This window comes from Pelotomaculum isophthalicicum JI (assembly GCF_029478095.1).
Classification (GTDB): domain Bacteria; phylum Bacillota; class Desulfotomaculia; order Desulfotomaculales; family Pelotomaculaceae; genus Pelotomaculum_D; species Pelotomaculum_D isophthalicicum.
The window spans coordinates 1-57013 of sequence record NZ_JAKOAV010000013.1; the positions used below are offsets into that span (position 1 = coordinate 1).

The following is a 57013-nucleotide window of genomic DNA, read 5'->3' on the forward strand; positions in this document are numbered from 1 at the left end:
TAACTGGCTCGGTAAGATAGCCAGACGCGAACCAAAACTGTTCGTACACTGGCAAATGGGAATTTTTCCTGGGGCTGGATAATGGGAGCCGGATGAGCTGAGAGGTTCACGTCCGGTTCTGAGAGGGCCTGGGGGTGAGATTCCCCTGGGCTACTCACCTTATCATCGGCATCATCGGAAGCAAGCAGGATGCGGAAAAGGTCAAAGCGGATGTAAAGGAGTTCCTGTGTCAAAAGCTAAAGCTTACCCTATCCGATGAAAAGACCAAAATCACAAACACGGAAGGTATGGCCAGATTTCTGGGATACGACGTAACGGTATCCCACAGTCAAGACATCAAATACAATACAAAGGGCATACCGGCAAGGGTCTATACGGGAATGGTGAAGCTCTACGTGCCGCACGAAAAATGGGTAGGAAAACTACAAGAGTACAAAGCTTTCAAGATTGAAACGGTAGATGGAAAGGAAAAATGGAAGCCTGTCCACCGTGGCCCGCTAACGAATAAGCTGGACATTGACATCATAAGCCAATACAACGCTGAAATCCGAGGACTTTATAACTTTTACAGGCTGGCATCCAATGCATCCGTCATCGGCAAATTCGCATATATCATGGAATACAGCATGTACAAAACCTTTGGCCGTAAATACGAAAAAAGCATAAGAAAAATCATTCGCAAGTATAGCCGGGATGGCGTGTTCGGGGTAAACTACGAGACGAAATCCGGCACAAAACGCTGTTCGTTTTACAACGAAGGTTTTGAGAAGCAGGAAGCACCTATTAAAGACTATAACGATACCCTGCCTCAATACATGAAATATGACAGATTTAACAGTCTGTCAGCAAGACTGAAAGCCAAGAAATGCGAGTGTTGCGGACAACTGACAGATGATTTGCGCATCCATCATGTAAGAACATTGAAGGACCTAACGGGTAAAACAAGTGCAGAAAGGCTTATGCTGCAAAAAAGGCGGAAATCGTTAGCTTTATGTCCAGAATGCTTTCATAATCGTGAGATAAAATAACACAGGTTTATAGGTAAATGGAGAGCCGTATACGCCGAGAGGTGTACGTACGGTTCGGAAGGGAGTTGTGTTGATACCTACCAGCGTAAGCTGGAAAGGCGCAACATAGCTTACCTTGTGCGGTAACGCTCGGTATTATGCAACCCGGGGAAAAGCCCGATCCGGATGTTCCTGTCAATCGCGAAACATTGGCCCGTTTAGCCATCCAAACCATGGGTCTTAACAATGTAGCCCGGTTTAGTGACATCTATGTGCTTGATTTTCAGGATGCCGGTGATGTTTCCGAACACTTGAGAGGACATGCCGCCTTGTCCGTGGCGCTCGGCCTAATCAAGCCGGTGGAGGGGAAATTTGAGCCCAAAGCCGTCGTGACCAGGGCCGAAGCGGCGGAAACGATTGTAAGGCTTTTGAAAAACGGCAAGTAGCACACCGATATGCACATTTTGTTGCAGAGATTAAAAATTAGTAGAAGGATAATGCATGCCCCTTGAAGAAAGATAGTATATTCTGTCGGACTTTCGGGGGTGTTTTTTATATATGTCGAAAACTCTTGATGAATTTCTGGACCAGACGCTGCAGGAGGACTTTAAAAGCCTTAACAACGCCCACCGCAGCATGGTTAACGTGGTCAGGCGCGTGAAAACAGCGGGCGACGAGGGCAACCTGGAAGCCCTGCAGCAGGCTTTGGCCCGCTACGGAGAACTGCTGGACAGACAGCAGGAAACACTGCGGGGCCTGCTGGAGAAGCTGCCTTCTTTTAACCTGCAGTCTTACCTGCAGGAAGAGTTTCACCGGGGCTTTATGGACGCCCTGGCGGCGGAAAGCCTGGCCGTGGAAGCGGAATACCCGGTTTACGAGGTTCTTCCTTATAAAGTGCGGGTGCTGCCGGAAAAAGAGATGGTCACCATCGACGACCGTGTCTACCGCAACTTGCGCCCCGGCGTCCTGGCCGGGCACTTAAGACGAAACCTCGACCGCTTAAACGCGGCTTCCTTCGATGCCCAGCGCTTTCTCCAGTCCCTGGCGGCTGCTTATGACACGGAGATGGCTAAACAGATCGCGAAGACAAAAATTGACGTCAGCGAACAGGAAATACTGCTGAAAGACGTTTATAACACCCTCACCCCGCTGCCCCGGCAAAGACGCGACTACCCGGCGCAGCTTTTCGCCTTTGACCTGCACCGGGTGCTGCGAAGCGGCCAGATGAACGCGCCGGACGGCAGACGGCTCTGGCTGGGGAACGTGCGTAACAACAGGCAGGCGCTGGTGGTCCTGGACGCCCAGGGACAGCCCCAACGCTTTGGCGTGATGAAGTTTTACAGGGAGGGATAGCCGGTGGAACCGGCAGTCAGAGAAGAAGCGCTGGAAAGCCTCCGACGCGGTAACCCGCCGCCGGATTTGCAGGCGCTTGAGGCAATCACGGTGGGCGAGCGGGAAGGGATTTGGAATTTCTGGCGGGACCACTACCTGAATGATTATATTGCCTGTGGCGGCAGCAAGGTGAAGTTTCTCACCGGAAAGCCGGGCTCGGGTAAGACACACGCCCTCCTCCTGATGCTGGAGGAGGCCCGGCGGCTGGGCTACGTCACCTTTTTCACGAGTGCCCGCAGAGTGCGCCTAAATAAATTTGACTCGATTTACCAGACCGTATTGGACACGGTGGATGCGGAAACCCTGGTGACAGCTTACTGTGATCGTGTGATAGGGAACCTGGGCTACCAGCCCGGGCAGCTTGAACCGGGACAGGATTTCTTTAGCTGGGCGCAGGCGCAGGGCCGGGCGGCGGACAGCTTGCGGCGCGAGATCCAGGAAAAGCTGGACGAGCTTTACCGGGACCGGAAAATAAACCACAACTTCGCAATGGCGTTTACCCAGCTCTGCGCCCACCACCTGGGCTCGCGCCGGTTGGCGGACGAGCAAAAGGAAATCCTGCAGGAGTGGCTGAAAGGCCGCCCCTTGCCGGCCAGGGCTTTAAAGCCTCTCAAAATTTTTACCCGCGTCGACAAATACAACGCCAGGCACATGATGGCGTCTTTCCTCCATTTGCTGCGCCTCTGCGGACACCGGGGGCTTTGCGTGGCGGTGGACGACCTGAGCGCCTTGCTGGAACGGGGGCCGGAAGGGCGAATGCTTTACGGCAGGTCCGCCCGCAACGAGGTCTACGAGAGTCTGCGGCAGCTCGTGGACGACTTCGCCGGATTCGAGGGGGCGTTTTTTGTCTTTGCCGGGCGGTCAGAGCTGATCTATGACGAAAAGGGAGGTTTTAAGTCCTATGAGGCGTTGTGGATGCGTATCCAGAACGAGGTCTCGGGGGCGCGTCCGAACAAATTTGCCGATCTTTTCAACCAGGATCTTCTGGTGAAAGAATTTTTTACTGCCGAAACCTGCCTGGAACTACAACAAAGGCTGAACGAAACTTTCGGTCTCGGCTCTTGTATCCGGCAGGAGGATTTTCACTACCTGGTGGAAAGCGTCAGCATGCTTTCACCTGTGCGGCGGGCGGTGGAGGCAATTGTTAACTATTACGATGCGGGAGGTGAACGGGATGGAGAATTTTGCAGCCAGACAGATCATTGAATACCTGCGTTCCGGAGTTTCCTCCCGAAACTTAAGCACCATTTTTTCCTACGGCCGGGAAGCCGCGTGTGAGCGAGTGGGGCGTGAACTGGAACGGGTGAAACGGGATGGCGGCGCCTTTTCCCTGGTGGTTAAAGGCAACTTCGGCAATGGTAAAACACATTTTTTGAACATTATCGCCCACAAGGCGGAAGAAATGAATTTTGCCGTCAGTTTCGTGCCGCTTTCCAAGGAAACTCCTTTCGATAAACTGGACCGCCTGTACCGCCGGGCGGCAGCCGGCCTGTACCTGCCGGGCTGCTCCCAACCCGGCTTTGTCCCCTTGCTGGAAGCGCTGCAGCCGGACAGCGGTGAAGCGGATGAGATGCTGAATTATACCGCGCGTAACCTGCACCCGAAACTTGAGGCCGTGCTGAGAAACTACCTGGATGGCAGCGGTGACGCTTACAACCAGCATATCCTGGCCAGCGACCTGGCGGGTGACTTCGTTCCCAACGCGCAGTTGAAATCCATCCACCGCCTGAACTTCGGGAAATCGCTGTCACTTACACCTTTTAAGATAAAAGAAAACACTTTCGATTACTTTCGCTTTCTATCCCGCTTGATCCGGGCCGCCGGTTATGCCGGGTGGGTGATTCTGTTTGACGAGTTTGAACAGTTGATGTACCTGGGCATCACGGCCAGGGCCAACGCCTACCTGAATGCCGCCCGTTTTATGTCACCATCTTTCGGCCTGACGGGAACTTATTCTGTATTTTCAGCCTCGTCCAACCTTTGGTCGGAATTGATTTGGAAACAGAAAAACAGCGACTATGATGTTGTGCCGCAAAAGCTTGCGGCCAAAGAGAGACAATATGACATTCCCACGGTGCGGGAAGTTTTTGGCAGTTTTTTAAAAGAGAACCTCTTTCTGGACACTCTCTCCACTTTCGACATCCGCCGCATGCTCCAGGCCGTTCGCGACCAGCATGCCCTGGCTTACGGCTGGCAGGCGCCGGACGACATCAGCCGGGCGACGGCAGGTCTTCCTGCAGACCGGCCCTTGCGTACGGTGATCCGGGCCGTGGTGGAGTTCCTGGACCTGCAATATCTCTACGGCGGCCGGCCGGAGATTGCGGCGGCGCTGCCGGATGAGATCCTGCCGGGGGAATTGCCGGAGGATGAGCGCGAAGAGCAGGAAAAGATTCAGGAGCAAGAGCACGAATGTCTATAGCCCCGGGACCGGCGCCCGGGCATTTTTATCATGAAGAGTTAGATTAAACGGGTCTTGGTTTTTCCCTCTATTGTATTTTTGCCCTTCTTTTCTCTTCCTACTTCCTACTTCTGACTTCTGAAAGAGAGGTGCCTTTTTGCACGCTACTGCATTAATCGATGCTTTCAATGAGGCGCTGGCGGAAGAAATAGCGTACCTGCGCAATGAAGGAGGCCGCCCCCTGGTGGTCTTGGATGGGGTGCTGGTTTACCGGGGCCAAGAAGGGTTTCTGTATGCCTTCGAGCTGGAGGTGGACGCTTTTCTCCTTGACGGTACGCCGGTGCGGCTGCGCTACGGCTCCCGCGAGACCGGGGGAGAGGTGGTGACTGTGCGCGGTTCAGAGTTGACCCTGGCGCTGCATGAGAACATGGGAGAACTCCTGGAGCGGGCCGAGGTGCTCTGCGAGCCCTGGTTTTTGCTGACCGCCCTGCAGGAACGGTTGCGCGAAACACCAGAGAGGAATTTGCGAATGGCCATGGCTGTGCTGGAAAAAGTACCGGCGCGCCGGCGGAGCTTCGTTTCGCTATCCGCCGCCGCAGGAGCCCAGGATGAAGCGTTGCGCCTGGCTGGCGAAAGGGAAATTACCTTTATCTGGGGACCGCCGGGCACCGGCAAGACAGAAACCCTGGCCCTGATCGCGAAGCTATTTTTTGAGCAGGGCGGACGGGTGCTGATCCTCTCTCATGCCAACGTAGCCGTGGATGGCGCGGTGCTGAGGGCGGCGGCCCGGATCGGGGCGCCGGCACGATCCGGTCTGGTGGCGCGTTACGGCTGGGCCAGGCTGCCGGAGTTACGGCAAAGCGGCCTGCAGGCCTCCAGCCAGGCTGCCGCCGGCCGCCCGGAAATGCAAGAGAGGCTTAGAGAACTGGAGGACGAGCGCAGCGAACTGCTGGCCGGGCTGCGCGCCGGCGGCGCCCGGGGCGGACGCCTGACCGAGGTGGAGCAGGCCTTGCGAGACATCAGGGAGGCCCTGAAAGAAGCAGCGGCGCATGTGTGCCGGGCAGCGCGGGTAGTCGGCTGCACCCTGTCCACGGCGGCCAACGATCCGGTGATTTACAACGAACACTACGACTTCGTGCTGCTGGATGAGGCCAGCATGGCCTATATTCCCCAGGTGTTTTTTGCCGCCTCCCTGGCGGGGAAAAAGCTGGTGGTGAGCGGCGACTTCCGCCAGCTGGCGCCGGTGGCGCTGGCCGGGACGCCGGAGGTAAAACGCTGGCTGCGGCGGGACATCTTTGAGGAAGCCGGGATAACGTCCACTTTTGAAAACGGGCAGGCGCCGGACATCGCCGTGCTGCGCCTGCAGCGACGAATGCATCCATCCATTGCCGGGTTCGTGAACGACTTTGTATACGGCGGGCTGCTTTACAACGCTCCGGAGACATCCGGACGCGCCGCGCTGGCCGCTGCCGGGCCATGCCCGGGAGCGGCGCTGACGTTGGTGGACCTGAGCGAGTTGCCCGCCTTCTGCTACCGGCACGGCTCTTCCCGCTTCAACCCTTTATCTGCTTTCTTGGCTCTGACGCTGGCCGGACAGATCAGGCCGGGCGGCCTAACGGTGGGCCTGCTTACGCCCTACGCGGCCCAGGCCAGGCTGCTAAACGCGTTGACGGCGGGATTTTTAGGAGTTACCGGCGCCCGTTCCGAGGCTGCCGGCTTGGTGGCCGCCACGGTGCACCGCTTTCAGGGAGCGGAGCAGGACGCGGTGGTGCTGGACCTGGTAGACTCCTTTCCCCAGCGCGGACCCGGCGGCCTGCTTTCCCGCCGAGAAGGGAGCGCGGGGCAGCGGCTGATTAACGTCGCCGTCACCAGGGCGCGGGGCAAGCTTTTCGTTCTGGCCTGCCGTGATTTTCTGGAGAGCAGGCTGCCAGGCGATTCTGCCGTGTGCGGACTTTTTCGCTTCATCAGAGAAAACGGCCGGGTGATCGGGGGCAAAGAACTCCTGGCCAACCTACCCGTCCACGTTACGGGCGAAGAAATGGAAATTGAATGGCATGCCGGGCGCCGGCCGGCCATGGAAGCCTGGGAGGCCGACGTCCGCCACGCGGCGTCCGTTCAAGTGGATTGGCCTGCCGCAGCCGGCCCGCCTGAGAGGTTGGTAGTGAACGCCTTGCGGCGGGCGCGAGCGGGCGGCGCCCGCCTTTCCCTGCGCGCCGGCCGGCCGTCGCTTTTTCCGCCAGACCTGCAGCCATACGCTATAAAGTATACCGCCGCACACACGCCACTGACGGCGGTGGACAGGGACATCTTTTGGTACGGCAGCCCCTGGCCGGGAGACGACAAAGTGGACCGCTGCAGCGTCCGGGTGGCGGGGGAGAAAGTGTGCCGTAACTTGATTTACCTGCTGGAGATGGATCTGCGCGGGGGATTTTACAGGGGGCGCTACGCCGGCCTGAAGGCATATGTGGAAAACCGGTTTACCTGCCCCCGCTGCGGTGCCCCGCTGACTGTACGCTCGGGAACCGGCGGCGGTCATTTTCTAGGCTGTACCGCCTACCCGCGCTGCGATCTTCCGGTTGACAAGCTTACGTTGGAAATTATAGAAGATTACCTGATTGCAGCCGGGCTGACCTGCCCGGCCGGCCACCTTTTAAAGACAGTTCCGTCAAAACACGGGCCCCTGGCAATCTGCTCCCACAACCCGGCCTGCCGCTGTGTTTATCAGGTGAGGGACCTGCTTTAGCTCCAGCGAACGAACTACAATTCAACTGTTTATTGAATGAGATCAAGAGATGGTTTGTTAAAAAAACTGGCAGAGCTAAAAAATGAAAACCCCAACATAATATTAACATATTTATTAACATATTTATTGATATTACATAGAATAATATTAAGAATAAATAAAATACTTATGAACGAAGCTGTTGGAAAGGATTGATATTATGCTTGATAATATTTCTATAAGTAATATTATGAATTCTCTTGTGCCCATTTCACGTTTTAATAAAGGTGAAGCCAATAAGATCTTTGAGGAACTGCGTGAAACTGGCTTTAAAATCGTGCTTAAAAATAATTCACCGGCTTGTATTCTACTGACTCCCGAAGCCTATGATCAGATGCTTGAAACGATTGAAAATTACCGTTTGTTTATAGAAGCAGAAAAACGTATGTCAAGTGCAACGGCGGAGGATTTTATCGCGGCTGACAAAGCTATGCAGGAGCTTGGCATTAATGATGCAGATTTAGAAGACACAGATGTGGAGCTTGAATAGAATGTGGAAGGTAGATTTCCGTGGTGCCTATTAACCGTCCGGAAAAAACGGTAACACTCACCCCCGAAGGTTACGTCGACCGCGACCCGGCCTGGTCGCCGGAAGGTGATTTCATTGCGGTTAGCCGGGCGGAATCATCGCAAGGGATTAGTGACCGGCGCGAGGAGTGGCCGCCGTCTTCAATCTGGCTGGCCAGCCCGGATGGTTCCGGGGCGAGGCAGATCAGTAACGGAGAAGTCCCCGGCTGCTTAGACTGCAATCCCTGGTGGGTCGAAGGTGGCAAAAGCCTGATGTGGGTGCGGCTGCAGGGAGAAAATGCCTCGATCTGGCAGGCCGGGGCGGATGGAAAAGACACCGTAAAAGTATTTGAGGAACTGGATATCCCCCAGGACTATTACGGCACTTATAAATGGGACGAAGTATTGGCCTAGCATCCAGGCGGGTTTTATCACCCCCTGCCTTTTCCCGATGAACAGGCGGGGGAAATCAGATCTATCGGCGACAGTTATGTACTAATAGATAGGAAAACTTATGATGAGCACAATTACTACCTCGATCATCCTTCGTTTGACGGAATGAGACTCATCATCGGTTTTATTGAAACAGCGGAGTTTAAGGAATATAAAGAAGGTGAACTTATTTTCAGGGCAAGGGGAGGCGACGATACCGGCTACTTCCAGTTTCCCTACCTGTTGATTTACAATCCCGTCAAAGGAGAGTTGAGAAATGAGGAACTTTTCTTACCATTAAATGAACAGGAACAGGTTTCCTTCGGAAAACGCACCTGGAAGCAGGTTATTACCAATTTTGAAATAGCAGATCCGACTATTCATTTCGACTTTAAGCCGGCGCCGGGAGAAGAGCTTGCCGGTGGCCATCCCCTGCCCGAAACAACTGTCCGGTACAATGAGGAAGCAAACGAATTTGTGCTCAGCTTTTTCAACGTGGAATTTGCTGATACTTTCAAGGATAATACGCATTTTGAAAGCCACGGCCTGAAATTTGCGAAGGAGTTCAATTTTGAGCAACTGCCGGGACGGCCTGGAGACGGTCAAAATCCATCTCAGCCACCGGTGGTGAGAGTGAGGATTTCGTTAGAAGGAAATCCTCAGTATAACGCCGCGATATCATATTCCGGGGGAATCGGTTATGATCGAACTATTCGGTGCACGGTAAACTTTCGGTAGTGAAGGAGAATTCCAGTAATGAAGGACTGTCGTGATATACTGAATGTTTGCTGCGTATGATATCAAGAATCACGTATATTCTTTCAATGACAGAAACGACCCGTCCACTGCAGGTGAGCAGGTCGCTTCTTTTATCATTATACCAATTTAGCTATCCAGGAAATTAATATATCCTTCCTACCATATAAAGAGAAAAAAGGAAGCCGTTTTGATACCTCTATCTAAAATAAATTTACACTTGCACCATCCAGATGAACGTTTTCCTGCGTCATATTATATGAGGAGGTGAAGGATGCGTGGGTAATAAAAGTGAGCAATACATCACATCTGAAATGATATCGCGTATTTGCTCAGGAGATATCGCTGCTTATGAAGAATTTGTCCGGGAGCAGTGGGCGGCTGCCGTTCGCACCTGCTGGCTGGTTTTACGCAACGTATACGACGCGGAAGAAGCCGCGCAAAACGCTTTCGTCAATTTATACAAGTCTCGTGGTCAGCTAAAGGACCACAATAAGTTCCGCATATGGTTTTATCAGATTCTGCTGAACGCGGCTCGCCAACAGTGGCGCCGCCGGCCGAATACTTCATTCGTGCCTGATATGGAGATCCTAGACCCTGCGGATAAGATTGATCAGACAGAGACCAGGATTGCGGTACGAGAAGCCATGCGTAGTCTGGGCAAGCAGGAAAGAATCGCGCTGGTTTTATGTTACTTTTGCGATTTAACTGACAGAGAAGCAGCAATTGTGGCAGGTTGGTGTCTTGGCACATATAAGTGGCGACTAGCCAAGGCCCGTCGCTGGCTTATCAGAAAGCTTAAAGATGACGGTCAAGCTTTAAAAGAGCAATTTGTAAAGGAGTGAATGATTCATGGATGAGTTGATTAAACAGAGAATACAACAAGATGCCGGTTGCTGCCAGGTTCATTCCATTCCATGGGACAAAATTCGTGAGCGCGCTTTTGACGATACCATACCCGCCGTACCTTTTCGCAAGAACACAATGAAATGTAAAATCGGATACAGTATCGCTGCCATGGTCGTAATCGGCGGGCTTCTAATCATGTCCGGTTTTATTTCCCCGGTTATAGCCAAGGCGTTGGAGCAAATTCCTATAGTTAAATCAGTGTTTAATTTTTATGGGGAAAAATGGGGGCTGCAAACCGCAATCAATGAAAAGTTTAGTACAACAGTTCAAAACACAGCAACGGATAAAGATATTTCAGTAACTATTACAGATGTGTTATATGACCAGGGGAGAATTGTCATTGGCTATACAGTAACGACGTCCAGACCTAACCTGTATCTTAAAGATACTTTGCCTTATTCTATTCCGTTACCTATTGCAGAAATGCATTTTTTTATTAACGGCAAAGCCATCCATGATACGATGCAAGGAACAGCTGAAAGGATTGACAACGGTAATGTTTGGATCGTAAATATCTACCACCACGGGGAGCTCCCTGAGAGTTTTAACTTGCAGATTGCGATTTACCAAATCGGGGACCAATACGGAGAATGGTTGTTTACGGTTCCAGTGTCGAGGCACTACACTGATGAAGCTACCAGAACATTTTTACCAATGAAGACGTGGATGATTGGACAAACCACTGTTATAGTAAAACAAGTGCAAATCTGTCCGACGGATATTGTGATTTATTATCAGACGATACAGCCGGTAGGCGCTCAACTTTGGGATGACTACTTACCAGATCGTGTTGTCGATGATACAGGGCATAATAGTTATTTCGGTCCAGGTTTTTCTTCCGTGGAAAGCGAAGAGATTGAAGGAAACACGGAGATAAGGGAGATTCGGGTGGTGCTTGCTGCTTCTTTAAAAAGTATGCCCGAATATCTTATCTTTGTCTATCCGACCCAAGAAATGAAGGTCTTTTTAAACTAAGTTAAGCCGAGGGCTAACAATGCCCTCGGCTAAGAGTTATATTCAACTGTCAGACTTAATAATATATATAGCCATTCCCATATGCACCATTAATGTCCGTTGCTGTATTGCGTATCTTTAGTCTATGGGTTCCTGCTGATACACTTGGAAATGTAATCGTTGTGGATTGGCTCTTAAATATTCCATCGACATGGTTTAGTATGTCTCCAATTTTATAATCTATGTGAGCCGGAACCAAATAACCATTGCTATCATACGCGTACTGCACTAAAACAACATCAACATCTTCTTCCGATAGCACATTAAATTCTTGAGACTCGGTGGTCTGTCCACGGCCTAAATCATTTATTGGATAATACAGAGTGGGCATAAAATAATAACCTCCTTAATTCTACTTTGGATTTGATTGATTAGCAGGTAATTCATTTCATCTAAGAAAATACTTCCGCAACTTTTTCAACGCACGCTCTTTCGCGCGATGAACCACAGGCTGTGATATCCCCAGTTCCTTGGCTGCCTCTCGCTCGGTAAATCCATCCAGAATCGTTGCCTGCACCACTCTTTGCTCTTGTGGCGTTAACAACAAGAGGGCTTCCTGGATAAATATCATACCCTCGGCTTCACCGGGAACATCTACGGCAGCAGGAATGACATCAATCATGGTCAACTTATCGGGATCAGTGCTTTGAGACGTCGGACCATTCAGGAGCAAAAGCTCGTGTTCATTCAGTTGCCGGTACTTTTTAGTTAATCTGATTGCTTCATGGTGCAGGCCGGTTAGAAACCAGGCAATTGCCCGGGCTTCCTCCGGATCAAAATCATGAACACCAGATTTTTCAGAAGAAACGTCAAGTATAGTTAATAATCTCACCTCCTATCATGGTAGCTAACTTGCCCTCTTACCATATAAAGAGAAAAAAAGGAGGCTTTTTGATACCCCCCTGTCCTAAAAATTTTTCTGTTTTTATCTTCAAGTTTTTAAGCCGGATATTGATGAATCGCGCTCATTAACCAAATTACCAGATCCGAATAACATTCAACATGATGACCCGACCTGCGGCTATATTTTTTAACTGCCGGATTTAATCGATAAACCAGTTGAATAAAAGCCTTCTCATCACCACTTTTAGCCCGGGCAACTAGCTCATGAAACTTAGGTTTTCTTTTCAAGGCACTCAACCTCCCTTTGCCTTTTCAGAACTACCAAACAATCGATCATGAATCACCTGCCAGCTTCCCATGGCGGAAGCCGCCACCAGCAAACCATTAAGAGCACAAAGCGGAACATTTTTTACCGTAAAACTCCCTGCGGCGATATCGGCCAGGAAAACGATTCCTTCAGCTACCACCACCACAAGACAGCGAGTGGAAAATCGCTTCAGAAAGCCAAATTCCTTAATGGAATCAACCACCAGAACAGTCGCGGCCACCGCGCCAGCTAAGGTGCCAAGAGTCGCATAGGTAAACAAATCCTGCATTCCATCACCACCTCCCGAAGACAAAAAGTATCTATATGTATAAAAACGGGCAGATCAAAATAACATTGGCGGAGCTGTTATAAAGTATTACATACCTTAGATCCAATGGTTTACACTTTTATCTTTCGACAGGCTTCGACTTATTTCCTGTATTTAACTGATTTTCTATAATATAGACGATTTATAAGCGTAATAAGTTCTACATATTTTTCAGCCAGATCTAAAATAGTTTTTCAAATCAATCGCCATACCTTGGCTACAACATCACTTATTCCTGGTACTCACGGATCATATCCATGGAGCGCGAAAACAAACTTCGGATTTTCTCAACTCAAAAGGCACTAGCTTTTCAAGGTATTTACCTCCAAATCCAACGCATTTTATTAACTCTCTACTGTACAAAGAGAAAAAAGAGGGGCTTTTTGATACCCCTCCCTTCCAAAATTATCTATTTTTTTATCTTCAAGTTCCCAGCGTTCTTTGAAACTCAAGCCTGATGCTGATAAATCGTACTCATTAACCAAATTACCAGGGGAGAGGACAGGGGGAGAGGAGGGTGCCCCTCTACTGGGCAAGGGGACACTGAGTAAAGGCACTGAACAGAGGGGAATGGTTCCATTGTCCGGTACCTATGAGTATATAGGATTATCAACAAATGTGAATATTAATTACGTCTGAGGAATGTTATCTAAATATAAGGCCAAAGCGGTTGAGTTATTAATCAAATATATGAATGAGCAAACTGAAGAGTCAGTTATCACGCTGGCTGCTTCGGCTCTGGTGACAGCTTCATAGGGTTTACATTTTCTGTCAGCAAGCCGTTTTTAAACATTGTGAGGGAAATGTGAGACAATGCAATTGGTGTTGGAAAAATGCCATTTGGAAATAGCCACCTTAAGACATATTATATACCAATCACCGGATTCAGTGTTAATAAAGTGTTTAGGGCGTGAAAACCATCCCCATTGTTTTCCGGAAATTTGCCAACCGCTATACAATAAAAAACTGAGAGCTAAAAAATTGAAAACCTTAGCATAATATTAACATATTTATTGACATATTTATTGATATTACATAGAATAATATTAAGAATAAATAAAAACTTATGAACGAAGCTGTTGGAAAGGGTTGATATTATGCTTGATAATATTTCTATAAGTAATATTATGAATTCTCTTGTACCCATTTCACGTTTTAATAAAGGTGAAGCCAATAAGATCTTTGAGGAACTGCGTGAAACTGGCTTTAAAATCGTGCTTAAAAATAATTCACCGGCTTGTATTCTACTGACTCCCGAAGCCTATGATCAGATGCTTGAAACGATTGAAAATTACCGTTTGTTTATAGAAGCAGAAAAACGTATGTCAAGTGCAACGGCGGAGGATTTTATCGCGGCTGACAAAGCTATGCAGGAGCTTGGCATTAATGATGCAGATTTAAAAGACACAGACGTGGAGCTTGAATAGAGTGTGGACGGTAGAATATTTAAGAGATGCTTTGAAGGATATAAGGCAACTTGATCAAGCCCAGCGTGTGCAGGTCATCAAAGCCATTAACAAGGTGTCAGCTAATCCTCTACCACAGGCAGAAGGAGGTTATGGTAAGCCACTTGGCAATAAAGGCGGTACCAATTTAGCAGGCTACTGCAAAATTAAGCTTCTTAAACTAGGGCTTAGGGTGGTATACAAAGTAGTGCGGGAAAACAATATCATGAAAATCATTATAGTTTCTGCGAGATCGGATGATGAGGTTTATATTATTGCACAAAAACGTATAGAGGAGTGAATCGTCCGGTTTTCTCTGATCATAGGAGACGTATTCATGGTTTTTGACTGATCATTTACATAGTAAGTTGACTGGCCAATGTATAATTTAATCAAGACTTCCGCTGTACTGTATGTGGTGGCGCTTTTCTCATTGGAGTAGTCTGAATCCCCGTATAAGTTGTAAGCCCGCACCCGGTAGTAGTACTCGATGTTGTTGTTCAATCCATAGGAACTACCCAGAAGACGACGAAGATTAAATAGCACAGTATAATCGCAAGTAGTTTGGTTTTCCTCATCTTACCACGCCCCTTTTTCTGAAAATATATATTTAGCTTAGATAACACTAACTGATCAGTTATCTGAAATTAAGACGAATATAGTGTTGATAAAGTTCTGTATTTAAGATAAACATCAATATTTACCGATAATTTTCCGGACGCCTTACCACAGGAAGTTTTTATTTAGTAATATTCCCAAGGGGTAGTATATTGTAGTATATTATGGTTGTTTTTGGTGAACTAGTTAGTTCTTAACACCGTCTAAAATATAGAGGCATATTAAACTGATATATTACAGACGTTACAGATAAATGCAGAGAGGTGAAGAGGATGAAGGCAACAAAATTACTGGGGCTGCTGCTGGCAATGATATTTATTTTTACCGGATGCGGCAATTCTTCAACTAACATACAATTCAAAAAGCAGGCTGAGCTTAAAAGAATAGAAAATCCCAGCATATCCAATGAAGATAAGCTATACATGGCATCCAACACGGCAGGTATTCAGCTCCTACAAAAAATATCTGCGGAAAGCGAGGGGGAAAACACTATCTTCTCCCCTGTCAGTTTCTCTACCATACTTGCCGTTCTTGAGAATGGAGCGGCCGGCAAAACCCGTGATGAAATAGATGCAATCATCAATCCGGAGAGGCTTTCCACTGCGGAAGTGAATGAAAAATACTGCAATACCATCAATTACCTCATGAATTTGGGCTATAAGGAAAACGGTAATAAAACCACCCTTGTAGAACTCGCCAATTCTTTATGGATACAGGAAAATCTCCAGGTAAAAGACATCTTTTTAAAAGACTCCAATACCTATTACGGTGCCGAAGCATACAATGTCAATTTTGCGAATGATATCTGTATAAGTGCCATGAACCGTTGGATTGAAGACAAAACTCACGGCAGGATACGAAACTATTTATCCAAAGTTGAGCCCGGGACAGCCATGATTGCATTTAATTCCCTGTACTTTAAGGGAAAGTGGCAAAGCCCGTTTGATAAATCCAAAACGCAAAAGGAAGATTTCCATTTGAACAACGGTAATACTGTCAAGGTAGATATGATGAATGCTGAAAAACAGATTGGTTATTACGAAGATGAGCAAATCCAGGCCGGCAAGTTCAACTATCACGGCTGCAATATGCTGGTCATACTTCCGAAGGACAGTACTGATGAATATGCCCGTAATCTTAATTATGCCGATATTCAAAAAGCATACAGCAACTCAGAGAATATGAAAGTAAAAATAAAATTCCCCAAATTCAGCTTCAAGCAGAAAAACGAACTGGGCAGTCACCTGAAAAACATGGGAATGGTCACCGCCTTTGACAACAGAAGCGCGGATTTTACGGGGATTGCGGACCGGTCCGGGGACTTCAACCTATTTGTCAGCGATATATCCCAGGAATGCTTTATCAGTGTGGATGAGGAGGGTACCGAAGCTGCCGCCCTCACATCAGTAGCTTTAATGGGAGCTGCCTTACCCAAGGAAAACGCCCCCCCCGAGTTCTATTTAGACAAGCCATTTATATTTGTCATCAGTGACGACCGGACTGGATTGGTCCTATTTATAGGAAAGGTGGAAAACCCGTTGGGCAGTGAGTAATTTTACTCTTTATAAGTCGTCCTCGTTGAGGTTAGGCGGTTTGCACCTTGAATAAGGGTGCAAGGTTTGCCTTTAAGTCCTAGTAGATGGGTAAACTTAACGAAAAGAAGTGACATTAGTTAAATGCCTCAAAAAATTAAAACCGTAATTGTTTTCTCGCTTATTGCGTTCATCGTTGTTATAATAACAGGTTGCTCGACTCAGTCCGCGGCGCCGGACGGGTCCGGGATGGCCGGACGGTTTAGCCGGGCGGAAAGGCTCGGCCAATTTACCGAGGTCAACAGGTCCGTGGACTGCCAGGGAACCACTGTTACCATAGAAAAAGTCCTGTTAGACAAGACGGGTACGTTTATGATTGCCGCTGTTGAGGGAGAGATCAGGGGAAAGTTGGACCCGCTTAACGTCAAGCTTTTTGACGGGGAGGGCCGGAATCTGGGCTGGAATTCTTTCCAGCAAGAATATCCCGCAAAATTGCCCGGAGGTGAAACACTTTTAACCTTCGATCCGGTTGAAAGTCCTAATGAACCACTGCGTCTGGAATTTTCCGGCGGGCCGGTGGAGCACGAGAATGGGCCTGTTGTTCTGGACTTGAAAGATATCAAGTTTAAAAAAGTGGACAATAAATACGTCCATACATATCAACTGACTGAACTGGTGGAGAAAAACGGCTATAGTCTGCTGGTGGACGCCATTACTGCAGGCGTCAGTGAAACCCAGGTACATTACAAACTGACAGCGCGGGGAGATTATGACGGTGTAGCGCACGGCTGGCTGAATAATTGGGACAACCACCCGAAAGAAGATGCGCCGGCCATGTTTGACGGCGGGCGAAAGCTGGAAAGCCACTTGTCCAGCATCGACCACATCGGCCCGACCTACAAGTATTCCTTAAATGGAAAGACGGCAGTCGGCCGGGCTAATTTTGACGCGCTGGAAACGCGCGAGGAGCGGCTCAATCTTACGAATGTTTACAGCTATTATTCCATTGACCAAATAATTCCCCTGGAAGAGATCACGGACAAGGTCTGCATCAATAAAAAAATACCTGTCAAAGATTATACCGTTTGTCTCAATTCGTTAGTTAAAGAAGACGATGAAACCAGGTCGCTGGAATATGTTGTCCTGGATTCTGCCGGAAACAGCGTGGACGCTGTTATTGACGCCTGCGTATATACGTGCTCGCATGATTACAGGATGCCGCTTACTTATTTCAGACAGTTTAAAAATGCGCCCGGCGGGGGCAGGCGTCTGGTTATGGGTTGGCCGCCGGGCGAAAGCGAGGCGGAGATCTTGGAACAAAAGCCCGTTATAAAAATAACCAGGCTTGGTTTTAGGCAGGAAGACGCCGTATTGGACATAAACCTGGACAGTCCCTCAAAGCACCCGGATAACCATGAGGAAAAAGCGGTTATGGTCACTGTCAACAATTATTACAAAATTTTGGGCGACGCCCTGGCCAAAGATGACCAGGCTGCTTTTGAGAAGGAATACGGCTATCTTGAGCCGACAAGTGAATGGAGAGACGGCATCAACGGCTGGCGGCGGCTGTTTGACGCCTGGAGGCCGCTGGGGGTGAAGAAATACAGCGTTTCTTTTGAAGAACCTATTGTAACCATTACCGAAAATAACGCTACCGTGGAATTGGACGTGGTTGAAACAATATTAAGGAAAGGAGACAAGGAAACCGAGTCCCCTCATTTTTACAATTACTTGAAATTAAAAAACGGAGAAAAGTCTGCCAGGACCTTTAGCGCGGTGTTTTGCCTGGCAAAGGAACAAAATAAATGGAAGATAACCAAGGTTGATGAGTTAACCATATTCGAAGAAATGCAGGGAGTCAATTCATTTTAAAATTTAAATAAAGATGACAAATTGTTCCCCTAAAAGCAGGAAATATAGAATAAGATTGCACCAGGAGGTGGCTGACATGATTAAACCCGGCAAGATTGCCGTTTTCCCGGTTGTATTTTTATTGATTTTCGTTATTTTCACTGGGTTGGCCGGCAACCCCACGGATGTTTGGGCCGCTGAACAAAACTTGCTGGCCAACGAGGCTGGAGCGGCGGCAGCCGGTGAGTCATTAGATGAATTAAAGGCAAAACTGTGGCAGGCCACAAGCGATTATGAATTAGCAATGGTTGTTGGCGCTTTTGACACCCTGCCCGGACCGGACCCTGACGCGGCGCAGGTTTTGCTGGACTACCTGAGAGATAACAATACAAATGACGCCTTTAGCATCAAAAACATCTTGATCAGGTTAATGACTGACGAGCAGGTTTCTCAACTGGCCAAGGATATCGGCGCTTATCAAGAAGCCAATTCCATCCGTTACTTGATTCCTGTTTTGACGGAGCGCATTAAAAATTCAAATGATTTGACCAGCGCGGTTCTTTCCCTGCGAGGCAATTGTTTTTTTGACCAGGCATGGCAAAGGATTTTTGCCAATCCAACCGATATGGTGCGGTGGCTGGATGAGACTTACGTTAAACTAAGCGATCCAATCGCCAAGCGGCGTCTTGTCGACACGGTCGGGGGGTTTGCTCAAAGACAGATTGACAATGCCGGCCGCGCGGCTGTCACCGGCTGGCTGTGGCGCGCGCAGGAAAATGAACCGGATCCGGTTTACCGCTCCGACCAGCTTTGCACCCTCTATCAATTGGGAGAAACGAAAGCCTTGGAAACGTTAGGCAGCCTCTATTCCAGCCTTGCTTCCGTCAGGGATAGAGCCGGCTTGATTGATAGAATCGCCGGCATCGCTCACTGGCGATTAGCGGGAGCCGATAGGGAGGGCTGGATTGACTGGCTATGGAAAATCGCCGAAACGGACGCGTCGCCATACTGCCGCCAGGAATGCCTTGCAGCCCTCTACATGGATTTGGGCCAGGAAAAGGCCTTGGAACAGTATGTGCGGGACACGGACCGAAACGGAGTGGCTACTTTGGCGCAAGAAGATCATGCTTTCCGAATCGACGGGCTGAACTGGCGATTGTTGAGGGACGCTGGCCAGAAGTATCCGCAAAGCTACCTGGGGCGAGGGATCAAGGCGTATGAAGCAGTGCGGGGTATACCCTATTTTGAAATAGAGCGTGCCGAGGAACCATCATATAATGGCGTCTGGGCGCCTCCTTACGGGGACGAGGAGTATGATCCGGACCGGGAAATCCCTGGCTGGGAAAATTTTCTGGCAGAATTTCCCCGCCACCCGGCCGCGGACGACGCGGCTTACCGCTTGACGCGCTGTTACGAGATCAAGGGGCGTTTTACCGACGCTGTCAAAACGATGCAGAAAGTCCGTTTCTTGCCTGACGGAGACATGCGCTACGCGGCCGCCGGAAGATTGGTTTACATCCTGGATGTAAGGATGACTTATGAGCAGCTTGAGTCGCTGTCCGCGGAAAAACTGGAGCCGCCCCTGCAGGCGTTTGTCAGCTATTCCCTGGCTATAAAGGAGGTCCGCCGGGAGAATTACGCGCGGGCCGTTGCCGGGCTGAAGGAATTTTTAAAACAGGAGGAAGCTCTGACAGCCGATCAGTTTATTTTGCCCTTTGACTACCTCAACGATTATGACTATCTCAGTGAGAATGATAAATACGATTTTCGCGGATCAGTCGAAAAGCAGTTGGCCGAGGTAAAGAAGCTTGCCGGTTTACAATCTCAGTGGGCTGAATCAAAGGACCCGGCTGATTTATACCAATTAGCGGCGGCGATCTTTCATAACGAGATGCTTTACTATAACCACTTATGGGCAGGGGAGCGGCAATACTACAACTGGCTGGGATATATCAACGAAACGGGCCACGGACACGCGCCGGCGGAAATGGCTGTTTTCGTCCGGGATCTGATCAACTACAACCATAGCCTGCCGTATTTTCAGCAGGTCTGCCAGGATCAGTCCGTAGCGCCGGAGCTAAGGGCTAAAGCGCTTTACTCCACCGGCCTTTGTTACATCGGCCTGGACGAGTGGGGAGAGGACGCCTCGTTCGCCTTCAACTCGTCTGATATTCAGGGGAAAATCATTTCCACCTACCAGCAATTTGTCAAAGAATACCCGGATAGCAACATGGCCGACGATGCGCTACTGGCGCTCGGCGCATACACCGGAGATGTCACTTACCCGCAAAGAATATTGAAAGAGTACCCTGAGAGCGACACAGTAGAAAAAGCGAACGACCTGATCAAAGACCTTACAAAAGGGATGGGATCACCATATCATTGGTCTACTAACCAGTCAGTGCCTTTCAAGATCATGTCCCTGGATGACAAAAGCGTCCCGCGGGAAATCAGAAATTGGGCGGCTGCCAACGCCACGCGGCTTTATACCGGCTCTAAAACCTTTGGCGAATGGAGCTATTTTTGCGTCTCGGCAGGGGAAAAGTCCACCGCCGGTTATAGCGTGGGGATAATCGATATTATTAGTGAAGGCAGCGGCAAGCTGAAGGTTTATTACCGGATTGACAACCCGGCGCCCGGGGAGGTGGCGGCGCAGGTAATAACCCATCCGTCTGTCTTAGTCCGCATCCCGGCGACCGGCGCGGCGGTGGAATTTGCGGAAGGATTCCCGCAATGAAAACCAGATTAAATAACAGAATAAAGACCTTACACTGGCAAAGGAGTGTCGATGCATGACCAAAAAGGCTATTATCCTGGGTATCATTATTTCGTTGGTCCTGTACATAAATGCGTATGGTTTTGCGGCAGATGACAGTCAACCTGCAATAGTGCTGGACGGTGCTAAAATAGAGGCCGCCGCTTATATTTGCGGAGGAAATGTTTACCTGCCGTTGCGGGCGGTTGGTGAAGCGCTCGGCTATGAAATACAGTAGTCGGGAGAGGATAAAACGGAAGATCATAATAAACGGCGGCTGGCTAAAAGTCACGTATTAGCCGGATTAAATATAAGTTAAATATAATAAAAGGGAAACGGTAGGCGTTCCGTTTCCCTGATACGTTTATTCCTCTGACATACGCAAACTTTGATAGCCTGTTTACGGTGCTGGATATGTCACCGTAACCTCTTGCTTATCCTGGTCCCAGTCCACCTTAGAGCCCAGGCTTTCCGCGATGAAACGCAAAGGTAACATGGTTCTTCCCGGCGGGATGATAATGGGTGTTACGTTAGGGTTGGCAGGATCGATGAGCATGTATTGACCGTTGATCCGGGCTATGTTCTTATCGATCCAAAGTTCAATCACCTTATCTTTAAGAGATATGGTTACCTTTTCCTCACTATCATTCCAGGTCACCGAGGCCCCAATGGCTTCAGCAATAAACCGAATGGGCAAAACCGTCCGGTTTTCTCTGATCAGAGGAGACGTATCCATGGTCTTTGACTGATCATTCACATAATAAGTTGACTGGCCAATGTATAATTTAATCAAGACTTCCACTGAGCTGTATGTGGTGGCGCTTTCTTCATTGGAGTATTCCGAATCACCGTATGAGTTGTAAGCCAGCACCCGGTAGTAGTACTTAGTGTTATCGGTCAATCCATAATCAGTGTAACTAGTAGTGTTGGCATCTATCGTGGCAACCCGGGTGTAACTCCCGCCCGCTTCTTTACGCTCTACTATAAAATCGGTTTCGTTGCTGGAATTGTCATCCCAGGTTAGCATGATCGAAGTTGAAGACAGTACTGTGGCAGTCAGGTCGGAAGGTGCTGCCGGCACAGTTCCGGTGGTAACATTGACTTCGTTGGAATAGACGGAATTGCCGGATGAATTGTAAGCCAGCACCCGGTAGTAATACTTAGTGTTGCCAGCCAATCCAGAGATTGTGCAAGTAGTAGTGTTGGCATCCACCGTGGCAATCTGGGTGTAACTTCCGCCCGCTTTTTTGCGCTCGATTATAAAACCGGTTTCGTTGCTGGAATTGTCATCCCAGGTTAGTGTGATTATTGTTGAAGACAACACCGTTGCAGTCAGGTCGGAAGGTGCTGCCGGTACTGTCCCGGTGGCAACATTGACTTCGTTGGAATAGGCGGAATTGCCTGATGAATTGTAAGCCAGCACCCGGTAGTAGTATTTGGTGTTGTCAGCCAATCCCGTATCGTTATAGCTGGTTGCATTGGCCCCAACTGTGGCAATCTGGGTGTAACTTCCGCCCGCTATTTTACGCTCGATTTTAAAACCGGATTCGTTGCTGGAATAGTCATTCCAGGTTAAATCAATCCGGGAAGAAGACACTGCCGTAGCGGTCAGGTAGGCTGGTGCCGCCGGAACAGCCCCGGTGGTAGTGGCGCTATATTCATTGGAATAGTCGGAATCGCCGGATGAATTGTAGGCCCGCACCCGGTAGGTGTAGGTAGTATTAGCGGCCAGGCCGGTATCAGAAAATGCGGTGACGTTATCCACCACTGCAATTTCGGTATAACCATTACTCCCTTCAGCACGCTCAATTTTAAATCCTGATTCGTTGTTAGAGTTATCTGTCCAGGTCAGGTTGATCTGGCTCATAGAAACCGCGACCGCCGTCAAGTTGCTTGGTGCCGTGATTTCCGCCGCTTCCACAGAAACCACCCAAGATACGGCGAAGATTAAACAGCACAGCGTAATCGCAAGCAATTTGGATTTCCTCATCTTACCACGCTCCTTTTTCTAAAAAGATATATATTTAGCTTAGATAACACTAACTGATCAGTTATCTGAAATTAAGACGGATATAGTGCTGATAAAGTTCTGTATTTAAGATAAATGGCAATATTTACCGATAATTTCCCGGACGCCTTACCGTAGGAAACGTTTATTCTGTAATATCCCAAGGGGTAGTATATTCTAGTATATTGTGGTTGATTTTGGTGAACCAGTTAGTTCTTTGCACCGTCTAAAATATAAAGGCAGTCCTTCTAGTTTCGGTATGGGTGGCTTGTTCCATTTAATGTTTTCCGTTGCTAGCTTATCGGCTGAGTTGCTCTGCCTGCTCTTGAGCCTGGTCTTGGTCAAAGCCTACGGAAATAATCTTTTTAAATTCCTGTTCGTGGTTTACACAATACCCCTTGGTGTTACGGTTTGTTGCCGGTTTATTGGTATACGCCCTTTTTGCTTATAGGGAGTCACGATAGTGATTTCCGCATAATTAGCAAATTAGTCAACCTTTTAGAACTAGATTATACTCGCCAGAAAATAGCATGGGAGTTATTTTTATATATTTAACGTTACATTTTGGATGCCTGGCCGTCTATATGGTAGACAGGCCGAACAGTAAATTTATATATAAGTTTTTTAAGTTTTCACAATCTGAGATTGTAGTGTTTAAGCAGCATGGAGGGTTTTTGGGGGAGTGTTTTATAATGATGCCAGGAATTGGGCCGGAGCATGTTCTCGGTGTTTCCTTTGAGGAGCTTTACGACCTGCATTTTGATGCTGTAAACAGGTATTTGCGTTACCGGATCAGCAGTTCCTGGGATGCCGACGACCTCACTGCCGCGGTTTTTTTGAAAGCGCTGGAGAATTTCCATAAGTACCGGGGGGATGCTCCTTTCGCGGTATGGCTTTTCCGGATAGCCCATAACGCGTATGTTGATTACCTGCGGGGACGCCGGGAAAGGCCCTTCCCAGAAAGTCAGTTGGTGGTCCCAAACGCCATACAGTCCAGCCCTGAAGAAGAACTGTTGCAGGATGAAGAAGTGAAGCTGTTAAGAGACATGCTGGGGCGGCTTCCCCCGGAACAGCGGGATGTGGTTTCTCTGAGGTATGCCGGGGAATTAAGGTTTGGCCAGATTGCCCAGGTGTTGGGGAAAACGGAACCGGCTGTTCGCATGATTCACTACCGTGCGTTAAAGGCACTGCGAAATGAATATTTCAGCAACAGAGAGGGGGGTGAAAGGATTGCGCGGGAAAATCACTCCATTGAACGCACATTGCAACAAGGGTAAAAACCGGGTTCAGCCGGATATTAAGTCCGGTGGAAGTTCACTGGACGAACTTTTGAACCACATGCGGCGAGTGCGGGAAGCCGTCCCGGTCAACGAGCGGCTGAGAGGAGAGTTGAGGGCGCGGTTGGCCGGGATGCAGGTTGAAGACGGCGCGGACCGGGGACGACCAGCCGCGGCATCAGGCGCGAAGGGTGGAATGCCTTCCTTTTTCCTCGCACGTAGCTTGAGCAGGCGTCCGGGTTTGTTGTGGTTGATCCCGGCAATGCTGCTGCTTGTGATTGTATGCTGGATATGTTGGTTGCTGATGGCGCCAAAATTTTTGGAGGCCGGGCACTCCAGAGAAATAGTACGTTTCTGGCTGGAAAAAAGCCCGCTGGATTTTACCTGCGGAACGCAAGAGCAAGGTTTTATTGCCATAAGGGGTGGGTCCTTGCATCTGCTGGACCAATACGGCAATCAAACTGGCGCGGTTAAGCCTCCCAAAGGTCAGTCCTATACTTCACCCGCCCTGTCCCGGACCGGTGACAAGCTGGCGCTGGTACGGCGTTGCGATACAGGCGGCGAGGAAATTATCACGGCGCTCATGCCGCCGGGCCCGTTGGGCACCGGCGCCGCGCAACAGGTGGAAGTAGCTTTGACGAAAGATGAAGTATTGCTGGCAGCCGGGCAGGAGAAGGACTTTTCCAGCCTGGCCTGGTCGCCCGACGGGCAAACCCTGGCTTATGTCCAGAGTGAACCCGGAGGGCAGAATGAGGTATACTTGCTGGCAAAGGGTAAGGAACCGGTATCCCTGGGTATGGGAAATCATCCCGCATGGTCCCCGGACGGTTCCCGGCTGGTGGTGGAACGGGCTGGAGACAACGGGCAGCCGGAGCTTTGGATAACTGGTCCCGGAGAGAACGGCGCGGTCTTTCTTACGGAAGGGGAACGGCCGGCGTGGGGAGCACAGGGATACCTTGTTTATATCAAGTCTACAACTACCGAACGGGTACTCACCTACAGCCCAGACGGCGCACCACTGTTCACAGTACGGCAGGAGCAGGGGGAAATCAGAACAATCAACCTGGGCCGTAGAGGAGATATTGTGTTTAAACAGCCGGGCCGACGTTCCTGGCCCGGTGACCGGTTGCTATTGGCTCCGGATTCCAGGTCCGGGGCGGAAGAACTGAATTGGCTGCGAAATTTGGAGCTTGAAGGTATACGGGAACCCCGGACATTGTTAATGGGTAAGGCAAATAATTTTCAAAAAATTGGTTTTAGCCCGGAAGGTAAAACCATGCTGGTAGCCCGCCAGGATGGTGGGACGGTGGCGCTGTTACGGGTGGATTTACAGGAAAGATTGACCAGAGGTGAACGGTTATGAGAAAAAACTTTCTATCATTTGGTAATATTTTAATTTGCGCTGTCCTGGCTATGGCAGTTGTATTCGCGGCTTTTCCTTCTTGTGCCGCGGCGGCGGTGGGAATGAAAGTACGGCCCGGCCTGGGCGGTTTGTATAAAACGGATCAGCCCCTGGAGTTGATGGTCACTGTGGAAAACTCGGGTCCGGGGTTTGCCGGCCTGCTCAGGGTAAGACATTATGATGAGCGTATACCTGACGTGTCCCGGTTTATCATTGACGTAAACGTCCCGGCGGATGCCCTGGCGCAATACCGTATGGTGATACCAGGCGAACTGGCCGCGGAGATGCCGGTTGTTGAGCTTGTTTCCGGCGACCTGGTGCTGGCCAAGTCACGGGTGGAAGGCGCGGCGGTGAGTGGCGGCCGGGTTGCCCTGGCCTTAAGTGGGGAGATCATGGGAAGCGGCTTACAGGCATGGCTGTCCAAAAGCACGGACTCTAAAATAAATTTGAAGTACTTGTCGCCTGGAGAATTGCCCGCGGATAGCCTGGTATTGAACGCCGCGGACATCATTATGGTCGATGTCTCCAGCATGACGGCTTTGACTGACGGACAGATCCGGGCGTTGAAAAATTGGGTATACCCAGGCGGCACGCTTGTGCTGTTTGGCGGCGCAGGGGCCGGAGAAGGCGGGGTATTTTCGGAAATTAGCCCGGTCCTGGTTACCAGGAAGAAGATGGTGGGCGGAGAACTGGCCGGCCTGCGTTCAGGCGGGCCGCTGGAAGTGGCCTCCGGTGAGCTAGTGGCCGGAAATGCCCTGGCCGTGGATACCGGCGTCCCGGTGTTGGCCAGCCGCGAGTTGGGGCGCGGGCAGGTGTTTTACTGTGGAGCAGCCTCGCGGGATCTAGGCAGCGAAGCCCAGGGGATCTGGTCGGCTTTGTTTGGCACAACTTCAGACCAGGGCAATGTAACGGGTAAACTCAAACGGTCTTCCCTGCCGCATATAAACATTCAAGACAACCTCACCCAGGCAAGTTCGTATATACCAGGGCTGGCAGGCCCGCCGCTCCCGGTGCTGGCGTTGTTATGGTTAGTCTACGCGGCAATTGTGGGACCACTGCTGTACTTCCTCCTGCGCCGCGCGGACCGGAGGGATTGGGCCTGGGCGCTGGCGCCCGCGGTGGCGCTGGTTGTCGCCGGTTGTTTCTACCTGCTGGCGCCTGGCAACCGGCTGCAGAATTACCTGTCCCAAACACTTGCCATAGTTGAAATATTTACACCAGAGTTGGCCGAGGTACAGGCAGGAGCCTCCGTTGTGGCTTCGAAGGGCGGTGATTTTATCCTCAATGTCGCTGAAAATATGTATGCCTTACCGGCAGGAAACAACGGCGACCCTTCCATTGCGCCCGCCCTGGTCCATCAGGGTGGCGAGAGGATCAGCATCGACTTTAATGGAATCGAATACGGAACTCTAAAAGGGGTTTACGCTTACGGGCTGCAACGGGGTTTTGGCAGCATTGAAGGCAGCATATACCTAAACGGGAGTACTATAGAAGGTGATCTGGTAAATAAAACCGGCCTGGATTTGCGGGACAGCTCACTGCTTTTGGGCGGCCGGGCGGTTAAAATCGGCGAATTTCCCGCCGGGGGAAAGACGCATATTGAAGAAACACTGGAGAGATGGGATGGAATAGTCAGCAGCCCGCAAACGCTCTTGTTCGGGATGAGCGGTGATGACCAGGCGGTGGGTCCGTTTTTCCGTGAACGCCAGATGATATCCAGCGCTGTAAGCCAGGGATACGGCAAACTGGCCGGTATTCAATTTTGGGGGTGGCATGACGGGCCGCCCGGAGTTATTGAAGTGGCCGGCAAACCAGGCTTGAAAGAGGAACACGGGCTGGTTCTGGTAAAACAGGTGATTAACATGGACTTAAAAGGAGAGTTCCACCTTCCAGCCGGTTCTATAATACCCTATTCCGTGGATGATAACGGCAGACTCGGATACGGCGCTGAAGGAAGATTGATGATGACTGGCAGATCGCAGGAACTTATTTATGATCTCAGAGACGCAAAGATCGGGTCGGACTGCCGGATTGACGCCCTGGATTTTCAGACAGTCCAGGGGCAAGTTCCCTACTCGGCGGAAATATATAACCGGCAGCAGGACAAGTGGGAGCCGCTTCCCGGCGAGGGGAGAAAAATTGTCGCCGATGAATTATCGCGGTACTTGGACGACTATAAGGTGAGGGTAAAGTGCACACGAACAGGCGATATATACGAGCCCTATCCGGTATGGCCGGGGCTGGCGGTGGAAGGGGCGTGTCTATTATGATAGAGTTTAACGGGGTAAGCAAAAATTTCGGAGCCGCCAGGGCGCTGGACCAATTCAGCCTGACAGTCCGCGAAGGCCTGGTTTACGGACTGATCGGGCCTAACGGCGCCGGTAAGACCACGGCTATGAGCATCCTGGCCACCCTGCAACTGCCTGACGCGGGCACGGTCACGGTGGACGGCCGGGATGTCGTCAGAGAAGCGGGGGAAGTGCGGGGCAGGATCGGGTATATGCCCGACTTTTTCGGTGTATACGACGATCTGCGGGCTGCCGAGTACTTGGAGTTCTTCGCCGCCGCCTACCACATACCCGCCGGGCGGCGGTCCCGCTTGGCGGCGGGGCTGCTGGAACTGGTCGACCTGCCGGATAAGGCCGGTGTATATGTTGACTCCCTGTCCAGAGGGATGAAACAGCGGCTGGCGTTGGCGCGCTGCCTGGTGCATGACCCGAAGGTGTTGATTTTGGATGAGCCGGCTTCCGGACTTGATCCCAGGGCCAGGGCGGAGATGAAAGAAATTATCAGACACTTAAAACAGATGGATAAAACGGTTTTGATCAGTTCGCACATTTTACCGGAACTTGCGGAGATCTGTGACGAGGTAGCCATTATGGACCAAGGAAAGCTGATTGCCTGCGGCACAGTGGCGGAAATAACCGCCTTCTCCCGCGGCGCCAGGCAGATGAGGATAGAGGTCTTGGACAGGGTGAAGGAACTGGCCGATTACTTGGCCACCCGGCCTGGTGTCAGCGATTCTCACGCGGACGGGCCGACGGTGCAGTTCATTTTCAGCGGGGAACAGGCGGAGCAGGCAGAACTCTTGCAGGTAATAATCACTGCCGGTTGGCCGGTGACTGAATTTGGAGAAGTTAAGCGCAACCTGGAAGAAGCCTTTATGGCCGTAACCGGTGGGGAGGTGGAGAACGATGGCGGAAATTAATCCGGTAATGCTGAAAGAGTTGCGCCAGCGCTTTCGCAATAAAAAAGCGTCATGGCTGCTGGCGCTTTACCTGCTGGTTATCGGCGCTTTTGTTCTGGGTTTCACCTACTTGAATTGGCGTAACGCTCCTGGGTTCTACCAACCCTCCCGGAGCCGGGAAATTTTTATTTTTCTCAGCGTCGCCCAACTGGTCCTGCTGGCTTTCGTCACACCGGGGCTGACCGCCGGTGTGATCAGCGGGGAGCGTGAGCGGCAGACACTAAATGTACTGCTGACCACCCGGCTGACCGCCTGGCAAATCATCTGGAGCAAACTGGTTTCCTCCAGTGCTTTCGTGGCGCTGCTGGTGGCAGCCACCCTGCCTCTTTACAGCATTGTTTTTCTGTACGGCGGCGTCTCGCCTGGGCAGGTGACGGGGGTATTCGGTTTTTACCTGGTGACCATGTTTCTGTTTGGCTGTATCGGTGTGGCCTGCTCAGCTTTTTTTAAAAAAACGGGAGTCAGCACTGTCACGGCGTACGGGCTGACCTTTGCCCTGTCGGCAGGCACTGCGTTGCTATCCATATTCCTAATATTGCTGGACCGTTCCCACCGGATGACGACATCAGCGACGTCGGGCCTTCCCTTGCCCCCTGACTTTACTACCGGAGTGGCGCAGTTTTTACAAGAAACCAACCCTATCTACGTACTGATGGAGATACTCGGGACAAAAGGGATGGAAAAGGGGTTTAATTTCGGCTTGCCGTACTGGGGTGTTTATGCCATTGTATACTTAGTTGCCGGAGCCCTGCTTTTATATTGGAGCGCCCGCCTGCTGTCCCCCCGGAAGAAAGATTGATTTTAATAAAACGGAAAAATGCTAAAGAAACTACTCCCGGTTAATTTTTTATTGATTTACACTATTTTCACTGGATTAACCGGCAAACCCAAGGATGTCCGGGCTGCTGAATAAAGCATATCTTTAATAAATAATTATGAAAAGGAGGAGGTTTTTTGAAAAGGGTTAAAGGAGCAGCCATTGTAGTGCTGGCCGTGGGCATGTTGTTGTCCGCGACCGCCTGGGCGGCGGAAAAAGAGGCGTCGGGCGTGCGGGAAGCGCAAGGCGGTGTGGAAACTCTAGAGTTGAAAGACGGGGCTGCCAAACAGCCGGTTGTAAAGACGGCGTTGAATGAGTCGCAGCGGCAGGCGCTGGAAAAAATCTATCAAATCGTGCCCGAACTAAAGGAACTCTCTGTAAAAGGCGTGAGTGACGAGGGGGATTCCACTTGGGAAGTATTTTTGAGCGACAGCGCCGGGGATGCGGCGCCTATGCATACTTTCGCCAGACTTGCTTTTGAAACTGATACGGGGGAATTGATCATGTTCGATATCCAAAACCCGGATTGGGCTTCCGCTGAGCTTCCGGCTTCCGGACTGGCCAAGGAAAAGGCGGCTGATTTCGCCCGGCGGGTTCTGGGAGACAAAATGAAGGACTATCAGATGAACAATCAGATAAGCTACAGCGGCGGAGGTTCACAGGACGACAAAGGGAACAAGATAACGTGGGCCTCGGCGAATGTGCAGTTTGAGCGTCTGATCAACGGCATACCCTTTCTGAACAGTGGCATTCGGGTGGGTGTCGACGCTGCCGGGCATGTTACCGAATATTATACTGAAGGATATTTCAAGAGAAATGACAAAGACAGCATTAAGGACGGCGAGCCGGATCCGGCGGTGTTCCCCGATCCCGCGCTGGCGGTGACGAAGCAAGCGGCGGAAGAGGTTTATGCCGATCTGCTGAAAATGAAGCTTAACTACGTAGAGCGGCAGCCTCTGCGGTATCTTAAGCCGGGCGAAGAAGAGGTCGAAACCCGGCCGGTTTTGGAATATATTCCTACTACGTATGCGTTCATAGACGCTGTAACAGGGAAGCCGCTGGATGAATCTCAGGAGCAGCAGTCGACCAGCCTGATCAGCCTGGCTGGAGAGGGCAAGAAACTGGTCGCCGGGACTCCTGAAGAAGCAGCCGCTCTACTTGCCGCTGAAACCGGCATAGATATTTCCGGCATGAAGTTAATGAGGGAAGATGAGATGGAAGATCACCTTAAGTCAGGGATTAAGGTGAAAGAGTACAGCTGGCGTTCTGAACCGCAGACGGGGAATAAAGACGTGCCGGATTACAACACAATGCGTTATTTGGATCTCAACATGCTGGCAGACACAGGCCAGATTATAGGCTTTAGCCTCTATGATGAATCCGGACGCGGCAAAAAAGCGACAATATCCAGAGAAACCGCACAGGAAACAGCGATTCAATTCGTGCAAAAGTATCTGGAGCAGGGCACGGCTGAACTGGAGATGTGCGTTTACTCAACGCAAGAAACAATTCCCAACTGGGTGGACATGAACAAGTTGAAAGATAACGGGGTACGGCCGGCATTTCATTTTACCTTCACATATACCCACCAGGGTGTCCCGGTTTCGGATCGTTTGTACAGCGTTACTGTAGACGGAATTACAGGCAGGGTTAGGGCATATTATAACGGGAACAGCAGTTCACCCGTCACCCTGCCCGACAGCAAAAATATTGTGACGGCTGAAGCGGCAAAGGCTGAATTTTTGAAAAGCCTGCCGTTGCGTCTGGTTTACGTCTGGCCTGAATTTTTCGACCAGAAAGCGCCCAAGCCCCTCCTGGTTTACATGCCTGACTACAGCTATGGTGGGCAATACATCGACGCCTTAACCGGAAAAACTATGACTTTGGAGACGAAATAGAAAAGGCTGGATACCGGGTAAACTGAAAGAGAAAACTTGCCGAGAGTTAGCCCGCTGGTTAGCGGGCTAACATTTATAAAGCTATTGAAGCGCGGGAAGGATGTTAACGACTATTTGAAAATTGTATTGGGAATACAGCGGCTGCGGGAACGCGAACTGCCGTAAAGAGAAATATTAATTGATCTGATAGTATGAAATAAGTATAATATGGTTGAAATATTACTATAAGGGGCTGATGCCATGCAAATTAAACCGTCCGCAAGCATCCGGCAGAATTACAACGAAATTGCGGCATTGTGCAAGTCCACCGGAGAGCCTGTGTATCTTACAAAAAACGGTGAGGGCGATCTTGTGGTCATGGATATTGAGGCGTTTACCCGTCGGGAGAAAATGCTGAAGTTGCGGGAAGAACTGTTGGCTGTTGAGGAAGACCGTCTGGCTGGCCGCATGGGATGCACGCCGGATGAATTGGATAGCTATTTAGACAGTATTATTAACGAGGTGGAGCATGGAAAAGGCACCTCAATATAAGGTCATTGTTTCCGACCGTTCCCGTCAAATGCTGGCAAGCCATGTCCGGTTCATGGCACAAAAAAGTCCATCCGCCGCTCGAAAAATAAAAAACGAATTAATGGACGCCATTCGCTCTCTTCACCAAATGCCGGAGCGTTTTCCGTTTCTGGAGGTGGAATTTGTCCCGCCCAACAAATATCACAAGATGTTCGTAGAAAAATGGTATCTGGTTTTGTATCAGATTAAGGACCAGACGGTGTGCGTTGATTATATTGTGGATTGCAGGCAGGATTATGGGTGGTTGGTGCGGTAGATTTTGCTATGTGACATAAACAACCCCTTGCTCCTTTGCACATAGTGGACTTGCTCAGGTTCGTGGATATCTGCGGTTGCCGGACGGTAAAATTAAACCTGCAAATAAGCCCGCGCATATTGTATGGTTAGCGCAGGCTGCCCGGCGACTCTGCCGTGTGCTTACTAAATTCCTACCCAAAATTATCCCCTGTTTTTTTTAATATTACAAAACCGTTCGCAAGTATTCTAAATCTATATAAAGTATAAGGCTAATTAAGACCATAATAGACGTACGGGTGGCCCGGGCTGAATTACTATGGTGGCGGGGCTGCCGGAAACCATGAAGTGCCCAATTGAGAGAGGGAGAAAAGATACAAGTGAAAATAACAATAAAATTTATGCTTTTAATTCTGCTCATATCCTTCTTGTTAATTTTTGTGGGTTGCAATAAATCAAAAGTCGTTCCGGCTGATTCGAGCCAGCAGGATTTTTCCAGTTCGCCTCAAGTCAACATTGATGCGTTCAAAGATCAAGGGCGGGTAGCGTTTGTCTGGAACGGCCTGCTCTATGTTCTGGATGGCGGCAAAGGCGCTCTTGCAAAGCTGAGTGATGCCGGTCAGGCCAGGTGGCCGAAGTGGTCCCCTGACGGGCAGTGGCTGGCGTACATTCGCTACAGCGACGCCCAGGAGAAAAGAGGCGTGCTATGCGTCGTTAAGCCGGACGGGAGCCAATCATATGAAGTGGACGGTTTGCCCTTGCTGGTTGATACAAATGGAATCACCTGGTTGCCCGCTTCCGATGAGTTTATTGTCTCACCCGGAGGATATGTTTTACCCGAAGAGCAGGACTTATATCGGAAATTATATGTGGTCCGCCCGGGTGAAACGCCCCGTAAGATTGACGCTCAGGCGGGCTGCTTGTCCCCGGACGGCAAAATCATAGCTTATGGTGATATATTGCCGGATTCTGACAACAAACAATATCCCGGGATGCGCAGCGACGCCCTGTATGTCGTTCCCATAGAAGGCGGGGAGTCGGTTCAGTTGTATGCCGCCAAAGGTGACGGAATGATTAATGGGGCAAGATGGTGGCCTGACGCCAAAGGGCTGCTTTTCCGGATGGCCGTTCAGCATTCTGCCTCCATTATGGCCGACGGAATGGAACTTTACAGTATGCCGTTAACCGGCGGAGAACCGCGGCTGCTTGCAAAATCTTTGATATATCCGGAGTGGCTGTCCTGGTCGCCTGACGGGAGCACACTGCTTGCCGTTAAAGGCGCCGGGCGGGAGATTTGGCGGAACAAGTCGCTTGTGGCATGTGATGTAAAAACCGGGGAAAGCGTTGATCTGCCTCGGAGACCCAATACGGTATCCCTCGACCCGGACTGGTCCCCCGACGGGAAACACATCGCGTATGTGGAAGCTGCTGAGGAAGAAGATCTCGCGGAAGCCGGGGAAGTCTCCGCCTGGCAGCAGACACGAACTCTTTGGGTAGCGGACGCCGGCGGTAAAAACGCCCGCCAGGTAAGTGAGGCCGGGACAGGAATCAGCCGCCCGCTCTGGTCACGGGACGGTGCTCATATCATTTACCTGAAAGAAAATTCCATCTGGCTGATTGATATCAACGGCGGCAGCCCCGTAAAACTTGTCGGGCCTTTTCCCAACGCCCCCGACTCTCAGGGCTACTATGGTTATGTTTCCTGGTCTAATATTTTAGCCTTGTATTAGATGGTTAAGCCCGCATATCTTAGGGAAACGCGGGATGAGGTTGCCTATACTTAATATATCGGTGTAATTATGGCTGAAATGGTAAGATACTTTTTTAACGCTGCTCGTCGGAGCCGCTGTCAAGGAGTTTTTTACCGCCGGTATATGCCGATATTGGCAGGGATTTCTGCGGGCGGTTAAACTCGGTCATGTATTTCCAGTAGCGCTTTGGCATATGACTCATACGGCACTGGGGGTTATGACGCCCCTTCACCTCAATGGTCTTGTAAAAGAGTCGCCACAGTTCACGGAAAGACTGTTCCTTTTTATCAGGTTCGGGCAGTACCAGATCTTCAACAGCAATAATTGCGGACTGGTAAGGGTGATACGCCAGTGCCATACCATGGGTTTTGTCAAAAATTAAAAAGCGTTCCTCCGGATAGCGTTGGCAGAAATGCTGCCTCAGTAAAGGGAGTACATAGTTGTTAGGCTCTATTTCGCCTACGAGGACGTTGTTAAAAACAGAAAAGCGCAGGAACCCTTTAAACAGGTGGCTTTCATTTTTCAAATGCTTTACGGCTTTAAAGAGTATATTCACTGCGTCATTGGCCAGCATATCCATCACGGAGGGGCCATGACAGTAGCCCATACGCATAAACCGCAGGATATACAGTTCCTTTTGAGGAAGACAGGTTAAAAAGGCCTGCCGCACGAAATCCAGGGCCTCATGCCCCATTTTTTTCGGAATAGAGACCAGCACCCGGTTCACTTTCTGCGGATCGGTCATAATTTCTTTAACCGGAAAGAGTATGGCTTGTGGTATGTCCGGCGCTAAAATCTCCACCGGTATTTCTTTCTTGTCATAACTCTCAAAAACGCAGCACAGCAATCCATTGAAGCTGCCGTCGTAAAGATAAATCATATTTGACCGGTCAAGCATTTCTGAACATCCTCCTGACAGGATGACGGCTCATCAAAAAGAAAAAGCTGCTCCGCTTCCGGATGCGGGGGGAATTTCTCGTTATACATGGCCCAGGCTTTTTTAGACATCAAAGCCCTCAGCACCGCATCCCGTGTGATTTTCAAGCCGTCCGCGATTTTACCGCCGCAGGTGATGAAATACTGGGCACGTTTAAGTGCAACCCCCAGCTTTTTGAGCGCGTCAAAATTGAGAGTGGCGGTGCGGCGGGCAGTTGTAATCCGCTTAACACTTGTTACGCCGATGCCCGGCACTCGCAGCAGGTCGTTATAAGACGCACGGTTTACGTCCATTGGGAAAAACTCCATATGGTTAAGGGCCCAGTTGCATTTGGGATCTAAATAGGGATTAAAGCTCTGGTGCTGCTCGTCCAAAAGTTCGTGGGCGGTAAAACCGTAAAACCGCAGCAGCCAGTCCGCCTGGTAAAGGCGGTGCTCCCGCAAAAGCTGCGGTTTTGTGCCCATGGCGGGTAGAAGGGCGTTTTCAGCTACCGGCATATAAGCAGAAAAGAAAACCCGCTTTAGCTTGTATTTTTCATATAGGCTTTCGGTTAAATTTAAAATCTGAAAATCCGTGTCCGGCGTGGCTCCTATAATCATCTGGGTACTCTGGCCGGCAGGGGCGAACTCTGGTCCATGCCGATATCTTTTCCTGCCTGAGGAACTCTCTTTTATGTGGTTATGAATATATCCCATCGGCCCCAAAATAGCGTGCTTTGATTTGTCCGGTGCCAGCAACCGCAAACTGCTTTGAGAGGGAAGCTCAATATTCACACTTATCCGATCCGCCAGCACGCCGATTCGGTCAATCAGTTGGCTGTCGGCTCCCGGAATAATTTTGGAGTGAATATACCCGGCAAAACGGTACTCCTCCCGCAGTATGCGCAGAGCCTCCAGCATTTGCTCACAGGTATAGTCGGGATTTTTAAGCACTCCTGAACTCAGAAAAAGACCTTCAATGTAATTGCGGCGGTAAAAGTTGAAGGTCAGTTCCGCCAGCTCACGAGGTGTAAAGGCTGTCCGCGGCAGGTCGTTAGAACGGCGGTTGACGCAGTATTGGCAATCATAGACGCAAACATTGGTCATCAGCACCTTTAACAGTGAAACACATCGCCCGTCCGCCGCGAAGCTGTGGCATACGCCGCAGGATACTGCGCTGCCAATACCCCCGGCAGAAGCCTTTCTATCCACTCCGCTGGAAGTACAGGCCACGTCATATTTTGCCGCACCGGTCAATATTTCCAGCTTATGAAAAGCATCCAACCCGACCAACTCCTTACAGTCTTTATTATATTGCAGAACATATGTTCTTGTAAAGAAGTTTGTCATGTGTGCGGACAATTTAAAGACAAGGCTTAAAGGGATTCTGAGACGATTATTTTGGTAATTTATCGGATTGTGCCAGAATATTTGCCAAGGAAAGAGCCTCCCAATGTCGAAGTAATTAGGAAATATTCGGAAGGAGTGGTTACTTGAAAGAGATACAAGGCGTTCATGAGTGCTATGTTTGTGGAGCAAGCAATAGCTGGAAAGCAAAGTGGCAAAGTGAGAATAGGCCGAACGTTTCAATGGTTTCCGTAAAAAGACCTGTGGCTGTTGATAAAGGGGTATTCGAAATAACATATTCATGTAACAATTGTAATACTGATAATAAATTTGAAATAAGTTTTAAATAAGAGCCTCCGGGCTCTTTTACTTTATTAAAACGCAGACCGGCGCGCAGTGCCTTAAGTGGAGACTCTCGGGGAGAGACGGGTATTAATGCCTTCCTGAACGTATTCTATTTTGTATTAGCTGGCTTATTTGAGATTGGCGGAGGGTATCTTGTCTGGATCTGGATACGAGAAGGTAAGCCGATTTGGCTTGGAGTGCTTGGAGCTATAAAATTCCTTCCCCAAATTACCCCCTTTTTTTAATATGACAAAACTGTTTATAGGTATTCTAAGTCTATATAAAGTGTAAGGCTTATTAACCGGTTAGAGCTTTAAACGTAGAAACACGGGAGGCGTTTTATGATTCCTGTAGAGCCGGACAAGGTTAGAAAGGCGTGCCGGGGTGACTCCAACGCTTTTTCAGAGCTTTTCCAAGAGAGAAAGGACGATATATACAAACTGGCGTACACCTATGTAAAGAATAGAGAAGATGCCCTGGCTGTTCTGCATGATGTTGTGTACAAAGTGTTTATATCCCTAAAGAAGCTTAAAAACCCGGAGTCCTTTAATACCTGGTTAATCAGAATCACGGTGAACTGCTGTATCGATCATTTGAAAAAGAGCAAGAAAATAGTCAGCTTCGAAATAAAATATGACAATCCTGAGGCACTGGAGCGAATCGCTGACAACAGTCAGGATTACGAGGACTTAGTCTCAAGCATTGACTTATTCGATGCTATCGACAAACTCAGCATAGAGCAGCGAACCGTAGTCGTCTTGAAATACTATCAGGATTTTACCCTGCTCCAGGTGGCGGAGATATTGGCATGCCCGGTTGGGACAGTCAAAACCCGGCTAAACAAGGCATTGAACTATTTAAGACGGGAACTGAAGGAGGGATATGAATGAAAGCTTATAAAGACGTTTTCGACAATATAGTGGTTCCTGCTGAAGAGGTGGACATGGTTATCCAGAAGGCCATCAATAAAGGCAAAAGGCAATTGAAAATGAAAAGGCGGATCATCATTAGCGCGTCGGTGGTCTTGCTCTGCGCTTGTATTTTGGGCAGCGGCTTTGTATCAGCTTCGATGGCCAGGGTGTTGGTAAACATACCTTTTATAGGTTCGGTATTCGCAAGAGAGAAGTTTGCCGGGAGCGGCCTGCAGAATATAGACATAGATGATATAGCAAAATACGATGACATGCAGATTACCGACCAAGGGATAACCGTGGCCATTAGGGAAGCCTATTACGACCAATCAGGCTTTGCTATCGGTTATGTGGTAAGCGGCGCGGAGTTGTCGGATGAAAAGATTTTCCATGCGAGTTTTTATTATAATGGACGGCCTATCTCCGGGGGAGGCGGTGGCAGTTACGATAAGATATCAGATGAACTGTACGTTGGTTTGCAGCAACACCACCCCCATGCCGGATTATCTTTCCCGGATAGTCTTGAACTGGAAGTGGTATTGGCCAATGACTTAAATAAAATAAGAGAAAGCCCTTACCGTTTCAAAATCCCGGTTTCCCGCCGCAGCGCCGATGAAAAAACCAGGGAATTGCTGGTGATGAAAGCTGTGGAGACTGGAGACAGGACCATTCTGGTGAAGAAGATACTCTTTGCTCCTGCTGCCACAGTGGTGGAGTATGAATACACCCATCCGATCAGCGATAGGAAAAAAGATGGTGGAGTTGACCTCTATGATGTCAAGCTGATCAACGGCAGCGGCGCTGAATTAAACCCCGGTTCTTTCGGCCGGGATGGCAGTATAAATGGAGAAAAATGGGTTGATAACTGCCGGGTCGACTTCCCGGCTATCAACGAACCCGCCGGCAATATGGCTTTTGAAGTAATATTGCCGGAAGACCAAAGGATCAGGGTGAATTTTGAAATAGAATAGTCTGTTGACCATAGACACGACACGAGGAGTTGTTTGACAGGAAATTGCGCTTTTCAGCAAGAGATGCCCTTTTTACTTAGAGAGTGAAACAAACGTCTTGTTTTTGGTACAGCATTTATGAAAAGATGTGCGTGTCCTTAACGCAGGAAGACAGCATTCCCGGTTGGGTGGACAGGAGCAAGCTGGCGGGCGATGAACAGCGGCCGGAATGTTATTTTACCTTCACGCGCACACACCAGGGCATTCCGGTTTCGGACCGCTCGTACTCTGTCAATGTGGACGGGCTGACAGGCAGAGTTACAGCTTTTCATGACAGGAACAGCGGTTCACCCGTCACCCTGCCGGACAGCAAGAATGTGGTGACGGCCGAAGCGGCAAAAGCCGAGTTTTTACAAAGCAACCCGCTGCGCCTGGTTTACACCTGGCCTGAATACTGCGGCCAGAAAGCGCCCAAACCCCCTTCTGGTTTACATACCGGACTACGGTTACGGTGCAAGCGGGGGTATATCGATGCCTTAACCGGAAAAACAGTGACTTTGGAGATGAATTAGAAATGGCCGGATGCGGGAGGAACGCCATGAAGTCCTTAAAATTTTGCGCCTTAATCTTCTTGTTTTTGTTGTTTGCGGTGGCCATGGTTTTTACGGCAATTACTATCCTGAATGGCTGAGTATTTACTGGGAAAGGTACTAAGATTAAGCCGTGGGATGCGGAAAAACTTAATGTGGTGGTGTAATTTGTGGAAGGAGGCCCGCAATGAAAACTGCCCGATTGATCATCGCACTTTTAATATTTACTTCTATAAGCGGCTGCGCTATGGATGAGAAGAAGTTGTCTGACGACCAGGGGAGGAAAACAATTGTTACTATGGACCAGGCGATAACAGAGTACCTGGAAAATAGTATTATCCCCATTCTACCTCCCCCCGGCGTGAAAACATTTGCGGCGTACGACCTTCTCGGGGTGTCCGAAAACGGGGATGAAAAAACAGCCTACATGTTGGCAGACATATGGACATATGGGGTTGAGCCAAGCGTCGGCATCGGCCCCCGCAGCGCCAGCTTCCTGCCCTTGGCGCTAATCTTAAGAGAGGAAAACGGCGGTTTTACAGTCGTTGGGCACCGGCAACCGCGCGACGGCTCGAACAATTGGCCGGATATAAAACAAATTTTCCCAGAAGAATACCACGAGAGAATTTTAGACTACCACAAAACGGGGAAGGGTCAAGAAATGGAACAATCAATCAGAGAAAGAGTAAACAATTATTTAAAGACGGTAGGAATAGAAAATACTGTTTGATTTTGTACGTAACAAAGGATGTCCTATTGATTTAAGAACCAATATTTATTACAGTTTCCAAGCTTTAAAAATTATTTCAGGGGTGCTTCTTTTTCACACGGGCTATCCGGGACCCTTAAAATCAACTAATCGTGATTTTGCTTATTCATGGTGTTGGCTCTGTTTTTGCTTTTTATTAAATTTGTGTTGACCTTCTAAAGATTACATTTATAATTATACCTAGATTAACTAAGCATAGTTTATCTAGGTAATATTTTAAACGTCAAAAGGAGGGCAGTCATGAAGGTTAACAAGGAGTTGCTAAAAGGGAGCACAGTTGCCATAATCCTAGCGATGCTTGACCAGCAACCTATGTACGGCTATCAGATGATTAAGGAAATTGAAAAACATTCTGAAGGGGTTTTTGTGTTTAAAGAGGGGACGCTTTATCCAATTTTACATTCCCTGGAATCAGAAGGCATGGTTGAATCCTACTGGACTGAGACCGAGGGGAACCGCCGGAGAAAATATTATAAAATCACTGGTGAGGGGCGGTCGCAATTGAAGGAAAAACGAAATGAATGGGCTGCCTTCTACAAAGCGGTTAATCAGGTTCTAGGGGAGGGGATTGTATGAGGTTGGAACAGAATCAGAAGGTCCAACAATATCTAAATGCTGTTTGCTCGCAAATAAAATGCCGTGAAGTACACGGGCAAATCAGGCTGGAATTGCTGGGACACATTGAAGAAAACGTCGAAGAGCTTTTACAGACGAATATTCCGGAAGAGGAAGCCATTGATCAGGCGATTGCGCAGATGGGAGATGCCCTGAGTTTGGGAAAACAACTGCACCAGGCCCACAAGCCGAGAACTGAGTGGAGCTTGTTGGCGCTGGTCGGCTCATTTATCGGCTTTGGATTGCTGAGTATGTATACGATTGAAAAGGGTGGTTTGTTAAAGTCGGTCTCGGGATACACAAATAATCTTTTATTCTCGGATTATACGTCAGTATCGGTATTTACAAACAGCCTTGTTTTGTTTTTACTGGGAGTGATGATAGCGGCTGGGATGTATTTTTTTGATTATCGAAAAATAAAATCCTGTTCCCTGTATTTATATCTGGGGACTCTCCTGGTTTGGCTAACCGTCTTCTTCTTTGGACCCGAACTCAACGGTAGACAAATGTTGAACTTGTTTTGGATAAGAATAGATTTTGTTATGGTTACCCCGTTTTTATTGACGATAGCTCTGGCCGGTATCTTTTCCGAGTGGAACTGGAATCAAGAGAAAGGATCGTTAAAGGTTTTTTTTCTCCTGGCTACCGGGAGGAGAAAGTGCAAATTTAATTACCGGGCCGGTTCGTTATTAAAAGCTTTTGTTCTTTTGATTATCCCTTGCCTTTTTTATATTAATAGCGCTGTTATGGCGGGCGCTATTTTATATACGATTGTGTTTTTGATCCTCATGCGGGTATCCGGCGCGAAACTGTCGCGTGTTTTCCTGGTATCAATGCCCATTATAAGCTATATCCTTTTCTTTTTTTTAGGACATCCCTATCGACTTGATCGAATTACCGTGTTTATGCACCCGTACAGAGACCCGGACGGCGCCGGCTATCTATACACACGGTTAACCGAGACAATCCATGCCGCCGGTCTTTGGGGGCAGGGTTTTACTTTACCTGCCGGGACACTCCCTGAAGTCCATGCCGATTCAATTTTCGCCTATGTGGTGTATACCTTCGGCTGGATTACGGGTCTGGCCGTTTTGACTTTAGCCGTGACCTTGATCATCCGGATGAACCATGTCGCCAGACAGGCCAAAGATTTATATGGCCGATTGCTGGTGACCGGGCTGGCCGGCATTTTTGCTGTCCAGTTTTTCTGGAACATCCTCATGACGTTGGGATTGGCCCCGGCCTTTGGTTTTAGCCTTCCGTTCATTAGTTATACCGGTTCTCAACTAATCATTCAAATGGCTGCCGTGGGCCTGGTGTTAAGCGTTTACCGACGCAAAGACATGGTAGGAATATTAAAGTAGCTTTTGACGCGGGTGCCGGCATTGGACTAGTCCCCAAAATTGGAAGAGCGATAAAAGTAAATGATATCAGTAAATGTGTGGGAAATGATTTACACCAATGCATGCTTCACGGAATGAAGGCTCTGGCATATGGTATGGAAGAATGTGAATTTTGGGCTGAGAGCGAGAAGCGGAAAGAATTTGTGATTCCTTTGTTCTACTGGCTGACGGAAAACTGGTCGCTCAAGGAAATCTGGCGCGAATCCGTGAAACCTGCCGGATGCCGGGGGCGTCCCTTTTTGATTGCTTTAATAAAATCCTGGAGAACTTAGAATGATTTCGGCAGCACAAATATTTTTCAGGCGGGTTAAATCGGAATGGAAATTTCAATACAAGGTTTGGAAGACGGCGATTGATTGGACGGTCGGTTTATATATCTTGCTACCCGCCGTACTGATTAGCCTGGACGGCTATGTCTCGTTGTGGAAAAATCAATATGGCTGGATTGAGACGCTGCCGTTTTATTGGCCTTTAACGGCCATTTATATATTTGCCTGGGCGGGCGGCACCAGGACGTTTTTGGAAGAAGGGGACCAGCTTTTCTTGTTGCAGCGCAAGAGCTGGATTAGAAGAATTATGGCGCTCGGCGCCGGCTATACCACTATGCTGAATTTCTTATTGAGCCTTTTGGTTTTTTTCCTTGTTTGCCCCGTTATTATTCATCAATTATAAGCTTTCCACAGTCCAGTTTACCCTGCTTCTTGTGTTTGTCTTTTTGTTCAAAACGAATACAGGCATGGCAAGACAGCTTTTTGAATTACGTTTTCAAGGCTGGAAACAGGTATTTACCATAAAAATAGCTTTTGTTTTAATGAGCTTTATTTTTATTAAAGTCATACTTTCCCTTATAGGCCAACCTCGCTTGCTTTTGATCACCTGCGCAATATTTTTAATTACTCTCGGGTTCTTGACTAAAATCAGAATTGATATGAAAGGATGTTTCTTCGACGATGTTGCCCGGGAGCAGCGACACAGGTTAAGATATGCTTCCCTTTTGCTGAGCATGTCGGGCATAAGCGTGAAAAGGCCAAAATCACCAAAGAGGCGTCCTTTATTCTTGCGCAATTCAAATCACCTGTTCCGAAAACGCGATGCTGTTAATTTGTTGGTTGAACTTTGCCTTAAATCAGTTTTGCGAAATAACAATACAATTCCCATAGCCATATTAGCAAAAAGCACTGCTATTCCTACAAACCACTCACTATGTGTCAACCAGGCCGCCAGACCCCCGGCAATTAGAGCAGGAATGCCGACAAGCAAGAGTTCCACAAACAACATTAAGGGATAAAAGGATATGGTTGGGCTCCAGCGGAGATGGAAACAGAAGATTGACATCCCTCATTTGAAAAGAATATGATAATTTTACTAGAGAGGAGAAAAAGGATGCAAACATGATAGATCCGGTAAACAGCGTGTAAACGGCAAGAATAATATTCGCGGTGTCGGCTGTTACTGTGAATGCCCGTTGACCGCTATGTTTAATTGCAGGAAACATTATTAGAGCAATCCAGGCGACAAAAAGAAAATAGCTTACGAGCTTCTTGGGATTGCGGCGAATTTCCAATATGTAGTTTTTTAGTTTAAGCACGTCATAGCGGAGAAGAACGGCGTAATCATGCATCAGCGGTTACCCCCAGGAAAACTTCCTCCAAAGAGGCTTGTTCTTCTCCCAAACGCGACCGGAGTTTCTCAAGACTTCCGTCGGCTATGATCTTTCCTCTTTTTAAAACGATAATGCGGCTGCATATATTTTCAATGGGGTCCAGCAGGTGTGTGCTGACAAAAAGGGTTTTTCCCTCGTCTTTTAGCTCTTTAATTAAATCTTTGAGGTTCTTAATGGTTAGTAAATTCGTCGCGTTGTTCCCAGATTTCAAAAAGCCTTAGCAATTGTTCCGCTTTTTCTTCCCAACGTTCTATTTCATAAGCATCGGTGATAAAACGCAGGTGTTCCCATACCGTCAGCATATTGTAAAGTTGGGGTGCTTCCGGGACGTACGCTGTGATCTGCCTGGCTTTCCGGGAGCCCCGCGGATTCCCTGCTATTAAAATATCGCCGCCAGTGGGCCTGAGCAAGCCGGCAATACATTTGATCAGTGTACTTTTCCCTGCGCCGTTGGGGCCGCTGAGAAGTCCTACTGTTTCTCCTTTACAAGGGAAAAGTTTAAATCGTCCACTGCTGTTTTCTTGCTAATTTTTTAGTAAGGTGTCGAATCTCCAGGATAATTTCATCTTTCATTAAAACCCTTCTTTCCGGGCTCTCAATTATTCTTAGGCATATAGGCATCAACTGTGGAATAACCCAAAATTTCTGTGACGATGCCGGATAAAAAACGGCGGAAACAAAATTTAATTTTTCAAGAGTAACCTCATGTTTATCTGTGTTTAGGTGGTATAAAGACGAACTAACACTAAATTCTACAATAATATTACATTTCCTCCAACTTGGATGGTTTATTCCAAATAACCCTTTGCAACTTCACATAGCGAAAATAAGCCACTTGTTCACAGCATCTCTTGCGCAACAAGTTAAGGAAGAAATGTTTAACGCTTACCAGTTAGTTTGGATGAAATAAATTATATGGGGAGTAGGATAGTAAAATGTTTTCAAAGACTCTTGCAAGGGCCATTCTTTTGAGCCTTGCGCTTGCCGTTTTTTTAAGCGGCTGTGAGGGCGGCGGGCTCGGTGAAAAAGATCTTGCCGGCGGTGTGCGCGTTACGCTGAACCCATCGGAAAATTTGCCTGTATTCCCCGGGCGCCTGGCTGTAATTCGCCAGGGAGACCTCTGGGTGCTGGAAAGCGGCAAGGAATCTCTGCGCCTGACCGGCGACGGCTGCAACAGTTGCCCGGCCTGGTCCCCGGATGGGCAATGGCTGCTCTTTTACAAATATGATCCTAAAAAATGGGATAGACATTACTCTTTATGGGTTGCCCGCGCCGACGGCGGGGGAGTTTACAGCATCGATGAGGGAAAACAGGTGCTGGATGCCCGGTGGTCCCCGGTGGCGAACAGCATAGCCTACCTTACGGCAAAACAGGGCGAAAGTGCAGGGAGCGAGGAATTTAAGCTGGCCGCAGTCACTGACAAAGGCCCCGGGGCTCCTCTGTCTCTAAAGGACGCGTCTGAAAAAATAATGAGCTTTGGCTGGCAGCCCACCGGCGAAAAGCTTGTTTATACAATAGCGGGAGAGTATCCAAATACAAAAGAAAATCTCACTGTCAAGGTTATGCCAGCCGGCGGAGGCGAAACCAAAAACCTCCTTGCCGCAGAGCCGGGATTTCTGCCGGATGCGGGAACTTCCACTGCTTATCTGGGTGGTATTAAGTTTTCTCCCAATATCATTGACTTCAGCTTTTTCAGTTATCCTTTCTCGGCGTCCCTGGCTGCTGATGGTGTGCCTTTATTTACAACTACGATGATGGGAAAAGACCCCAAACAACTTGCGACCACGCTCGCTTACCCTGACTGGATTGACTGGTCTCCCGGCGGCGACCGCCTGGCGTTCATAGACGGTGGTGAGAGGAAATCTTTTTTCAACAAGCGGCTTTCCGTGGTGCCCGTTAACCGTCCGGAAAAAGCGGTAACACTTACCCCTGAAGGCTATGCCGACCGCGACCCGGCCTGGTCGCCGGAAGGTGATTTCATTGCGGTCAGCCGGACGAAATCGTCTCAAGGAATTAGCGACCAGCGTGAGGAGTGGCCGCCGTCTTCAATCTGGCTGGCCAGCACGGACAGTTCCGGGGCGAGGCAGATCAGCGACGGTGAAGTCCCCGGTTGCTTAGACTACAACCCCTGGTGGGTCGAGGGCGGCAAAAGCCTGATGTGGGTGCGGCTGCAGGGTGAAAAAGCCTCGATCTGGCAGGCCGGGACGGATGGAAAAGATACCGTAAAAGTTTTTGAGGAACTGGATATCCCCCAGGGCTATTATGGCGCTTATAAATGGGACGATGTATTGGCCTGGCATCCGGGCGGGTTTTATCACCCCCTGCCTTTCCCTGGTGAACAGGCGGGAGAAATCAGATCTGTCGGCGACAGTTACGTGCTAATAGATAGGACAACGTATGGTGATCACAATTACTACCTCGATCACCCTTCGTTAGACGGAATGAAACTCATCGTCGGTTTTATTGAAACAGCGGAATTCAAGGAATATAAAGACGGAGAACTTATTTTCAGGGCAAGAGGAGGCGACGATACCGGCTATTTCAAGTTTCCCTACCTGTTGATTTACAATCCCGTCAAAGAAGAGTTAAGAAATGAAGAACTTTTCTTACCCTTAAATGAACAGGAACAGGTTTCTTTCGGAAAACGCACCTGGAAACAAGTTATTACCAATTTTGAAATGGAAGATCCCGCTATTCATTTCGACTTTAAGCCGGCGCCGGGAGAAGCGCTTGCCGGTGGCCATCCCCTGCCGGAAACAACCGTCCAGTACAGTGAAGAAACTAACGAATTGGTGTTCAGCTTTTTTAACGTGGAATTTGCTGATACTTTCCAGGATAATACGCATTTTGAAAGCCCCGGCCTGAAATTTGCGAAAGAGTTCAATTTTGAGCAACTGCCGGGGCGACCGGGAGACGAGCATACTCCGTCTCAGCCGCCGGTGGTGAGAGTGAGGATTTTGTTGGAAGGAAATCCTCAGTATAACGCCGCGATATCATATTTCGGGGGAATCGGTTATGAGCGAACTGTCCGGTGCACGGTAAACTTTCGGTAGTGAAGGAGAATTATAATTATGAAAAGGGTTTTTATCGCTATAACGATCCTGTTGACAATAATATATCTGGCGGGCTGTTCTACTGAAAAAACAGCAGGTCAATCCACCGTCAAAGGCAAAACGATAGAAGAAGCTCTTAATAAAAGTAACAGGAATATTAGTTCAATATTGCATAAAGAAGAGCTGCCAAATGGTGCCTTGGTTTTCTATGTACCCGGTTTTACTGATAATGAGGCCAAGTCAAAGCTTGGCTTGGAATATCTGAAGCGAACGCCAAATGGTTGGGAAATGTCTTACCAAGGCGGAATGTATTCTACAAATGTTGAGCAAGCAATATATTTTGAATTTTTCCCTGACGACAAGGATGAGGGTACACCGCTCCCTCTAATTTATGGAGAAATTAAAGACCGGAATATTACGCAAGTGTTGGTGAATGATTTAAAGTATCAGACACAACAACAAGCTAAAATTATCAATGTAGATAGAGAACCGGGTTTGCAAAGCGATATTCGCGTCTGGTACGCTGCCTCGGAAATACAAGGTTCTAAATTCGAAATTATAGGAAAGGGAGATGCCGGCGAAATTTTGTTTTTACAGAAGGTAAATGCTTTAGTTGGTTGCGAGACCAGTAATGAATCCTAGAATGATCCAATAATAGATAAATATATAAATGGGCTTAGCCGGGAAGACTACAGCGCTTCAAAGGACTGGAGATGTCAATGTGGAAATTCAGGCGGCAGCTCTATATAGTAAAGGAGAAAAATTCAAAATTGAACCGGTGACCCTTGATGAGCCGAAAGCGGGAGAGGTATTGGTCAAGATTGTCGCTTCCGGGATCTGTCCTACCGATATCCATGTGCAAAACCAGGAGTACTGGTTTCCTCTTCCCGCTGTTTTGGGGTACGAGGGCGCCGGCATTGTGGAAAAAGCGGGGGAAGGGGTGTCCGCAGTGAAACCAGACGATCACGTTGTATTAGGATACGCGTACTGTGGAAAATGCCAACCTTGTCTTACCGGCGCGCCGTATCAAAAGCTATAATAAGGAGGCTGCGCCAGCGTAGCCTCCTTGCGGTATTTCAGGGGAGATACGCCCAACTGGCTCAAGTACTGTGATTGGTTCATGATTATTCCCGGGGCGTTCGGCAGCCTGATTACAGGGGTTTGGCTTTCCGTGCGAACGCATTGTGGACTCACAAAATACTATTGGATCATGGTTAAAACAATCGGAAATAAAGGTACAATCCTTTTCGGCAGTACCTTTATGCGAATCTGGTTTGACCAAACAGTCGCCCTGAGTTCTGTTGGTCAAGTGAATTTCCTGCAAAATCCGGCCTATTTCCATAATCGGCAGATGTTAATAATTGGCGCTATAATCTCAGCCATGTTCTTAACCTTCTTTTTAATTATCTCAATTTTAAAGCCATGGGGAAAAAGAAGTATTCATAACAACTTGCATCTTTTTTGTTAACATGAGCGCCTTTAGTCGCCCACTGTCCATGTTTGAAAAAATTTTCTAAAGGTGTGTAATGAAAACACAGTAATGATCCCTTTCCAGAAAAAAGACGGCTCTTTCGGCAGCCCTCTGGAAACAGCCTTGGCCGCCAACACCCTGATGAACTTTGATTGCAATTTAAAGGAAGCGGGCCAGGCAATTGAATATATCTGCCAAACCCGTGGTAACGACTACCCCTGGCGATAGGCTCTTTTTTCCCGTAGCGCCACTCAGGTTTCACTGGGGTTCCTCCGGATATTGCTGCCGGTCGCACCAAGTGTAAATCATCAACCATGCAAAGAATACTTCAAGTCCTATTACGTTCATCCAGTGATCTACATGGTGAAAGATTAGAGCAGGCAGAGATAACTCTCGCCTTGGTTTGTTATACCTAGCCTTGAATATTATTTTCGACTCATCTACCATAAGTTACCTCCAAAATAGATCAGCCACAGGTACATTGATTTCATATGGCTTTTTATGTATTATTATTTTGAGGTGATTTTTAATGGCCGCGAATATCGATCGTTTAATTGAGGAAATCAAAGGTTTATCACAGACTGAAAAATTTGAGCTTGCCCGCCGTCTAGATAAAGAAGCAATTTTTGATGACCAATCATGGTACTGGACACCTGAATGGCAAGCAGCGGAAAAAGAGGCCGACGAAGATATAGCAGCCGGCCGGGTTCACCGTTTTGACAACGTTGACGAAGCAATAAAATTTTTACATCAAGAGGTTGAAAAGACTACGGAGAATAAGGATGTTTAAAATTGAATTCAGTAACAGATTTATCAGGACATATAAAAAACTCGATCGGGAAACGCGTATACAGGTGGACAGAACACTTCAAGCAATAGTTTTGAATCCTAAGCATCCCTTACTGCGTCTGAAAAGGGTACAAGGCACAAAAGATATTTGGGAAGCTAGCGTAAGTATGTCCATCAGAATCACCTTCCGTTTTTCAGAAGATATTATCCAACTAAGGAACGTTGGCACCCATGATCAAGTTTTTAAGCCCCCTTATTAATTCCTTCTACCGCTTTTTCTGCCATCAGCCTTTTATAACCCAATTTAACCGAGTTAAAAGAAATATCGTTGAGTCGTCCGAACCGCGTAAATTGTGGACTCAGCGATATTTATTTAACACCCGTTACTAGCTTTGGATGAAACTCAAAAACCGCCACCCGCCGGGAATTCGAAAGTGAAATTGTCAAGAAAGCCTTGGTGAGCAATCCTGGAGAAGCTTTGGACAATTAGGCGTTCAGCTTCCCAAAAGAAGCAGAGATTGAAATCGCTGGAGCGATTTTATAATATACCATGTTGTTGACGTATTGGTAATATTTTCTAAATATAAGACCAAGGCGGTTGAGTTGTTAATCAAATATATGAATGAGCACACTGAGTATAAGTGTTTAGAAAATGATGGAAAGTACCGAATAAAAGAACAGAATAATATTCCCTAAAGGATGGTCCATTATGGGATTTTGGTGAACCCGTCTGTTTCTCACAACGTCTTATATATAGAGGCTCATGAATTATAAATCAGTTGAGGCGATAGCTTGGCAAAACGAACAGTATTGATGCCAAGGGGAATCTCCTTAACGAGGTTGTCAGATTGCCGGACAAGTATTATCAAAGAGCAAAGCATGAATTTGAAGACGTTGATTGGTCGCAAGAGGTTTATCTTTGACAGGTTAGTAAATGTAAGGGGTAAGCAGTGATGAGTACGGTGAGGTTGAAAAATATCTACTGGTCAGTGGCCTTGGCAAGCCTCGTTCTTGGAGTAATTCTGGCCGTGCAATTCCGCATTACCAGTGATATGCAGCATAATGAGGCTATCCAGAGAACACAGGAATTGGCGCAACAGGTGGAACAGATGAAAAAAGAACACGAAGTATTACAAACGCAATTACTCAGGATGCGCGGGCAACTGGAAAGTTTGTCCACTGAATCTCTCACGCCACAAATTAAAGAAGAGATGGAACTCGCGACGATTTTCGCAGGTATAACCAAACTTACCGGCAGCGGCGTGGAAGTGACTTTAAGAGACAATAACGCCTCACCCAAATTCACCGACAATCCCAACGCCAATCTCGTTCATGATGAAGACATATTAAGAGTAGTGAACGAACTGAAAGCGGCGGGGGCCGAGGCTGTCGCGATTAATGGCCAGCGTGTGATAGCCGCCACCGAGATCAGCTGCAACGGACCCACTATCAGAATAAATAAAAAGGCGCTTGCTCCTCCTTTTGTCATAACTGCCATTGGCAGCCCTGAAACCTTGGAAAGCGCCTTGAAGATGAGGGGCGGTGTAGTTGACTACTTGCAGTTTTTCGGCATCCAGATTTCAGTTAAGAAGCTGGAACAGCTTACAATCCCGGCTTATTCCGGGAGCATCAAGTCGGATTATATAGTTGAAAAGGATATTGACACTTAGGGTGATGCGTTAAGTGAAATCAAAAATAGAGAGATCAGAGAGAGGTTTTAATCTGAATAAGGTTTTTTTCTTGTCAATTTCCTTCGTTGCCGTTTTGTCCGGAGTGCTCCTGGGCTACCAGTTTCGCGCCACCAGCGCCGGCAATATTGTTGTCCCCCGGGATAGAGAGCAGGAATTGGCTTTGGAGAAAAAAAGCTTGGTAGAGGATTTGCATGAGCTGCAGGTTGAAATTTCTGATCTGTCAGTCAAACTGGAGCAAGCCGGGATAGGGCAAAGCGAGGCTAATGAAGCGATGGAAAGAGAACTAGCCAGAATAAGACGATTTGCCGGTTTAGCCCCAGTGTCCGGGCCGGGAGTGGAGTTGGTTGCGCAAATTCGCCCGGAACAGGACGGGTCCGGTACCGCCTATGAACTAAAAGATATTGCAGACCAACATCTTTTAACAATTGTTAACGAATTGAACAAGGCGGGGGCGGAAGCCATAGCCATAAATGGCCAGCGGATCACGCCCATCAGCGAGATACGCCTGGCCGGCAACCACATCAACGTTAACGGGACTCCCATATCACCTCCTTACCATATCATCGCCATCGGCAATGCCTCTGCTCTGAAGAGCAGGCTGGAATTGAAAGGTGGCCTTGCCGAAAGTCTCCTAAGCAATTATGGCATTTCAGTCGAAACGCAGGAAAAAAATGAGGTTGTGATACCGGCTTTTGCAGGGGAGCTGAATTTTGAATATGCGAAACCTGTTAAAGAGAATTAATCCCGTACGGTTATTCGACGACAATGGCGGCAATCGTTTTTCTTCTAAGTCTGGCGCCAGGCCATAAAATCCCGGCACGAAGTATAACCGTAAAAACCGAACAGATCCTCCCTTGCGGGAAGCAATTCCACTACCTTTTCCGGCTGTCCGCCGTTGGCCCCGATTATCCAGATGGCATTATCCCGTACATACAGGACATGGTCTCCATCTTTTGACCAGACTGGCTGGTACACGCCCGTTCCGGCGTCCGTCAGGGGGTGAGCGCCGGAGCCGTCCGAATTCTGGACCCAGAGTGTGCGTGTCGCCACCCAGGCAGCCAGTTCCCCGTCGTTATCAAAGCCCCACACCTGATCGCCCAGGTTCTTGGCGGCCACGAAAGCGATGCGGCTGCCGTCCGGAGAGAATGAGGGGTCGATAGCGACACTGCCTTCTGGATTCTTAAGCTTCTGAACGATCCCGGACGCCAGGTCTATAGTGGCCAGGCTTTTTCTTGACCAGACAATACGCCAGTCGCCCGTCACCATCAGCAGGCTCCCCTGCGGTGACAAGGACTGCCACCCTTTGTGAGCAAGACCGGTACTGAGGAGTTTAGGTTCGGCATCTCCCAGCCGAAAGCTCCATAAACCCATTCCGTCAGCCGCCAAGGAAGCTGAGTGTAATGGGTCCAACCAATATAGCAAACCTTTACCGTCGGGCCACCAGGCAGCTACCTGTATACCGGCCTGTGGAACCACCAGTCGCTGAACAGGCTGACCGCCATCAACATCAATGGTATAAAGTGCATCACTGCGGTCCTGTGGTTCATCCGACGGCAGCGTAACATTGTAAGCCAGGGACTTGCCGTCAGGCGACCAGGTCAAATGAAACGTTCCTTCGGACTGGACCAGCCGGCGCGGTTCACCGTTCGCCGGTACCAACCAGACGCCATTTTGTATGGCTACCGCCAGCACGTTATCAATGGGCGACCAAAAAAATCTCTGGCGACCGACAGGCTCGGGCAGCCCCTGAACCTGGTGGGCCAGCGAACCGTCCCGGCGTACCAGCCAAAGCGGGCCGGTACCGGCATCTTGATCGGTGACGCGGATAAACGCCAGCCACTGGCCGTCGTAAGACCAGGCTGGTTGCAACGCCCTGCCGGACCCGGTCAGTTGCTTGACCTCTCCCGTTTCGCCATCAAGCGCGTAGAGCAAACCCTGCCGGATGAAAGCCAGGTCGCCTTGATCCTTGAAGGCGGCTGTATTCACATCCGGGGGATCCGTTACTGGATTGCTGGAGTCCACTGGTGTTGCTACAGCCAGGGTTTTTAAAGTTTGATTTAAAATGGTCGCTAGCTCCGCGCGAGTTATCTTTTCGTCAGGTTTGAATTCGCTGCCGGTGTACCTCATTATACTGGTGTTGAAGACAAAGCTGATATCAGATTGTTGTTTTTGGGTCAAATTAGTTGTATCAATATAATTCGGCCACATCATGGTGGTAATAACCGACAGCTTTTTTGCCGCAAAAGAGTCAGCTATCGCACTGGCTACTTCTGCTCTAGTGACAGCTTCATAAGGTTTAAACTTTCTGCCGGTGATATTAAAGATATTTTTATAGCCCATAATCATTGAAGCTTTACTATACCATATATTGTCCTCCACATCGTCATACAAGTCAGAAGGGACAGGTGCTTTTATAAACTTTAAGTCATCATAATTCAAATCGAAGGTTTTAATTAAACATACTGCCAGTTGCGCCCGGTCAACAAATTCGTCCGGGTTGAATTTATTGCCTCCTGTACCAATCATTATCCCTTTTTCGTAAACGGCTTCAATGTCAGCGGAAGCCTGGTGCGACTGAATGTCGTCAAAGGGTATCCGGGCAAAACCCGCGTGCGGGACTATCAGAAGAGTTGATACTAACAAAAAAATTAACAAAGCTCTTTTCATGGTTCTCCTCTTTCTTCACTTGTATTTAAAATGTTGGACGATTGAGAGTACTAAAAGGTTCATCATGTCATGGTAAAATAGCGTGGAAAAAGGGGACATGGCTTACGTTCATGGCCCCGGTGGGTGGAACGCATGGGTTTATAAAAAAGATATCGTCTTTCATCCTTTTTGATCCTTAATGATCACCAGGAGGATGAGCGACGCCTCGTTGATTAAAATAATGCCAGCTGTGCTTCGCATAACAGTTTTTTTCTGTAAAGGTTATTTGTTTCAGAGGCTAACAGAGCTTGGGTGGAGAAATTATATTTTTAAAATGCTTTCTGGTAAAATTATGGAGGTAATCCTTATATGTATGAGACAATACGATTTGATCAAGTGGCAGACTTGTATGATCACTATGTGAATGTCGATTTTGATATTGATTTCTTTCTTAAAGAAGCTAAGAAGGCAAAAGGCAAGATATTAGAATTAACATCGGGTACCGGCAGAGTATCCATGCCCCTGTTAAACGCCGGTATAGATCTAACTTGTGTCGATTACTCAGGAGAGATGCTGGCAGTTCTGAAAAAGAAAATAGAGAAAAGCGGGTTGAACTGCCAAGTGCATAATATGGATATTACCGAGCTTTCATTGGAGAATAAATATGATCTTATTTTAATTCCGTTTAATTCATTATCAGAAATAACAGAGAAAAGAAAACATAAAAAAACTCTTGAAGGAGTATATAATCACCTGACTGAAACCGGGGTGTTTATTTGTACGTTGCATAACCCCAAAATACGTCTTAAGACTATTGATGGTACACTTAGGCATATGGGAAAGTACCAAATTAGTAATGACAGAACATTGATTATGCAGTATATTTTTAATTATAGTGATAAGTCTCAAATAGTAAGCGGGCTGCAATTTTATGAGATTTATGATAATAATAACAATTTAATTGGGAAAAGATATCTTGATGTGAACTTTTATTTGTTTCAAAAGAAAGAATTTGAAGAACTGATAAAATTAGTGGGTTACCAAATTATAGATTTGTACGGAGACTATTCTTATTCCAGATTCGACGAAGAGACCAGTCCATATATGATTTGGAAACTGAAACGATGACAGCAATGATTAGGAAGTGGGGAGTAAAAAATGGTTGCTAAAATGCCCGTTCCCGTTCTGATTGAGAAGCAGCCACAGCTTATGGCTGTAATCACCACTAAAGGTGATCCAAACGTTGTTATGGAAAAAGCTATGCCTGCCTTGTATGGAGCGGTCTATCATTTGAAGTTCCAATTGAAAAAGCAGGGAATAGATTTCAAAGTCGGGAAGTTAATCGGCCGTTGGCCGGATGCTCATCTGGTTCCCCAAAATGAGTGGACGGGCATTTGGGGTTTGCCGGTGCCGTCAGGGACAACTGAGTTGCTGCAAAAGAGTGATGAATATCCAGTGCGGATTGAACTTTGGGAGTATGGCACAGTAGCGGAGATTTTACATGTTGGCCCTTATTCAGAAGAAGGTCCCGCAGTCGAACGCCTGCATAATTTTATCGAAGAAAACGGCTTTGAAATTACCGGGTCACATGAAGAGGAGTATTTAACCAAACCGACATCCAAAGTTGTAAAAACGATTATCAGATATCCGGTTGGGAAGAAGGCGTAGAAATGGTTAGGTTACAACGAGCCCTCTTTGCTCTGCCGGATGGACTGTTGCAGCGCGCCGTCCCCGTTAAACAGCTTTTTGTAAGAAAGACCGACGAGGATGATGCAGCCAATAGCCACGGCGGCTGAAATCATCAGCATGACTACAATTTGATAACGCACGGCTTCCCGCGGATCAGCCCCGCCCAGGATCTGGCCGGTCATCATGCCCGGCAGACTGACCAATCCCACCACCATCAACGAATTGATGGTAGGAGTCATACCGGCTCTAACGGCTTCGCGGACACTGGTCTGGATGGCCTCCCAGGGGGTGGCTCCAAAAGTGAGCATGGTCTCGATTAAAGCCGAGCCGGACCTGGCCTCGCTGTACAAACGGTCCAGGGAGACGGCTATTCCGTTCATTGCGTTGCCCAGAATCATCCCGAAAATGGGAATGACAATTCTGGCGGAATACCAGGGCTCCGGGGCGATTATCAGAACGGTAACGATCGAACCGACCAGAAAGGTACTGGCCAGAAGAGAGGCGAAAGCCAGCACGGTGGGGTAGTTGGGGACGTTCGGTGTTCTTGTTACCGCTGTTTTTGCGGCGATGTAGCACATCAGGGTCACTATGGCAATAATCAGGAAGAGGTTATTAATTTTAAAGATATAGGTGAGAGCGTAGCCGACGAGCACGAGTTGGACGAAGGTCCGGATAGTACCCCAGATTAGGGGCCTTAGCAAGCCCAGTTTTAAGAAAGAGGAGATTCCCCCGGTTATAAGCACCAATAAGACTGTAAAAGCCAGTTGAAAGTTTGAAATGGGTATAGTGGCGTTTTCCATGTTATTCCCCCCTTTGCTGTTTCCCTATATCCAGGAAGGAAACATGGCGCAAACCTTCATAATCATTATTATGGGTCACCAGCAAAGCGGCACGGGAAGGGCCTTCCAGCCATTGGGACAGAGTCAGGTGCAGGGCCCGGCGCGATTCTTCGTCCAAAGCCGCGGCGGGCTCGTCCAGCAGCATAACCTTGGGGCCGATTAGCAATGCCCTGACGAAGGCCAGCCTGGCGGCCTCACCTCCGGAAAGCGTTCTGGCGTCCTGTTCCCATAGACTATCACTAAGCAGCAATTTCTTCATATAAATCCTGGCTTGGTCCAGATTCAATCCTCTTTTGGACAGCAGCTTTGTCTCAAAGGGTTTGGCCAGGTTGCCGGCAACCGTTCCGTCGAAGAGGGCCGGCTTTTGGGCCAGGTAGTGCACGTCAGCTCTCCAGGTGGTCCCCGGTATCTGCAGCCAGTTCTGTCCTTCCAGGAAGACATCCCCGCTGTCACAGGGCTGTAGCCTGGCCAGGATCCGGAGCAAGGTGGATTTCCCCGACCCCGAATAGCCTTGCACCACCAGGATATTGCCGGACGCTACCGAGCCGGAAACAGTAACTTGGCGCGATTGGCCAAAACCAAGGGTGTAGGTTACGTCGTTAAATTGAAAATGCATTTTTTATACCTGCCTAAATTCCGATAAATATCTCCCGGTGATCCAATACTAATATTCATTGTGCGCTTCAAGCCTATGTTTCTTCTTCTTTTACCAGGCGAATAGACCAGGAAGATATTTTACCGGCCGCATTGTATAAGACGCCTTTTCCGATATACTCTGAGTCATTAATTTTTGTCAAAAATTCAGAGCCGAATAAATCTCCTTTTTCAGTGCTGAACAAGGAAATAATTGAATCGTCAATGACCACGAATCTTCCTAATAATGTCCCCAGCCCTGGGTTAAAGGATTTCCACGAAGTAAAGTCCTTTTCGAAGGGGACGATTTCATAGTCGTTTCTTAATTCTACCGGGTCTTCTCCTGAAAGAGTCATATAACTATTATTTAACCACAAATCATTAAGGTGGGTTATTTCGGACTGTCCTTCAACATTTGATGGATTACCGTTTTCATCATAATAGATCCCTTTTGCGAGCCATATGCCTTCTAAAAATAAATAAGTATGTTTCATAAATAACCTCCAAAATTTTATACTATCGGTGAACATAATTGTGAATGAACACTAAACACTTTTTAACATGGAATTAGTCAAAAGGCAAGATGAACAGTGAAAAAACAGCCGTTTATATAA

At 48.4% G+C, this 57013-nt stretch carries 62 protein-coding genes and 1 pseudogene; 48 read left to right on the forward strand and 15 right to left on the reverse strand.

From position 1 onward, the window contains the following. The first annotated feature begins 134 nt into the window (after positions 1–134). From L7E55_RS08225 to L7E55_RS08275, 11 genes are all read left to right on the forward strand, one after another. Complete coding sequence (locus tag L7E55_RS08225) at positions 135–1028, forward strand: HNH endonuclease (RefSeq protein WP_277443653.1); 894 nt, start codon at positions 135–137, stop codon at positions 1026–1028. Positions 1029–1165: 137 nt separating this feature from the next. Then, positions 1166–1453, forward strand: coding sequence for an S-layer homology domain-containing protein (locus tag L7E55_RS08230; RefSeq protein ID WP_277443655.1), 288 nt, complete (start codon positions 1166–1168; stop codon positions 1451–1453). A gap of 112 nt (positions 1454–1565) precedes the next feature. Beyond that, positions 1566–2360, forward strand: coding sequence for a hypothetical protein (locus tag L7E55_RS08235; protein ID WP_277443657.1), 795 nt, complete (start codon positions 1566–1568; stop codon positions 2358–2360). 3 nt (positions 2361–2363) lie between these two features. Then, on the forward strand, positions 2364–3605 hold the full coding sequence (locus L7E55_RS08240; protein ID WP_277443659.1) for a BREX system ATP-binding domain-containing protein: 1242 nt from the start codon (positions 2364–2366) through the stop codon (positions 3603–3605). Continuing rightward, positions 3574–4818, forward strand: a complete 1245-nt coding sequence (locus L7E55_RS08245; protein WP_277443661.1) for a BREX system ATP-binding domain-containing protein — start codon at positions 3574–3576, stop codon at positions 4816–4818. Before L7E55_RS08240 ends, L7E55_RS08245 begins: the two co-directional genes overlap by 32 nt. Before the next feature lie 136 nt (positions 4819–4954). After that, on the forward strand, positions 4955–7540 hold the full coding sequence (locus tag L7E55_RS08250) for a DEAD/DEAH box helicase (RefSeq protein ID WP_277443663.1): 2586 nt from the start codon (positions 4955–4957) through the stop codon (positions 7538–7540). Positions 7541–7739: 199 nt separating this feature from the next. Further along, complete coding sequence (locus L7E55_RS08255) at positions 7740–8069, forward strand: type II toxin-antitoxin system Phd/YefM family antitoxin (RefSeq protein WP_277443665.1); 330 nt, start codon at positions 7740–7742, stop codon at positions 8067–8069. A 20-nt stretch (positions 8070–8089) separates the two neighbouring features. Then, complete coding sequence (locus L7E55_RS08260; RefSeq protein ID WP_277443666.1) at positions 8090–8500, forward strand: TolB family protein; 411 nt, start codon at positions 8090–8092, stop codon at positions 8498–8500. A 144-nt stretch (positions 8501–8644) separates the two neighbouring features. Further along, positions 8645–9256 (forward strand): hypothetical protein, encoded by a 612-nt coding sequence (locus L7E55_RS08265; protein ID WP_277443667.1) that lies wholly within the window; start codon positions 8645–8647, stop codon positions 9254–9256. 296 nt (positions 9257–9552) lie between these two features. After that, positions 9553–10119: an RNA polymerase sigma factor gene (locus tag L7E55_RS08270; protein WP_277443668.1), complete on the forward strand. Its 567-nt coding sequence runs from the start codon at positions 9553–9555 to the stop codon at positions 10117–10119. A 7-nt stretch (positions 10120–10126) separates the two neighbouring features. Continuing rightward, a complete protein-coding gene (locus L7E55_RS08275; RefSeq protein WP_277443669.1) occupies positions 10127–11158 on the forward strand; it encodes a DUF4179 domain-containing protein in 1032 nt (343 codons plus the stop codon). Positions 11159–11213: 55 nt separating this feature from the next. Here the strand turns inward: L7E55_RS08275 and L7E55_RS08280 are convergent, their stop codons facing one another. The 4 genes from L7E55_RS08280 to L7E55_RS08295 form a co-directional block, all read right to left on the reverse strand. Next, positions 11214–11528: a hypothetical protein gene (locus L7E55_RS08280; protein WP_277443670.1), complete on the reverse strand. Its 315-nt coding sequence runs from the start codon at positions 11526–11528 to the stop codon at positions 11214–11216. Between the two features lie 57 nt (positions 11529–11585). Next, the gene (locus tag L7E55_RS08285; RefSeq protein WP_277443671.1) at positions 11586–12029 is read right to left on the reverse strand and encodes a sigma-70 family RNA polymerase sigma factor; all 444 of its coding nucleotides are present in this window, start codon (positions 12027–12029) and stop codon (positions 11586–11588) included. Positions 12030–12136: 107 nt separating this feature from the next. Continuing rightward, positions 12137–12328: a helix-turn-helix domain-containing protein gene (locus L7E55_RS08290; protein ID WP_277443672.1), complete on the reverse strand. Its 192-nt coding sequence runs from the start codon at positions 12326–12328 to the stop codon at positions 12137–12139. Positions 12329–12333: 5 nt separating this feature from the next. Continuing rightward, positions 12334–12636, reverse strand: coding sequence for a hypothetical protein (locus L7E55_RS08295; RefSeq protein ID WP_277443673.1), 303 nt, complete (start codon positions 12634–12636; stop codon positions 12334–12336). Between the two features lie 1136 nt (positions 12637–13772). Between L7E55_RS08295 and L7E55_RS08300 the strand changes: the two genes are divergently transcribed. Continuing rightward, the gene (locus L7E55_RS08300) at positions 13773–14102 is read left to right on the forward strand and encodes a type II toxin-antitoxin system Phd/YefM family antitoxin (protein WP_277443674.1); all 330 of its coding nucleotides are present in this window, start codon (positions 13773–13775) and stop codon (positions 14100–14102) included. Between the two features lies 1 nt (position 14103). Continuing rightward, the gene (locus tag L7E55_RS08305) at positions 14104–14421 is read left to right on the forward strand and encodes a type II toxin-antitoxin system RelE family toxin (protein ID WP_277443675.1); all 318 of its coding nucleotides are present in this window, start codon (positions 14104–14106) and stop codon (positions 14419–14421) included. Here the strand turns inward: L7E55_RS08305 and L7E55_RS17725 are convergent. Then, positions 14388–14666, reverse strand: coding sequence for a stalk domain-containing protein (locus L7E55_RS17725; protein ID WP_420852026.1), 279 nt, complete (start codon positions 14664–14666; stop codon positions 14388–14390). The genes L7E55_RS08305 and L7E55_RS17725 overlap by 34 nt on opposite strands. 344 nt (positions 14667–15010) lie before the next feature. On the opposite strand from L7E55_RS17725, the gene L7E55_RS08310 reads away from it, so the two are divergent. The 4 genes from L7E55_RS08310 to L7E55_RS08325 all read left to right on the forward strand — a co-directional run bounded on the left by L7E55_RS08310 (position 15011) and on the right by L7E55_RS08325 (position 21114). Continuing rightward, the gene (locus tag L7E55_RS08310) at positions 15011–16291 is read left to right on the forward strand and encodes a serpin family protein (RefSeq protein ID WP_277443676.1); all 1281 of its coding nucleotides are present in this window, start codon (positions 15011–15013) and stop codon (positions 16289–16291) included. Positions 16292–16414: 123 nt separating this feature from the next. Beyond that, positions 16415–18142: a hypothetical protein gene (locus tag L7E55_RS08315; protein ID WP_277443677.1), complete on the forward strand. Its 1728-nt coding sequence runs from the start codon at positions 16415–16417 to the stop codon at positions 18140–18142. Positions 18143–18218: 76 nt separating this feature from the next. Further along, complete coding sequence (locus tag L7E55_RS08320) at positions 18219–20858, forward strand: protease complex subunit PrcB family protein (RefSeq protein ID WP_277443678.1); 2640 nt, start codon at positions 18219–18221, stop codon at positions 20856–20858. Positions 20859–20913: 55 nt separating this feature from the next. Then, a complete protein-coding gene (locus L7E55_RS08325) occupies positions 20914–21114 on the forward strand; it encodes a hypothetical protein (RefSeq protein WP_277443680.1) in 201 nt (66 codons plus the stop codon). A 162-nt stretch (positions 21115–21276) separates the two neighbouring features. Here L7E55_RS08325 and L7E55_RS08330 read toward each other — a convergent pair whose 3' ends face one another. Then, positions 21277–22866, reverse strand: a complete 1590-nt coding sequence (locus tag L7E55_RS08330) for a fibronectin type III domain-containing protein (protein ID WP_277443682.1) — start codon at positions 22864–22866, stop codon at positions 21277–21279. A 710-nt stretch (positions 22867–23576) separates the two neighbouring features. Here L7E55_RS08330 and L7E55_RS08335 point away from each other — a divergent pair. The 10 genes from L7E55_RS08335 (at position 23577) to L7E55_RS08380 (ending at position 34059) form a co-directional block, all read left to right on the forward strand. After that, complete coding sequence (locus L7E55_RS08335; RefSeq protein ID WP_277443683.1) at positions 23577–24161, forward strand: RNA polymerase sigma factor; 585 nt, start codon at positions 23577–23579, stop codon at positions 24159–24161. Beyond that, positions 24115–25524, forward strand: a complete 1410-nt coding sequence (locus tag L7E55_RS08340) for a TolB family protein (protein WP_277443685.1) — start codon at positions 24115–24117, stop codon at positions 25522–25524. The genes L7E55_RS08335 and L7E55_RS08340 overlap by 47 nt, the downstream gene beginning before the upstream one ends. After that, a complete protein-coding gene (locus tag L7E55_RS08345; RefSeq protein ID WP_277443686.1) occupies positions 25521–27833 on the forward strand; it encodes a hypothetical protein in 2313 nt (770 codons plus the stop codon). Before L7E55_RS08340 ends, L7E55_RS08345 begins: the two co-directional genes overlap by 4 nt. After that, positions 27830–28771: an ABC transporter ATP-binding protein gene (locus L7E55_RS08350; protein ID WP_277443751.1), complete on the forward strand. Its 942-nt coding sequence runs from the start codon at positions 27830–27832 to the stop codon at positions 28769–28771. Before L7E55_RS08345 ends, L7E55_RS08350 begins: the two co-directional genes overlap by 4 nt. Beyond that, positions 28758–29609 (forward strand): ABC transporter permease, encoded by an 852-nt coding sequence (locus L7E55_RS08355; protein WP_277443687.1) that lies wholly within the window; start codon positions 28758–28760, stop codon positions 29607–29609. Before L7E55_RS08350 ends, L7E55_RS08355 begins: the two co-directional genes overlap by 14 nt. 155 nt (positions 29610–29764) lie before the next feature. Beyond that, a complete protein-coding gene (locus tag L7E55_RS08360; RefSeq protein ID WP_277443688.1) occupies positions 29765–31525 on the forward strand; it encodes a YcdB/YcdC domain-containing protein in 1761 nt (586 codons plus the stop codon). Between the two features lie 36 nt (positions 31526–31561). Then, the gene (locus L7E55_RS08365; protein ID WP_277443689.1) at positions 31562–31690 is read left to right on the forward strand and encodes a hypothetical protein; all 129 of its coding nucleotides are present in this window, start codon (positions 31562–31564) and stop codon (positions 31688–31690) included. 75 nt (positions 31691–31765) lie between these two features. After that, the gene (locus L7E55_RS08370) at positions 31766–32056 is read left to right on the forward strand and encodes a type II toxin-antitoxin system Phd/YefM family antitoxin (RefSeq protein ID WP_277443690.1); all 291 of its coding nucleotides are present in this window, start codon (positions 31766–31768) and stop codon (positions 32054–32056) included. Further along, the gene (locus tag L7E55_RS08375) at positions 32034–32351 is read left to right on the forward strand and encodes a type II toxin-antitoxin system RelE/ParE family toxin (protein ID WP_277443691.1); all 318 of its coding nucleotides are present in this window, start codon (positions 32034–32036) and stop codon (positions 32349–32351) included. The genes L7E55_RS08370 and L7E55_RS08375 overlap by 23 nt, the downstream gene beginning before the upstream one ends. Before the next feature lie 358 nt (positions 32352–32709). Next, positions 32710–34059 (forward strand): hypothetical protein, encoded by a 1350-nt coding sequence (locus tag L7E55_RS08380; RefSeq protein ID WP_277443692.1) that lies wholly within the window; start codon positions 32710–32712, stop codon positions 34057–34059. Positions 34060–34153: 94 nt separating this feature from the next. On the opposite strand, the gene L7E55_RS08385 is transcribed toward L7E55_RS08380, so the two are convergent. Together L7E55_RS08385 and L7E55_RS08390 are read right to left on the reverse strand one after the other, a co-directional pair. Beyond that, positions 34154–34978, reverse strand: coding sequence for a TIGR03915 family putative DNA repair protein (locus tag L7E55_RS08385; RefSeq protein ID WP_277443693.1), 825 nt, complete (start codon positions 34976–34978; stop codon positions 34154–34156). After that, a complete protein-coding gene (locus tag L7E55_RS08390; RefSeq protein WP_277443694.1) occupies positions 34957–36279 on the reverse strand; it encodes a putative DNA modification/repair radical SAM protein in 1323 nt (440 codons plus the stop codon). Before L7E55_RS08390 ends, L7E55_RS08385 begins: the two co-directional genes overlap by 22 nt. A 209-nt stretch (positions 36280–36488) precedes the next feature. Here L7E55_RS08390 and L7E55_RS08395 point away from each other — a divergent pair, with 209 nt between their 5' ends. The 11 genes and pseudogenes from L7E55_RS08395 to L7E55_RS17730 all read left to right on the forward strand — a co-directional run bounded on the left by L7E55_RS08395 (position 36489) and on the right by L7E55_RS17730 (position 43213). Continuing rightward, positions 36489–36692 carry a hypothetical protein gene (locus L7E55_RS08395; protein WP_277443695.1) on the forward strand — a complete coding sequence of 68 codons (204 nt, stop codon included), beginning with the start codon at positions 36489–36491 and terminating at the stop codon, positions 36690–36692. An 81-nt stretch (positions 36693–36773) separates the two neighbouring features. After that, a pseudogene (locus L7E55_RS08400) lies at positions 36774–36899 on the forward strand (YnfA family protein); the annotation flags it as partial. A 129-nt stretch (positions 36900–37028) separates the two neighbouring features. Then, positions 37029–37577 (forward strand): sigma-70 family RNA polymerase sigma factor, encoded by a 549-nt coding sequence (locus L7E55_RS08405; protein WP_277443696.1) that lies wholly within the window; start codon positions 37029–37031, stop codon positions 37575–37577. Continuing rightward, a complete protein-coding gene (locus L7E55_RS08410; RefSeq protein WP_277443697.1) occupies positions 37574–38569 on the forward strand; it encodes a DUF4179 domain-containing protein in 996 nt (331 codons plus the stop codon). The genes L7E55_RS08405 and L7E55_RS08410 overlap by 4 nt, the downstream gene beginning before the upstream one ends. Positions 38570–38700: 131 nt before the next feature. Continuing rightward, a complete protein-coding gene (locus L7E55_RS08415) occupies positions 38701–39120 on the forward strand; it encodes a hypothetical protein (protein ID WP_277443698.1) in 420 nt (139 codons plus the stop codon). A 205-nt stretch (positions 39121–39325) separates the two neighbouring features. Continuing rightward, the gene (locus L7E55_RS08420) at positions 39326–39868 is read left to right on the forward strand and encodes a hypothetical protein (protein ID WP_277443699.1); all 543 of its coding nucleotides are present in this window, start codon (positions 39326–39328) and stop codon (positions 39866–39868) included. Between the two features lie 279 nt (positions 39869–40147). Then, on the forward strand, positions 40148–40483 hold the full coding sequence (locus tag L7E55_RS08425) for a PadR family transcriptional regulator (protein ID WP_277443700.1): 336 nt from the start codon (positions 40148–40150) through the stop codon (positions 40481–40483). Continuing rightward, the gene (locus L7E55_RS08430; RefSeq protein WP_277443701.1) at positions 40480–41886 is read left to right on the forward strand and encodes an FtsW/RodA/SpoVE family cell cycle protein; all 1407 of its coding nucleotides are present in this window, start codon (positions 40480–40482) and stop codon (positions 41884–41886) included. Before L7E55_RS08425 ends, L7E55_RS08430 begins: the two co-directional genes overlap by 4 nt. Positions 41887–41999: 113 nt before the next feature. Then, complete coding sequence (locus L7E55_RS08435) at positions 42000–42197, forward strand: hypothetical protein (RefSeq protein ID WP_277443702.1); 198 nt, start codon at positions 42000–42002, stop codon at positions 42195–42197. 1 nt (position 42198) lies between these two features. After that, positions 42199–42597, forward strand: coding sequence for an ABC transporter permease (locus L7E55_RS08440; RefSeq protein WP_277443703.1), 399 nt, complete (start codon positions 42199–42201; stop codon positions 42595–42597). Beyond that, positions 42566–43213 carry an ABC transporter permease gene (locus L7E55_RS17730; protein WP_420852027.1) on the forward strand — a complete coding sequence of 216 codons (648 nt, stop codon included), beginning with the start codon at positions 42566–42568 and terminating at the stop codon, positions 43211–43213. Before L7E55_RS08440 ends, L7E55_RS17730 begins: the two co-directional genes overlap by 32 nt. Here the strand turns inward: L7E55_RS17730 and L7E55_RS08445 are convergent. Genes L7E55_RS08445 through L7E55_RS08455 form a run of 3 tightly spaced genes read right to left on the reverse strand, consistent with a single transcriptional unit; the run spans position 43127 to position 44019 of the window. Beyond that, entirely contained in the window at positions 43127–43546 is a 420-nt protein-coding gene (locus L7E55_RS08445; protein ID WP_277443704.1) for a putative ABC exporter domain-containing protein, read from the reverse strand. The genes L7E55_RS17730 and L7E55_RS08445 overlap by 87 nt on opposite strands. After that, a complete protein-coding gene (locus L7E55_RS08450) occupies positions 43539–43799 on the reverse strand; it encodes a hypothetical protein (protein ID WP_277443705.1) in 261 nt (86 codons plus the stop codon). The genes L7E55_RS08445 and L7E55_RS08450 overlap by 8 nt, the downstream gene beginning before the upstream one ends. Beyond that, complete coding sequence (locus L7E55_RS08455) at positions 43759–44019, reverse strand: ATP-binding cassette domain-containing protein (RefSeq protein ID WP_338091198.1); 261 nt, start codon at positions 44017–44019, stop codon at positions 43759–43761. Before L7E55_RS08455 ends, L7E55_RS08450 begins: the two co-directional genes overlap by 41 nt. Positions 44020–44523: 504 nt before the next feature. Between L7E55_RS08455 and L7E55_RS08460 the strand changes: the two genes are divergently transcribed. The 8 genes from L7E55_RS08460 to L7E55_RS08495 all read left to right on the forward strand — a co-directional run bounded on the left by L7E55_RS08460 (position 44524) and on the right by L7E55_RS08495 (position 51334). Continuing rightward, a complete protein-coding gene (locus tag L7E55_RS08460) occupies positions 44524–46641 on the forward strand; it encodes a hypothetical protein (RefSeq protein ID WP_277443706.1) in 2118 nt (705 codons plus the stop codon). A gap of 18 nt (positions 46642–46659) precedes the next feature. Continuing rightward, a complete protein-coding gene (locus L7E55_RS08465) occupies positions 46660–47283 on the forward strand; it encodes a hypothetical protein (protein ID WP_277443707.1) in 624 nt (207 codons plus the stop codon). A 79-nt stretch (positions 47284–47362) separates the two neighbouring features. After that, on the forward strand, positions 47363–47680 hold the full coding sequence (locus tag L7E55_RS08470) for an alcohol dehydrogenase catalytic domain-containing protein (protein WP_277443708.1): 318 nt from the start codon (positions 47363–47365) through the stop codon (positions 47678–47680). 501 nt (positions 47681–48181) lie between these two features. Further along, on the forward strand, positions 48182–48340 hold the full coding sequence (locus L7E55_RS08475) for a hypothetical protein (protein WP_277443709.1): 159 nt from the start codon (positions 48182–48184) through the stop codon (positions 48338–48340). A 301-nt stretch (positions 48341–48641) separates the two neighbouring features. Then, the gene (locus tag L7E55_RS08480; RefSeq protein ID WP_277443710.1) at positions 48642–48902 is read left to right on the forward strand and encodes a hypothetical protein; all 261 of its coding nucleotides are present in this window, start codon (positions 48642–48644) and stop codon (positions 48900–48902) included. Then, complete coding sequence (locus L7E55_RS08485) at positions 48895–49161, forward strand: type II toxin-antitoxin system RelE/ParE family toxin (RefSeq protein WP_277443712.1); 267 nt, start codon at positions 48895–48897, stop codon at positions 49159–49161. Before L7E55_RS08480 ends, L7E55_RS08485 begins: the two co-directional genes overlap by 8 nt. A gap of 693 nt (positions 49162–49854) precedes the next feature. Further along, positions 49855–50571, forward strand: a complete 717-nt coding sequence (locus L7E55_RS08490; RefSeq protein WP_277443713.1) for a DUF881 domain-containing protein — start codon at positions 49855–49857, stop codon at positions 50569–50571. A gap of 13 nt (positions 50572–50584) precedes the next feature. Continuing rightward, entirely contained in the window at positions 50585–51334 is a 750-nt protein-coding gene (locus tag L7E55_RS08495; protein WP_277443714.1) for a DUF881 domain-containing protein, read from the forward strand. 44 nt (positions 51335–51378) lie between these two features. Here the strand turns inward: L7E55_RS08495 and L7E55_RS08500 are convergent, their stop codons facing one another. Then, positions 51379–53259, reverse strand: coding sequence for an S-layer homology domain-containing protein (locus tag L7E55_RS08500; protein ID WP_277443715.1), 1881 nt, complete (start codon positions 53257–53259; stop codon positions 51379–51381). Positions 53260–53607: 348 nt separating this feature from the next. Here L7E55_RS08500 and L7E55_RS08505 point away from each other — a divergent pair, with 348 nt between their 5' ends. Beyond that, entirely contained in the window at positions 53608–54366 is a 759-nt protein-coding gene (locus L7E55_RS08505; protein ID WP_277443716.1) for a class I SAM-dependent DNA methyltransferase, read from the forward strand. 30 nt (positions 54367–54396) lie between these two features. Then, positions 54397–54906 (forward strand): GyrI-like domain-containing protein, encoded by a 510-nt coding sequence (locus tag L7E55_RS08510; protein WP_277443717.1) that lies wholly within the window; start codon positions 54397–54399, stop codon positions 54904–54906. 11 nt (positions 54907–54917) lie between these two features. Here the strand turns inward: L7E55_RS08510 and L7E55_RS08515 are convergent, their stop codons facing one another. The 3 genes from L7E55_RS08515 to L7E55_RS08525 form a co-directional block, all read right to left on the reverse strand. Next, positions 54918–55727 carry an ABC transporter permease gene (locus tag L7E55_RS08515; protein ID WP_277443718.1) on the reverse strand — a complete coding sequence of 270 codons (810 nt, stop codon included), beginning with the start codon at positions 55725–55727 and terminating at the stop codon, positions 54918–54920. A 1-nt stretch (position 55728) separates the two neighbouring features. Further along, positions 55729–56382 (reverse strand): ABC transporter ATP-binding protein, encoded by a 654-nt coding sequence (locus L7E55_RS08520; RefSeq protein ID WP_277443719.1) that lies wholly within the window; start codon positions 56380–56382, stop codon positions 55729–55731. A gap of 73 nt (positions 56383–56455) precedes the next feature. Next, the gene (locus L7E55_RS08525) at positions 56456–56893 is read right to left on the reverse strand and encodes a hypothetical protein (protein ID WP_277443720.1); all 438 of its coding nucleotides are present in this window, start codon (positions 56891–56893) and stop codon (positions 56456–56458) included. Between the last annotated feature and the right edge of the window lie 120 nt (positions 56894–57013).

What these genes read in the sequence shown, in the direction of transcription:
- L7E55_RS08295 (WP_277443673.1), bottom strand. Translation starts at nt 12,636, where the DNA reads ATGCAGGATTTGTTTACCTATGCGACTCTTGGCACCTTAGCTGGCGCG.
- L7E55_RS08320 (WP_277443678.1), top strand. Translation starts at nt 18,219, where the DNA reads ATGATTAAACCCGGCAAGATTGCCGTTTTCCCGGTTGTATTTTTATTG.
- L7E55_RS08315 (WP_277443677.1), top strand. Translation starts at nt 16,415, where the DNA reads ATGCCTCAAAAAATTAAAACCGTAATTGTTTTCTCGCTTATTGCGTTC.
- L7E55_RS08520 (WP_277443719.1), bottom strand. Translation starts at nt 56,382, where the DNA reads ATGCATTTTCAATTTAACGACGTAACCTACACCCTTGGTTTTGGCCAA.
- L7E55_RS08275 (WP_277443669.1), top strand. Translation starts at nt 10,127, where the DNA reads ATGGATGAGTTGATTAAACAGAGAATACAACAAGATGCCGGTTGCTGC.
- L7E55_RS08465 (WP_277443707.1), top strand. Translation starts at nt 46,660, where the DNA reads ATGAAAAGGGTTTTTATCGCTATAACGATCCTGTTGACAATAATATAT.
- L7E55_RS08370 (WP_277443690.1), top strand. Translation starts at nt 31,766, where the DNA reads ATGCAAATTAAACCGTCCGCAAGCATCCGGCAGAATTACAACGAAATT.
- L7E55_RS08335 (WP_277443683.1), top strand. Translation starts at nt 23,577, where the DNA reads ATGATGCCAGGAATTGGGCCGGAGCATGTTCTCGGTGTTTCCTTTGAG.
- L7E55_RS08430 (WP_277443701.1), top strand. Translation starts at nt 40,480, where the DNA reads ATGAGGTTGGAACAGAATCAGAAGGTCCAACAATATCTAAATGCTGTT.
- L7E55_RS08405 (WP_277443696.1), top strand. Translation starts at nt 37,029, where the DNA reads ATGATTCCTGTAGAGCCGGACAAGGTTAGAAAGGCGTGCCGGGGTGAC.
- L7E55_RS08475 (WP_277443709.1), top strand. Translation starts at nt 48,182, where the DNA reads ATGATCCCTTTCCAGAAAAAAGACGGCTCTTTCGGCAGCCCTCTGGAA.
- L7E55_RS08265 (WP_277443667.1), top strand. Translation starts at nt 8,645, where the DNA reads ATGAGACTCATCATCGGTTTTATTGAAACAGCGGAGTTTAAGGAATAT.
- L7E55_RS08300 (WP_277443674.1), top strand. Translation starts at nt 13,773, where the DNA reads ATGCTTGATAATATTTCTATAAGTAATATTATGAATTCTCTTGTACCC.
- L7E55_RS08525 (WP_277443720.1), bottom strand. Translation starts at nt 56,893, where the DNA reads ATGAAACATACTTATTTATTTTTAGAAGGCATATGGCTCGCAAAAGGG.
- L7E55_RS08490 (WP_277443713.1), top strand. Translation starts at nt 49,855, where the DNA reads ATGAGTACGGTGAGGTTGAAAAATATCTACTGGTCAGTGGCCTTGGCA.
- L7E55_RS08445 (WP_277443704.1), bottom strand. Translation starts at nt 43,546, where the DNA reads ATGCATGATTACGCCGTTCTTCTCCGCTATGACGTGCTTAAACTAAAA.
- L7E55_RS08420 (WP_277443699.1), top strand. Translation starts at nt 39,326, where the DNA reads ATGAAAACTGCCCGATTGATCATCGCACTTTTAATATTTACTTCTATA.
- L7E55_RS08500 (WP_277443715.1), bottom strand. Translation starts at nt 53,259, where the DNA reads ATGAAAAGAGCTTTGTTAATTTTTTTGTTAGTATCAACTCTTCTGATA.
- L7E55_RS08375 (WP_277443691.1), top strand. Translation starts at nt 32,034, where the DNA reads ATGGAAAAGGCACCTCAATATAAGGTCATTGTTTCCGACCGTTCCCGT.
- L7E55_RS08435 (WP_277443702.1), top strand. Translation starts at nt 42,000, where the DNA reads ATGAAGGCTCTGGCATATGGTATGGAAGAATGTGAATTTTGGGCTGAG.
- L7E55_RS08485 (WP_277443712.1), top strand. Translation starts at nt 48,895, where the DNA reads ATGTTTAAAATTGAATTCAGTAACAGATTTATCAGGACATATAAAAAA.
- L7E55_RS08505 (WP_277443716.1), top strand. Translation starts at nt 53,608, where the DNA reads ATGTATGAGACAATACGATTTGATCAAGTGGCAGACTTGTATGATCAC.
- L7E55_RS08245 (WP_277443661.1), top strand. Translation starts at nt 3,574, where the DNA reads ATGGAGAATTTTGCAGCCAGACAGATCATTGAATACCTGCGTTCCGGA.
- L7E55_RS08345 (WP_277443686.1), top strand. Translation starts at nt 25,521, where the DNA reads ATGAGAAAAAACTTTCTATCATTTGGTAATATTTTAATTTGCGCTGTC.
- L7E55_RS08230 (WP_277443655.1), top strand. Translation starts at nt 1,166, where the DNA reads ATGCAACCCGGGGAAAAGCCCGATCCGGATGTTCCTGTCAATCGCGAA.
- L7E55_RS08460 (WP_277443706.1), top strand. Translation starts at nt 44,524, where the DNA reads ATGTTTTCAAAGACTCTTGCAAGGGCCATTCTTTTGAGCCTTGCGCTT.
- L7E55_RS08410 (WP_277443697.1), top strand. Translation starts at nt 37,574, where the DNA reads ATGAAAGCTTATAAAGACGTTTTCGACAATATAGTGGTTCCTGCTGAA.
- L7E55_RS08480 (WP_277443710.1), top strand. Translation starts at nt 48,642, where the DNA reads ATGGCCGCGAATATCGATCGTTTAATTGAGGAAATCAAAGGTTTATCA.
- L7E55_RS08510 (WP_277443717.1), top strand. Translation starts at nt 54,397, where the DNA reads ATGGTTGCTAAAATGCCCGTTCCCGTTCTGATTGAGAAGCAGCCACAG.
- L7E55_RS08440 (WP_277443703.1), top strand. Translation starts at nt 42,199, where the DNA reads ATGATTTCGGCAGCACAAATATTTTTCAGGCGGGTTAAATCGGAATGG.
- L7E55_RS08355 (WP_277443687.1), top strand. Translation starts at nt 28,758, where the DNA reads ATGGCGGAAATTAATCCGGTAATGCTGAAAGAGTTGCGCCAGCGCTTT.
- L7E55_RS08325 (WP_277443680.1), top strand. Translation starts at nt 20,914, where the DNA reads ATGACCAAAAAGGCTATTATCCTGGGTATCATTATTTCGTTGGTCCTG.
- L7E55_RS08350 (WP_277443751.1), top strand. Translation starts at nt 27,830, where the DNA reads ATGATAGAGTTTAACGGGGTAAGCAAAAATTTCGGAGCCGCCAGGGCG.
- L7E55_RS08330 (WP_277443682.1), bottom strand. Translation starts at nt 22,866, where the DNA reads ATGAGGAAATCCAAATTGCTTGCGATTACGCTGTGCTGTTTAATCTTC.
- L7E55_RS08385 (WP_277443693.1), bottom strand. Translation starts at nt 34,978, where the DNA reads ATGCTTGACCGGTCAAATATGATTTATCTTTACGACGGCAGCTTCAAT.
- L7E55_RS08310 (WP_277443676.1), top strand. Translation starts at nt 15,011, where the DNA reads ATGAAGGCAACAAAATTACTGGGGCTGCTGCTGGCAATGATATTTATT.
- L7E55_RS08235 (WP_277443657.1), top strand. Translation starts at nt 1,566, where the DNA reads ATGTCGAAAACTCTTGATGAATTTCTGGACCAGACGCTGCAGGAGGAC.
- L7E55_RS08280 (WP_277443670.1), bottom strand. Translation starts at nt 11,528, where the DNA reads ATGCCCACTCTGTATTATCCAATAAATGATTTAGGCCGTGGACAGACC.
- L7E55_RS08515 (WP_277443718.1), bottom strand. Translation starts at nt 55,727, where the DNA reads ATGGAAAACGCCACTATACCCATTTCAAACTTTCAACTGGCTTTTACA.
- L7E55_RS08425 (WP_277443700.1), top strand. Translation starts at nt 40,148, where the DNA reads ATGAAGGTTAACAAGGAGTTGCTAAAAGGGAGCACAGTTGCCATAATC.
- L7E55_RS08255 (WP_277443665.1), top strand. Translation starts at nt 7,740, where the DNA reads ATGCTTGATAATATTTCTATAAGTAATATTATGAATTCTCTTGTGCCC.